The organism is Streptococcus sp. ELY_137, assembly GCF_058314515.1.
Genome location: NZ_JBZFUL010000002.1, coordinates 1 through 57,671 on the forward strand (window position 1 = coordinate 1; position 57,671 = coordinate 57,671).

54 protein-coding genes, 1 pseudogene and 1 other annotated feature (1 of these 56 running past the window's edge) are annotated in these 57,671 nt (G+C 41.4%); of the genes and pseudogenes, 47 read left to right on the forward strand and 8 right to left on the reverse strand.

From position 1 onward, the window contains the following. Nucleotides 1-96: pseudogene (locus tag AC4HAO_RS02095) on the forward strand (IS30 family transposase); the annotation flags it as partial. Nucleotides 97-167: 71 nt separating this feature from the next. On the opposite strand, the gene AC4HAO_RS02100 reads toward AC4HAO_RS02095, so the two are convergent. Both AC4HAO_RS02100 and AC4HAO_RS02105 read right to left on the reverse strand, forming a co-directional pair. Then, complete coding sequence (locus AC4HAO_RS02100) at nt 168-857, reverse strand: DUF4956 domain-containing protein (RefSeq protein ID WP_491134430.1); 690 nt, start codon at nt 855-857, stop codon at nt 168-170. An 18-nt stretch (nt 858-875) separates the two neighbouring features. Further along, nucleotides 876-1,619 (reverse strand): polyphosphate polymerase domain-containing protein, encoded by a 744-nt coding sequence (locus AC4HAO_RS02105; protein ID WP_491134432.1) that lies wholly within the window; start codon nt 1,617-1,619, stop codon nt 876-878. A 331-nt stretch (nt 1,620-1,950) separates the two neighbouring features. Here AC4HAO_RS02105 and AC4HAO_RS02110 point away from each other — a divergent pair, with 331 nt between their 5' ends. The 7 genes from AC4HAO_RS02110 to AC4HAO_RS02140 all read left to right on the forward strand — a co-directional run bounded on the left by AC4HAO_RS02110 (nt 1,951) and on the right by AC4HAO_RS02140 (nt 10,659). Next, complete coding sequence (locus AC4HAO_RS02110; RefSeq protein ID WP_491134433.1) at nt 1,951-3,621, forward strand: formate--tetrahydrofolate ligase; 1,671 nt, start codon at nt 1,951-1,953, stop codon at nt 3,619-3,621. Nucleotides 3,622-3,787: 166 nt separating this feature from the next. Then, entirely contained in the window at nt 3,788-3,991 is a 204-nt protein-coding gene (locus AC4HAO_RS02115) for a cold-shock protein (RefSeq protein ID WP_447452272.1), read from the forward strand. 347 nt (nt 3,992-4,338) lie between these two features. Further along, nucleotides 4,339-5,658: an FAD-containing oxidoreductase gene (locus AC4HAO_RS02120; protein WP_491134434.1), complete on the forward strand. Its 1,320-nt coding sequence runs from the start codon at nt 4,339-4,341 to the stop codon at nt 5,656-5,658. 403 nt (nt 5,659-6,061) lie between these two features. Continuing rightward, nucleotides 6,062-7,579, forward strand: coding sequence for a cardiolipin synthase (cls, locus tag AC4HAO_RS02125; protein ID WP_491093910.1), 1,518 nt, complete (start codon nt 6,062-6,064; stop codon nt 7,577-7,579). A gap of 437 nt (nt 7,580-8,016) precedes the next feature. Further along, a complete protein-coding gene (locus AC4HAO_RS02130; protein WP_491093894.1) occupies nt 8,017-9,093 on the forward strand; it encodes an aspartate-semialdehyde dehydrogenase in 1,077 nt (358 codons plus the stop codon). A 208-nt stretch (nt 9,094-9,301) separates the two neighbouring features. Continuing rightward, nucleotides 9,302-10,237: a 4-hydroxy-tetrahydrodipicolinate synthase gene (gene dapA, locus AC4HAO_RS02135; RefSeq protein ID WP_491134435.1), complete on the forward strand. Its 936-nt coding sequence runs from the start codon at nt 9,302-9,304 to the stop codon at nt 10,235-10,237. A gap of 83 nt (nt 10,238-10,320) precedes the next feature. Then, nucleotides 10,321-10,659: an ATP cone domain-containing protein gene (locus AC4HAO_RS02140; protein WP_447452276.1), complete on the forward strand. Its 339-nt coding sequence runs from the start codon at nt 10,321-10,323 to the stop codon at nt 10,657-10,659. Nucleotides 10,660-10,693: 34 nt separating this feature from the next. Here the strand turns inward: AC4HAO_RS02140 and AC4HAO_RS02145 are convergent, their stop codons facing one another. Continuing rightward, a complete protein-coding gene (locus AC4HAO_RS02145) occupies nt 10,694-11,974 on the reverse strand; it encodes an aminotransferase-like domain-containing protein (RefSeq protein WP_491134436.1) in 1,281 nt (426 codons plus the stop codon). 763 nt (nt 11,975-12,737) lie between these two features. Between AC4HAO_RS02145 and ylqF the strand changes: the two genes are divergently transcribed. The 13 genes from ylqF to AC4HAO_RS02210 all read left to right on the forward strand — a co-directional run bounded on the left by ylqF (nt 12,738) and on the right by AC4HAO_RS02210 (nt 28,682). Next, on the forward strand, nt 12,738-13,589 hold the full coding sequence (gene ylqF / locus AC4HAO_RS02150; RefSeq protein WP_491134437.1) for a ribosome biogenesis GTPase YlqF: 852 nt from the start codon (nt 12,738-12,740) through the stop codon (nt 13,587-13,589). Continuing rightward, nucleotides 13,576-14,346, forward strand: a complete 771-nt coding sequence (gene rnhB / locus AC4HAO_RS02155) for a ribonuclease HII (RefSeq protein ID WP_491093898.1) — start codon at nt 13,576-13,578, stop codon at nt 14,344-14,346. Before ylqF ends, rnhB begins: the two co-directional genes overlap by 14 nt. A gap of 48 nt (nt 14,347-14,394) precedes the next feature. Beyond that, nucleotides 14,395-14,970 carry a DapH/DapD/GlmU-related protein gene (locus AC4HAO_RS02160; protein ID WP_491093899.1) on the forward strand — a complete coding sequence of 192 codons (576 nt, stop codon included), beginning with the start codon at nt 14,395-14,397 and terminating at the stop codon, nt 14,968-14,970. A gap of 567 nt (nt 14,971-15,537) precedes the next feature. Beyond that, the gene (locus AC4HAO_RS02165; RefSeq protein ID WP_491134439.1) at nt 15,538-17,037 is read left to right on the forward strand and encodes an ROK family protein; all 1,500 of its coding nucleotides are present in this window, start codon (nt 15,538-15,540) and stop codon (nt 17,035-17,037) included. 337 nt (nt 17,038-17,374) lie between these two features. Next, nucleotides 17,375-18,220 carry a DNA-processing protein DprA gene (dprA, locus tag AC4HAO_RS02170; RefSeq protein ID WP_447452282.1) on the forward strand — a complete coding sequence of 282 codons (846 nt, stop codon included), beginning with the start codon at nt 17,375-17,377 and terminating at the stop codon, nt 18,218-18,220. Between the two features lie 240 nt (nt 18,221-18,460). Beyond that, complete coding sequence (gene topA, locus AC4HAO_RS02175) at nt 18,461-20,602, forward strand: type I DNA topoisomerase (protein ID WP_491093901.1); 2,142 nt, start codon at nt 18,461-18,463, stop codon at nt 20,600-20,602. 385 nt (nt 20,603-20,987) lie between these two features. Next, the gene (locus AC4HAO_RS02180; protein ID WP_491134440.1) at nt 20,988-22,493 is read left to right on the forward strand and encodes a hypothetical protein; all 1,506 of its coding nucleotides are present in this window, start codon (nt 20,988-20,990) and stop codon (nt 22,491-22,493) included. 188 nt (nt 22,494-22,681) lie between these two features. Next, nucleotides 22,682-23,296, forward strand: coding sequence for an SGNH/GDSL hydrolase family protein (locus AC4HAO_RS02185; protein WP_491134441.1), 615 nt, complete (start codon nt 22,682-22,684; stop codon nt 23,294-23,296). Between the two features lie 195 nt (nt 23,297-23,491). Next, the gene (locus tag AC4HAO_RS02190; RefSeq protein ID WP_491134442.1) at nt 23,492-24,337 is read left to right on the forward strand and encodes a patatin-like phospholipase family protein; all 846 of its coding nucleotides are present in this window, start codon (nt 23,492-23,494) and stop codon (nt 24,335-24,337) included. Nucleotides 24,338-24,540: 203 nt separating this feature from the next. Further along, the gene (locus AC4HAO_RS02195; protein WP_491134443.1) at nt 24,541-25,041 is read left to right on the forward strand and encodes a phosphatase PAP2 family protein; all 501 of its coding nucleotides are present in this window, start codon (nt 24,541-24,543) and stop codon (nt 25,039-25,041) included. A 913-nt stretch (nt 25,042-25,954) separates the two neighbouring features. Next, nucleotides 25,955-26,248 (forward strand): hypothetical protein, encoded by a 294-nt coding sequence (locus tag AC4HAO_RS02200; protein WP_491093906.1) that lies wholly within the window; start codon nt 25,955-25,957, stop codon nt 26,246-26,248. A gap of 327 nt (nt 26,249-26,575) precedes the next feature. Beyond that, complete coding sequence (locus AC4HAO_RS02205) at nt 26,576-27,322, forward strand: response regulator transcription factor (RefSeq protein WP_491093907.1); 747 nt, start codon at nt 26,576-26,578, stop codon at nt 27,320-27,322. Nucleotides 27,323-27,326: 4 nt separating this feature from the next. Next, the gene (locus AC4HAO_RS02210) at nt 27,327-28,682 is read left to right on the forward strand and encodes a sensor histidine kinase (protein WP_491134444.1); all 1,356 of its coding nucleotides are present in this window, start codon (nt 27,327-27,329) and stop codon (nt 28,680-28,682) included. Nucleotides 28,683-28,725: 43 nt separating this feature from the next. Here AC4HAO_RS02210 and AC4HAO_RS02215 read toward each other — a convergent pair whose 3' ends face one another. The 3 genes from AC4HAO_RS02215 to AC4HAO_RS02225 all read right to left on the reverse strand — a co-directional run bounded on the left by AC4HAO_RS02215 (nt 28,726) and on the right by AC4HAO_RS02225 (nt 31,964). Then, nucleotides 28,726-28,884, reverse strand: coding sequence for a hypothetical protein (locus AC4HAO_RS02215; protein WP_447452291.1), 159 nt, complete (start codon nt 28,882-28,884; stop codon nt 28,726-28,728). A gap of 145 nt (nt 28,885-29,029) precedes the next feature. After that, nucleotides 29,030-29,806, reverse strand: a complete 777-nt coding sequence (locus tag AC4HAO_RS02220) for an HlyD family efflux transporter periplasmic adaptor subunit (RefSeq protein ID WP_491094174.1) — start codon at nt 29,804-29,806, stop codon at nt 29,030-29,032. A 10-nt stretch (nt 29,807-29,816) separates the two neighbouring features. Further along, nucleotides 29,817-31,964 (reverse strand): peptide cleavage/export ABC transporter, encoded by a 2,148-nt coding sequence (locus AC4HAO_RS02225; protein ID WP_491134445.1) that lies wholly within the window; start codon nt 31,962-31,964, stop codon nt 29,817-29,819. 271 nt (nt 31,965-32,235) lie between these two features. On the opposite strand from AC4HAO_RS02225, the gene AC4HAO_RS02230 reads away from it, so the two are divergent. From AC4HAO_RS02230 to AC4HAO_RS02305, 16 genes are all read left to right on the forward strand, one after another. After that, nucleotides 32,236-32,427: a bacteriocin class II family protein gene (locus tag AC4HAO_RS02230; RefSeq protein WP_491134447.1), complete on the forward strand. Its 192-nt coding sequence runs from the start codon at nt 32,236-32,238 to the stop codon at nt 32,425-32,427. Between the two features lie 18 nt (nt 32,428-32,445). Further along, entirely contained in the window at nt 32,446-32,628 is a 183-nt protein-coding gene (locus AC4HAO_RS02235; protein WP_491134448.1) for a Blp family class II bacteriocin, read from the forward strand. A 280-nt stretch (nt 32,629-32,908) separates the two neighbouring features. Next, nucleotides 32,909-33,175 carry a Blp family class II bacteriocin gene (locus tag AC4HAO_RS02240; protein ID WP_491134450.1) on the forward strand — a complete coding sequence of 89 codons (267 nt, stop codon included), beginning with the start codon at nt 32,909-32,911 and terminating at the stop codon, nt 33,173-33,175. 232 nt (nt 33,176-33,407) lie between these two features. Continuing rightward, the gene (locus AC4HAO_RS02245) at nt 33,408-33,839 is read left to right on the forward strand and encodes a hypothetical protein (RefSeq protein ID WP_491134451.1); all 432 of its coding nucleotides are present in this window, start codon (nt 33,408-33,410) and stop codon (nt 33,837-33,839) included. A gap of 835 nt (nt 33,840-34,674) precedes the next feature. Then, nucleotides 34,675-35,082, forward strand: coding sequence for a hypothetical protein (locus AC4HAO_RS02250; protein ID WP_491134452.1), 408 nt, complete (start codon nt 34,675-34,677; stop codon nt 35,080-35,082). A 620-nt stretch (nt 35,083-35,702) separates the two neighbouring features. Then, the gene (locus AC4HAO_RS02255; protein ID WP_491134453.1) at nt 35,703-35,870 is read left to right on the forward strand and encodes a hypothetical protein; all 168 of its coding nucleotides are present in this window, start codon (nt 35,703-35,705) and stop codon (nt 35,868-35,870) included. A gap of 125 nt (nt 35,871-35,995) precedes the next feature. Continuing rightward, the gene (locus AC4HAO_RS02260) at nt 35,996-36,166 is read left to right on the forward strand and encodes a hypothetical protein (RefSeq protein ID WP_491093144.1); all 171 of its coding nucleotides are present in this window, start codon (nt 35,996-35,998) and stop codon (nt 36,164-36,166) included. Nucleotides 36,167-36,291: 125 nt separating this feature from the next. Beyond that, nucleotides 36,292-36,534: a binding site (T-box leader), on the forward strand. Nucleotides 36,535-36,854: 320 nt separating this feature from the next. Continuing rightward, complete coding sequence (locus tag AC4HAO_RS02265) at nt 36,855-37,154, forward strand: chorismate mutase (RefSeq protein ID WP_491134454.1); 300 nt, start codon at nt 36,855-36,857, stop codon at nt 37,152-37,154. 8 nt (nt 37,155-37,162) lie between these two features. After that, nucleotides 37,163-38,518: an anthranilate synthase component I gene (gene trpE, locus AC4HAO_RS02270; protein ID WP_491134455.1), complete on the forward strand. Its 1,356-nt coding sequence runs from the start codon at nt 37,163-37,165 to the stop codon at nt 38,516-38,518. After that, nucleotides 38,515-39,078: an aminodeoxychorismate/anthranilate synthase component II gene (locus AC4HAO_RS02275; RefSeq protein WP_491134456.1), complete on the forward strand. Its 564-nt coding sequence runs from the start codon at nt 38,515-38,517 to the stop codon at nt 39,076-39,078. The genes trpE and AC4HAO_RS02275 overlap by 4 nt, the downstream gene beginning before the upstream one ends. 19 nt (nt 39,079-39,097) lie before the next feature. Continuing rightward, nucleotides 39,098-40,111 carry an anthranilate phosphoribosyltransferase gene (trpD, locus tag AC4HAO_RS02280; protein ID WP_491093148.1) on the forward strand — a complete coding sequence of 338 codons (1,014 nt, stop codon included), beginning with the start codon at nt 39,098-39,100 and terminating at the stop codon, nt 40,109-40,111. After that, nucleotides 40,108-40,875 (forward strand): indole-3-glycerol phosphate synthase TrpC, encoded by a 768-nt coding sequence (gene trpC / locus AC4HAO_RS02285; RefSeq protein WP_491134457.1) that lies wholly within the window; start codon nt 40,108-40,110, stop codon nt 40,873-40,875. The genes trpD and trpC overlap by 4 nt, the downstream gene beginning before the upstream one ends. Next, on the forward strand, nt 40,862-41,500 hold the full coding sequence (locus AC4HAO_RS02290; RefSeq protein ID WP_491093150.1) for a phosphoribosylanthranilate isomerase: 639 nt from the start codon (nt 40,862-40,864) through the stop codon (nt 41,498-41,500). The genes trpC and AC4HAO_RS02290 overlap by 14 nt, the downstream gene beginning before the upstream one ends. Then, nucleotides 41,497-42,711, forward strand: a complete 1,215-nt coding sequence (trpB, locus tag AC4HAO_RS02295) for a tryptophan synthase subunit beta (RefSeq protein WP_491134458.1) — start codon at nt 41,497-41,499, stop codon at nt 42,709-42,711. The genes AC4HAO_RS02290 and trpB overlap by 4 nt, the downstream gene beginning before the upstream one ends. Beyond that, nucleotides 42,708-43,490 (forward strand): tryptophan synthase subunit alpha, encoded by a 783-nt coding sequence (gene trpA, locus AC4HAO_RS02300; RefSeq protein WP_491134459.1) that lies wholly within the window; start codon nt 42,708-42,710, stop codon nt 43,488-43,490. Before trpB ends, trpA begins: the two co-directional genes overlap by 4 nt. 336 nt (nt 43,491-43,826) lie before the next feature. Next, nucleotides 43,827-45,398 (forward strand): hypothetical protein, encoded by a 1,572-nt coding sequence (locus AC4HAO_RS02305; protein ID WP_491134460.1) that lies wholly within the window; start codon nt 43,827-43,829, stop codon nt 45,396-45,398. A gap of 158 nt (nt 45,399-45,556) precedes the next feature. Here AC4HAO_RS02305 and AC4HAO_RS02310 read toward each other — a convergent pair whose 3' ends face one another. After that, a complete protein-coding gene (locus AC4HAO_RS02310; protein ID WP_491093154.1) occupies nt 45,557-46,471 on the reverse strand; it encodes a LysR family transcriptional regulator in 915 nt (304 codons plus the stop codon). Between the two features lie 421 nt (nt 46,472-46,892). On the opposite strand from AC4HAO_RS02310, the gene AC4HAO_RS02315 reads away from it, so the two are divergent. The 10 genes from AC4HAO_RS02315 (at nt 46,893) to AC4HAO_RS02360 (ending at nt 56,621) form a co-directional block, all read left to right on the forward strand. Further along, nucleotides 46,893-48,032: an amidohydrolase gene (locus AC4HAO_RS02315; protein WP_491134461.1), complete on the forward strand. Its 1,140-nt coding sequence runs from the start codon at nt 46,893-46,895 to the stop codon at nt 48,030-48,032. Between the two features lie 2 nt (nt 48,033-48,034). Further along, nucleotides 48,035-49,096, forward strand: a complete 1,062-nt coding sequence (locus AC4HAO_RS02320) for an iron-containing alcohol dehydrogenase family protein (RefSeq protein ID WP_491134462.1) — start codon at nt 48,035-48,037, stop codon at nt 49,094-49,096. Then, the gene (locus AC4HAO_RS02325) at nt 49,086-50,282 is read left to right on the forward strand and encodes an aminotransferase class I/II-fold pyridoxal phosphate-dependent enzyme (RefSeq protein ID WP_491093157.1); all 1,197 of its coding nucleotides are present in this window, start codon (nt 49,086-49,088) and stop codon (nt 50,280-50,282) included. Before AC4HAO_RS02320 ends, AC4HAO_RS02325 begins: the two co-directional genes overlap by 11 nt. After that, nucleotides 50,245-51,564, forward strand: a complete 1,320-nt coding sequence (locus tag AC4HAO_RS02330; protein WP_491134463.1) for an MmgE/PrpD family protein — start codon at nt 50,245-50,247, stop codon at nt 51,562-51,564. Before AC4HAO_RS02325 ends, AC4HAO_RS02330 begins: the two co-directional genes overlap by 38 nt. 19 nt (nt 51,565-51,583) lie before the next feature. Further along, nucleotides 51,584-52,141, forward strand: a complete 558-nt coding sequence (locus tag AC4HAO_RS02335; RefSeq protein WP_491134464.1) for a GNAT family N-acetyltransferase — start codon at nt 51,584-51,586, stop codon at nt 52,139-52,141. Beyond that, nucleotides 52,138-52,827, forward strand: a complete 690-nt coding sequence (locus tag AC4HAO_RS02340) for an amino acid ABC transporter permease (protein WP_491134465.1) — start codon at nt 52,138-52,140, stop codon at nt 52,825-52,827. The genes AC4HAO_RS02335 and AC4HAO_RS02340 overlap by 4 nt, the downstream gene beginning before the upstream one ends. Then, nucleotides 52,814-53,581: an amino acid ABC transporter ATP-binding protein gene (locus AC4HAO_RS02345; protein WP_491134466.1), complete on the forward strand. Its 768-nt coding sequence runs from the start codon at nt 52,814-52,816 to the stop codon at nt 53,579-53,581. The genes AC4HAO_RS02340 and AC4HAO_RS02345 overlap by 14 nt, the downstream gene beginning before the upstream one ends. Nucleotides 53,582-53,594: 13 nt before the next feature. Next, a complete protein-coding gene (purB, locus tag AC4HAO_RS02350) occupies nt 53,595-54,944 on the forward strand; it encodes an adenylosuccinate lyase (RefSeq protein ID WP_491134467.1) in 1,350 nt (449 codons plus the stop codon). Nucleotides 54,945-54,958: 14 nt separating this feature from the next. Then, on the forward strand, nt 54,959-55,762 hold the full coding sequence (locus AC4HAO_RS02355; RefSeq protein WP_491093163.1) for a transporter substrate-binding domain-containing protein: 804 nt from the start codon (nt 54,959-54,961) through the stop codon (nt 55,760-55,762). 355 nt (nt 55,763-56,117) lie between these two features. After that, complete coding sequence (locus tag AC4HAO_RS02360) at nt 56,118-56,621, forward strand: YkgJ family cysteine cluster protein (protein ID WP_491134468.1); 504 nt, start codon at nt 56,118-56,120, stop codon at nt 56,619-56,621. Between the two features lie 94 nt (nt 56,622-56,715). Here AC4HAO_RS02360 and AC4HAO_RS02365 read toward each other — a convergent pair whose 3' ends face one another. Continuing rightward, nucleotides 56,716-57,671, reverse strand: the final stretch of a protein-coding gene (locus AC4HAO_RS02365; protein WP_491134469.1) for a GH32 C-terminal domain-containing protein. It continues 3,277 nt past the right edge of the window; 956 of the gene's 4,233 nt are visible here — the last part of the coding sequence; the start codon falls outside the window, past its right edge; its stop codon occupies nt 56,716-56,718.

Genomic DNA, 57,671 nt, shown 5'->3' on the forward strand with positions numbered 1-57,671 from the left:
GAGGAATTGTATTCAGCTTTAGTTGAAATTAACCAACGCCCACGAAAATGTTTAGGTTACAGAACAGCTTTTGAGGCACTGTTGAATGAGTTTTAAAAAAGTTGCACTTATTATTGCAATTCATCATAAAAACTTGGCCAAATTGACCAAGTTGATATATTGAAAAATTAGAGATTTTTTTTCTTTTTAGCCTTTTTGCTGATAGTAACATCAAGTCCGCCGATGCTCTTTAAAAGTGTTTGGTTAAGCTCAAAATCGTGTACATCAGACTTAAGATCGACTTCATACACTAAATTCAATTTCTCGTCTTGCTGGCTACTGGCGAGAGAAATCAAGTCATAGGTGGTACAGAGCTTTTTAAAAACAGTCAGTAGTTTACTTTCGATATCAGGCTGCTGAGTCACTGTCAGAGTTAAGAGCCGCCGTGTTTGACTGTCCGAGATAGCTTTTGTGCGTTCTAATACAAACCAGATAAACAGAAGAAAAAGGGTAAAAATGCTTGCTAACACAAGGAATCCCATACCCGAAGCTAGGCCGATAATCATGGATAGAAAAATCGCAAGCAGTTCACGTGAGCCACTGGTCGCAGAACGAAATCGGATCAAGCTAAAGGTTCCTGCGACGGCAACACTGGTTCCTAGATTGCCGTTGACCAGAAAAATAACGAGCGTTATAAGGCTGGGAAGCAGGGTTAGTGTCACGACAAATTCTCGTGTATAAAGAGTACGGTATTTGTAGACCCAAGACAGACAGCTTCCTAAAATCAGACTGACTAAAATGGCTAAAACCAGCATACTAGCATTAACGGAGGGGGGGTTATCTGTTGGGAATACTGAATTAAATAAAGTTGCTAACATACTGTTCTCCTTTAGAGTTTAAATAGGGTTAATGGGAAGTCCCTGTGATTTATGATAGGCAGTATTATATTTTGAAAAATGGCATTCCTTGATGCCGTATTTGTCGAGAATGGACTGAAGCCATTCAGGCATATTACCTGGAGCTTTGATTTCCATAATGACCTGATTGTCATCCAAAAGAGGATAGCCATGATGCCCTTCAAACATAGTGACGTGTTCATCACGGTAGGTAATATGCTGATCAATAGTGACACGTATCTTTGTATAGGGGTAGCCTTTGATGGTGTGCTTTTCTTTAAGTGAGTAACGATCGTAGTAGATAAACATACGGGGGATAAGATTTTTATAGCGTTCACGCAGGGTATGGATTTCTTCCACAATGTGGGGATCTGTGATGTGTTCATCAGAAATTCCTTGAGTAATAAGTTTTGTTGCAGACAGTGGATTGGAAACCAAACGGAATTTATGCCCGATACCTTCGGAATCTTTTTTCTTAATTTCCAAAAAGACTTGGCTGTCTGGCTGCGGGTTAGAAATATAGGTGCGCAGACGAATCTTTTCACGATTGTGTCTGTGGGCGATAGAGTCCTTAATAATTTCAAAATTACCGTTGTCAAAATAAATATTAGTAATAGTTGAAGTTGGATAGTCGTCCTCTACCAGATAAATTTTTAGGTCCTTGATTAAAGCACCTAATTGCTCTTTATTAACCATGTACTTGGTTTCAATCCGTTTAAAAGTAGTTTGCAATTCTTTGATCATACCGCTGTCGCTCCTTAGTAATTAGTGGTGCCTAGTATAGCAGGGACGTCTTACGAACTAATTAAGGTCATTTTTGAGTTCTATTGCGATATTAACCAATATCTTACAAATATTAGGAAACTGTGTAACCTTCTAATAAACAATTAATAATTCTTTCGCGACAGCTCCTAGCAAATCTAGGCGCTAAGTGGAGCATCCTGTAAGAGTTTTCCCTATCGGATGCAGATAATACCAGTTATTTCCGAACATTAATTTATTAATTTTTTTGAAAAATGCGTTTTTTGTCTAGCTCTGCTATAATAAAGTCATAACAATCTTTAAGGGAGTCACTATGAAATCTGATATCCAAATTGCTCAGGGTGTAGAGTTGCAACCAATTGCTGAAATTGCTGAACAGGTCGGTATTGATACCGATGATTTAGAATTATACGGTAAGTACAAGGCCAAGCTTTCCTTTGATAAAATACAGGCAGTAAAGGCTAATCCACCAGGGAAGCTGATCTTAGTGACGGCCATTAATCCCACCCCGGCTGGTGAAGGAAAATCAACGATCACAATCGGGCTAGCAGATGCTCTTAATAAAATTGGTAAGAAAACTATGATTGCCCTGCGTGAACCATCACTAGGACCAGTGATGGGAATCAAGGGTGGTGCTGCTGGCGGTGGCTATGCTCAAGTTTTACCCATGGAAGACATCAATCTGCACTTTACAGGAGATATGCACGCCATCACAACGGCTAATAATGCTCTATCGGCCTTGATTGATAACCACCTGCATCAGGGAAATGCGCTGGGTATCGACCAGCGTCGTATCATTTGGAAGCGTGTGGTCGACCTCAATGATCGTGCCCTTCGCCATGTAACAGTCGGACTTGGAAGTCCAATCAATGGAGTTCCGCGTGAGGATGGCTTCGATATTACGGTAGCCTCAGAGATTATGGCTATCTTGTGTTTAGCGACAGATGTGCAGGATCTTAAAAAACGCCTTTCCAACATTGTAATTGGCTATCGCTTTGACCGCAGTCCCGTTTATGTCAGAGATTTAAAGGTTGAAGGTGCTCTGACCTTAATTTTAAAGGACGCCATTAAACCTAACCTTGTCCAAACGATTTACGGTACTCCTGCCTTGGTTCATGGAGGACCTTTTGCCAATATTGCCCATGGCTGTAATTCTGTTTTAGCGACATCGACAGCTTTAGGACTGGCTGATTATACGGTGACTGAGGCCGGATTTGGGGCTGATCTCGGTGCGGAGAAATTTCTAAATATTAAGACTCCTAATTTGCCAACGCAACCAGATGCGGTAGTTATTGTAGCTACTGTTCGCGCCCTCAAGATGCACGGTGGTGTGACCAAAGCAGAGCTTGCTAAAGAGAATGTTGAAGCTGTCAAGTCGGGCTTTGCCAACCTCAAACGTCATGTGGAAAACATACGTAAATTTGGTTTGCCAGCTGTTGTGGCCATCAATGAATTTGTCTCAGATACATCGGCGGAGATTGCTGCTGTGAAGGAGCTTTGTGATAGTATTGGTGTAGCGGTTGAGTTGGCTAGTGTCTGGGCTAATGGTGCAAATGGCGGACTTGAACTTGCTCGAGCCGTCATTAAGACTGTTGAGCAGGAGCGGGCCGATTACCAAAGTCTCTATCATGACGATGATCGTTTAGAAGAAAAAATTAAAGCAATTGTTACCAAGATTTACGGCGGTCGTAAGGTCGTCTTTGAAAAGAAAGCCAGAACTCAACTGAAGCAATTTGTTGATCTGGGCTGGGATAAACTGCCTGTTTGTATGGCTAAGACGCAGTATAGTTTCTCTGATAATCCAGCTCTGTTAGGAGCGCCGGATGATTTTGAGATTTCTATTCGTGAATTTGTTCCTAAGACTGGTGCTGGCTTTATCGTCGCTCTGACAGGTGATGTGATGACCATGCCAGGTTTGCCCAAACAGCCTGCAGCTCTCAATATGGATGTGGCAGAAGACGGTACGCCGCTGGGATTGTTTTAAGAGCTGGGCCTTATAGTTTTTACGATATCGGTTGCTAAAAGAGGTAAATCTTTGACTTTTATTAATTAAAAGGTTAGACTAGATGGAGTATTAAGTTTTGAGTCATGTAGTTGCTTACCTCTGGCCTCTAGGTTTATTACGAGTAAAGAGGAAAGGAAGTGCGGTTATGACACAAGGAACTGTGAAATGGTTTAATTCTGATAAAGGATTTGGCTTTATTACTAGTGAATCAGGTGAAGATGTTTTCGTACATTTTTCAGCTATTCAAGGTGATGGTTTTAAGACCCTAGAAGAGGGTCAGGCAGTAGCATTTGATACCGAGCAAGGTCAGCGCGGACCTCAAGCTGCTAATGTTACGAAAGTTAACTAAATAAAAAGGAGTCGCAGGCGTAAGGCTGCGGCTTTTTACGTAGTGGAATTGAGACAAATAGCCATGAAGCTTGATAAAATAGGATCGTAATAATTTTAACAAATTGGTGCTCCTTGATAATCCAGACCATACGCTGATGGTATCGGGCTTGCTGTATCTCAATACAAACTGCGCTGTACCAACTGAGTATTCGAGATTTTCATAGAGAGTGTGTCTATATGGGGGTGGGGCGTGCCAAGTTTTATTTTGGTCTTGCTTTAGGTGGTATCTATTGCGCAAGCATTGGTTACCAGCTGCTGTGGTTCTGCTGAACTTAGCACCCCCCATTATTTTATGGAGGATTTTTTATGCAAACCTATGATGTTATTGTTATTGGCTTTGGGAAGGCTGGTAAAACTCTGGCAGCTAAGCTTGCTGGTCAGGGAAAGTCTGTAGCCATGGTTGAAAAAGATGTGACCATGTATGGTGGTACCTGTATCAATATCGGTTGTATTCCGACAAAGGTTTTGGTTCATGCGACGCAGATGGGGCATGATTTTACTGAAGCTATGGCCGAGAAAACAGCAGTGGTCGAACGTTTGCGGGCAAAAAATTTCGCTATACTAGATGGGGCGCCGACTGCTGATGTTTACAATGCCAGCGCAAAGTTTGTGGCCAATAAGGTTATCGAAATTACCAGCGGTTCTGAAACGAAGCTATTAACAGCAGAGGTTATTGTTATTAATACCGGCTCTGTTCCCAATCTTCTTCCGATTGCAGGATTATCAGAGGCAGAACAAGTCTATGATAGTACTGGTATTCAAAATCTTAAAGAGCAGCCTAAACGTTTGGGCATTATCGGCGGTGGTAATATTGGACTGGAATTTGCCAATATTTATGCGCAGTTGGGAAGTCAGGTAACCGTTTTTGATCCCCAGAAGCGTATCTTTGCGCGTGAGGAAGCGGAGCTTTCACATATGGCACAGGGATATATGGAAGAACAGGGAGTTCAATTCCAACTGGGGACGGTCATTTCTAACGTTTCCAACCGCGGACAGGCTGTTGTTATTACGACAGAACTCGGTGATTTTGAATATGATGCTGTTCTTCATGCAACAGGGCGGCGGCCAAATACAGATAAGCTTGGCTTAGAGAATACTGATATTGTCCTGACTGAGCGTGGGGCTATTGAGGTGGATGACTTTTGTCAGACTTCTGTACCCAATGTTTTTGCGGTAGGAGATGTCAATGGCGGCTTGCAGTTTACCTATGTTTCTCTGGATGATTTCCGTATTGTCTATGGCTACTTAAACGGTGACAGTAGTTACTCTAGACGCAACCGACATCATGTTCCTAATGCTACCTTTATCAATCCTCCTTTGGCACGTGTCGGTATTGACGAGGCAACAGCCAAGGAGAAGGGACTGAACTACAAGGTTAACAGCTTGCCAGTTGCCGGAATGCCTCGCGGTCATGTCAATGGCGACTTGCGTGGCATGTATAAGGTTGTTGTTGATGCAGACAGTCAAGAAATTTTAGGTGCTACCTTATTTGGACAAGAAGCACACGAACTGATTAATCTGATTACCATGGCTATGGATAACCATATTCCTTATACTTATTTCCAAAAGCAAATTTTTACCCATCCAACGATGGCAGAGAATTTAAATGATGTTTTTAATCTATAGAAAATGAGAGTGGGATAAAAGCTTTCAACATTGTTATTTAAAGTTATAGCAGCTTGATGCAGTGACTGATTAAACCTTCATCTCTTGGTCTGCAGGCGATAGCTGAAACAGCCCACTGAATTTTTAGGTTGACCATAAAAGCAAGGACGTTACTCAATATACTAGGGATGAGCTGAATTTTATTCGACTTATTTCCAACCTTAAAAGACCTCCTAGATTTTTTGAGATATGCGGGGTGGGATTATAAAATCGATTTCTGCGAAATTACGATTTTTGTCCCACTCCCATTTTTTAAGCCAATCTTGTGGTATAATAAATTCACGCTATTATTGTGAAAGGGGAGATTATTATAGACGATTCAAATAAAACAGTACGTTTGTTGGACAGGGGGCGTAGGAGCCTCCTGAGGGGTATTTTTAGCCGTACCACCGTCATTATTTTATTACTTATCCTGCAATTATATGTTATTGCAGCGACTTACGTTTGGTTTGCAGATTATCGTATCCATATCGAAGTTGTTGATGCTATTATTGCAACTATTTCTGTACTTTATCTGGTTAACAGTCGGATGGACAGTACCGCTAAACTCACTTGGATGTTGGTGGTTATTCCCTTGCCGATTTTAGGAAGTCTCTTTTTACTCTATACTAAGATCGACTGGGGATTTACAAATATGAAGCGTCAAATCAAGAGCAACATCAACAAGACGATTCCCTATTTGCATCAAAATGAATCTGTATTAGCGGAGCTGAGGACCTCTCACAGTACCGCCTACAACTTGGCGAATTATCTCAATTTTGCCGATAATCATTACCCTATTTATAAGAACAGTCTAGCCACCTACTTTCCATCAGGTGAAGCTAAGTTCGCTGAGCTGAAAAAGCAGCTGCGTCAGGCTAAGCATTATATTTTTATGGAATACTTCATCATTGATGAGGGCCTCATGTGGGGGGAAATTCTTTCTATTCTAGAAGAGAAGGTCACCGAAGGTGTAGAAGTACGGGTTATGTATGATGGAATGATTGAAATGACTACTTTGAGTTTCGATTACAGTAAACGCCTAGAAAAATTAGGTATCAAAGCCAAGTCTTTTGCCCCTTTGTCGCCATTTCTATCAACCTATTATAATTATCGGGATCATCGTAAGATTGTTGTGATTGACGGTGAAGTGGCCTTTACAGGCGGTGTTAATCTAGCGGATGAGTATATCAATGAAATTGAGCGGTTTGGCCACTGGAAGGATACAGCGATTATGATTAGGGGTCAGGCTGTCGACACTTTCACAATCCTCTTTCTGCAGATGTGGGGAGCAATTGAAAAGACGACCGAAGTCAAGCAATATCTGGGGGATCACGAGCTTCACCTTCCAACAGATGGTTTTATTATGCCTTATGGTGATTCGCCTTTGGATGATGAGAAAGTAGGGGAGAATGTCTACATCGATATTCTCAACCAAGCGCGCGATTATGTGCATATTATGACCCCTTACCTGATTTTGGACAGTGAAATGGAGCATGCACTCAAGTTCGCAGCTGAGCGGGGGGTAGATGTCAAGATTATTATGCCAGGGATTCCTGATAAGGTTATTCCTTATTATCTAGCTAAGACTTATTACAAATCTCTCATGGATTCTGGTGTCAAAATCTTCGAATACGATCCTGGATTTGTTCATGCAAAAGTCTTTGTCGCTGATAATACAAGAGCAACAGTTGGCACTATCAATCTGGACTACCGCAGTCTTTACCACCATTTTGAATGCTCGGCTTATCTCTATCACTCGTCGGAAATTCCTAAGATTGAGCGTGATTTTCAAGATACCCTAAAACAGTGCCATCAAGTGACTGTTGAGACTTTGAGTGACCTACCGTTTTCTGTCAAGGCCATTGGAGCTGTGGTCAAGACTATTGCCCCCTTGCTCTAAACTTTAGGCTGTGTTATAATAGGCACATGCGATGAGTCGATATGGTCTGAAGACCATGGACGCTAGGGAGGTCATTAACGCAAGGAGCGGACCTTGATAGTCTGTGTGAACCATTCTATCACGCTTGAAACAGTGCCCTTATCTCCTGCTTTTTAGCAGGGGATTTTTTTATGGATTCAAACTGACTTTTCTAGAGGGAAGAAGTCAGAGAATCCCTCTCTAAGCTCTTAGTTAGTAAGATTTTGCGTTTCCAATCATTGATGCTTTGTACGATTAAAATATTCTTTAGTGACGATTTATCCAGCTTGAAGTAGATGAGCTGGGTTCTGACTAATCTATTTTGCCCCTTTTCATTCCTTTGGAAAAGGTGTATAATAAGAGGTACTATAAATTTTTAGAAAATTATGAACGTTGTTCATTCAGAAAGGTCTAAACTTATGGGATATACAGTAGCGATTGTCGGTGCTACAGGTGCCGTGGGAACACGTATGATTCAGCAGTTAGAAGCGTCTACCTTGCCAATCGATAAGGTACGCCTCTTGTCTTCCAGTCGATCAGCGGGCAAAGTTCTACAATATAAAGAACAGGATATTACGGTGGAATTGACGACAGAAGACTCCTTTGAAGGAGTTGATATCGCCCTATTTTCGGCTGGAGGTTCTGTATCGGCTAAGTTTGCCCCTTATGCTGTTAGGGCAGGAGCTGTAGTAGTGGACAATACCTCGTATTTCCGTCAAAACCCTGATGTTCCTTTGGTTGTTCCCGAGGTTAATGCCCATGCCTTGGAAGCTCACAATGGCATTGTTGCCTGCCCTAACTGCTCGACTATTCAGATGATGGTAGCTTTAGAGCCTATCCGTCAGAAATGGGGGTTAGAACGTATTATTGTTTCCACTTACCAAGCCGTTTCAGGTGCAGGGCAATCGGCTATCAATGAGACAGAACGTGAATTACGTGAGGTTTTAAACGACGGTAGGAAGGCTAAGGACGTGGAGGCTCATATTCTGCCAGCTGGTGGTGACAAAAAGCACTATCCAATTGCCTTTAATGCCCTAGCGCAGATCGATGTATTTACCAAAAATGACTATACCTACGAAGAAATGAAGATGACCAATGAGACCAAGAAAATCATGGAAGATGATGCCATTGCAGTCTCTGCAACCTGCGTGCGCATTCCTGTTTTGATGGCTCACTCAGAGTCTGTTTATATTGAAACAAAAGAAGAAGCGCCGATCGAAGAGGCTAAAGCTGCCATTGCGGCTTTCCCTGGTGCTGTTCTTGAAGATGATGTAGCCAACCAAATTTACCCGCAGGCGGTCAATGCGGTAGGTTCACGCGATACCTTTGTCGGCCGTATTCGTAAAGACTTGGATGCTGAAAAAGGCATTCATATGTGGGTCGTTTCTGACAATCTTCTCAAGGGAGCTGCTTGGAATTCCGTGCAAATTGCAGAAAGCTTGCATGAACGCGGCTTGGTTCGTCCAACAAGAGATTTAAAATTTGAATTGAAGTAATTATTTGTCCAAGCCAGTCTCGCAATGGGACTGGTCTTTGGCTATAGGAGGGCAATCAGGTATGCTCAAGCGCTTGCCTGGTTATCTAGCTTTCTTAGCCTGGATATCCTTGTAGTAGAGATTTACAGTTACTACCATTGCCTAGGTGATTTTTTCTCAACCTCATTTTGTATTATCCTAGATTTAAGAGGAAAGGAATAGGAATGTTATGTCTATTGAACAATTAAGACAAGCAAAACTGATTACGGCTATGATTACGCCGTTTAATTCGGATGGCTCTATTAATTTTGATGCTTTGCCAGGTCTTGTAGAGCATCTTCTGGCCCATCATACTGAAGGGATCCTTTTAGCGGGTACAACAGCCGAAAGTCCAACCTTAACCCATGATGAGGAATTGGAGCTCTTCAAGGCTGTTCAAGATATTGTTAAAGGGCGCGTGCCTTTGATTGCCGGTGTTGGTACGAATGATACCCGCGATTCTGTTGATTTTGCTAAAGAAGTCGCAGCTTTTGGAGGATTCGCGGCTGGTTTGGCGATTGTCCCTTACTATAATAAACCTTCACAAGAAGGAATGTATCAGCATTTCAAAGCTATTGCTGATGCTAGTGATTTACCCATTATCATCTATAATATTCCCGGCCGTGTTGTTGTCGAGATGGCGCCGGATACTATGCTTCGCCTAGCTGAGCATCCCAATATTATCGGAGTGAAAGAGTGTACGAGCCTTGATAATATGGCCTATCTCATTGAGCATAAACCTGATGATTTTTTGGTTTATACAGGTGAAGACGGTGAAGCCTTCCACGCTATGAATATTGGTGCTGATGGTGTCATCTCTGTTGCCTCTCACACCAACGGAAATGAGATGTATGAGATGCTGCAGGCGATTGAGCACAGCGCTATTGCAAAGGCAGCAAGTATCCAGCGTAAATTTATTCCTAAGGTCAATGCTCTCTTTTCAGTGCCGAGCCCAGCACCTGTTAAGGCTGTTCTCAATCACCTTGGTTTTGAGGTCGGTCCTTTGCGCCTGCCTTTAGTTGCTTGTACTCCAGATGAAGCTAAGCGAATTATCAAGGTTGTTTTAGAAGAGGACATTGAGGCAACGCGTCAGACCGTGACAGGTGTAGTGCGCCCAGATTATTAAAGTGGATATGGGGCAAAAAGCTTGACAAATAGGCTTAACACCCGCATAATGTAGTTAAGATTAAAAGGAAAAGAGGCGATTTAATGCAAATTACCAAACGCAGCGGTCAGGTTGTTGAATTTGATCCGGATAAAATCTATCAAGCCATGCTTAAGGCTGCTCAGTCTGTTTATGTTCTTGACGACAAGCTTCGTCAGGATTTAGCAGAAGTGACTAAGAAAGTTGTGATTGATTTGGAAGAAGCCCATGCTGACCGTCCGACTATCAGTATGGTACAGTCGCAAGTTGAAAATCGTCTCATGGATGCGGGTTATATCAATATTGCAGAACATTATATTTCTTATCGCTTGCAGCGTGACCTAGAGCGAAACGGTTATGGCGATCAAATTGCTGTGCATCTGCGTTTTGAAAAGTTAAAATAAAATAGAAGAAGCCTAAGGAAGAATTGAAACTGCCTTAGGCTTTTTGATAGAGTTTGATTAGTTTTTCAATATTAGAAGCAAGGGTTTCGTCGTTGGCTAGATAGAGGTAGGGGAGAGGGGCTGATTCTATTTGGTTATTAGGATTAATAACAGGGATGTGGGCTTGTTTAAAAATAGGGAGTTTTGCACTTGGAAGAGCAATGCTAAGGAATTTAGGTCCTATCTGATAGTCCAGATCTTCTGGTAAGGCTTGGCAGAGTGATCGAGCATTTGCTAGGCGGGTATGGAAAAAATGCTTGAGACTATTGAGATTTTTTGCGAACATACCATTATCTAAGTAGAGTGATAAGGCTTTTTGCATAATTAAACTGGTATCATAGTCCATGAGTTTTTTATAAGCAAGAAAGCCGGGCATGAGAGCTTGAGGAAGAACAGACATCCCTAAGCGTAGAGCTGGAAAAAGTGTCGTGGAAAAGGATTTTAGGTAGATAACGCGCTCATGCGTATCATAGTAGTGTAGGGGCAAATCACCTGTTTTTGTGAAATCTCCCATATAATCATCCTCAATAATGTAGACATCATAACGATGGGCCAATTCGACTAGCCGCTCTTTTTCTTGAGAGTTGTAAGAAAGTCCCAGAGGGTTGGAGATGCGAGGAATGGTATAAAAAAATTTAATGGCTTGATGTTTAAAGAGCTCTTCCAATTTCTGAAGATCCAAACTGTTAAAATGCCTTTCAATAGTCTTATAATCCAAGCCTTGCTGTCTAACTAAAGTATTCATGCGGTGGTAAGTGGGCTGCTCTAGGAGAATGGTGGATTTCTTATTTGGGAAGGCCATTTGTGATAAGATATAGAGGGCTTGCTGAGTTCCTGAAGTAACAACCAGCTGATTGGTTTTAGTATAGATGTCGCGTTCAAAGAGATGCTGCTGCAAGGATTCTAGCAGTTCAGTCAATCCTTGCTGCTGGTGGTAGTAGTTAAAAAGGTACGTTTCCCGTCCTACCAAGGTTTCTGACAGACAAGTTTTAAAGTCTTGGTAAGCACGATTATTGTAGTCTTCCAAACTAATAGTTATGGGAGGAGTGTCATCCTCTTGTCCCAATCCCTCTAGCACATAGTAACCGCTCTTAGGAACAGCATAGATGAGCTTTTGGAATTTAAGTTCAAAAAGGGCCCGCTGGGCTGTATCTTTGCTGCAGTTAAATTCTTGACTGAGTTGACGGATTGATGGAAGTTTGTCTCCTTTTTTCAGGATTCCTTCCTCAATTCTCTGAAGAATAGTTTGGATAATCATTTCAAATTTGCTAATCATAATCTGTCCCCATACAGTTTTTCTATAATCTTATTGTAACGCAATTTATTTTGATGTACAATAGGAGCAGTTCAATTAAGTGAGTTTAGGTTAAATGTAGGGTGCAGAACCGCTAATACCGTTCTTTCTTGCTCAGAATTAGGAAAAGCAAGGAGAAACTTGTAGCTCAATGCTATTCTTGTAGAAGCAAGGCTCTATAATTAAGCAGATGTAGCAGGTATGCTCTTTCTTGGTATTTTGGTTGGCCTTTTATTGAAAGATGATCTATGACTCTGCGAGACTTGATAGCTGGACTATCTACTCAATTAAATCTAGTATCATGGGGCGAGATAGCAATGTGCTGTCCTTAGTCTAGCTCTAACTTTTCATGAGTGCAGAAGCTACTAGTGAGTATTATAAGAACTGGTGGAGGGAGCTTTCCTCCTGCTGCGATAGGTTTCATGGCTTTTCAACAACTTCATGGCTATCCAGTCAATCTCTTAAAAAAGTATTAAGCTACTAAAATGTTTAATGATTTTGAATAAATAAGTTGCTTCAAACGTAAATAGATTAATAGCCAAGAAAATTTATTTTTGTTTGTAACATAACTAAAGCAGCAGCTAAAGCTTTCAAATAGGGAAATAAAGAAAGAGATTATCGGAAAATGGCAGCTTCTCCTGCTCTTTTTTTAATCTTTTTAACAGGATTTTAAAATTACTGCCCTGCATTTTTTAGGAATATTCAGGTATAATAAGACTATTATTAGAATTAACTGAGGAAACAGATGATGACTATTCAATGGTTTCCTGGGCACATGTCCAAGGCTCGACGGCAAGTTCAGGAGAATCTTAAATTTGTAGATTTTGTAACGATATTAGTGGATGCAAGGCTACCCCTATCCAGTCAAAATCCTATGCTCAATAAAATTGTCGGCGATAAGCCCAAACTTCTGGTTTTAAATAAAGTAGATTTAGCTGATCCTGCTATTATTAAAGAATGGCAGGAGTACTATGGCAAGCAGGGAATTCTGACCTTGTTGATTAATGCTAAGGAGCAGTCGACGGTTAAGAAGTTGACGGATGCTGCTAAACGATTGATGTCAGCAAAAATCGAACGCTTACAAAAACGTGGTATTAAAAGGGAAACCTTGCGCACTATGATTATTGGAATTCCTAATGTTGGTAAATCTACCTTGATGAACCGTCTAGCGGGGAAAAAGATTGCAGTTGTTGGGAATAAACCAGGTGTTACCAAGGGGCAGCAGTGGCTCAGGACCAATAAAGATTTAGAAATTCTCGATACACCTGGTATTCTTTGGCCTAAGTTTGAAGACCAGTTAGTTGGTTTAAAATTGGCTCTGACTGGGGCAATTAAGGATAATTTGTTGCCTATGGATGAGGTGACAATTTTTGGACTTAACTACTTTAAGACTTATTATCCTGAACGTTTGTTGGAGCATTTTAAGGGCATTGATTTGTCTGAAGATGAACCGGATATTATCATGGAGATGACGAAAAAACTAGGTTTTCGTGACGATTATGATCGCTTTTACAACCTTTTTGTCAAGGAGGTGCGTGATGGCAAATTAGGACGGTACACCTTAGATAGGGTTAGTGATAACAATGGCAACGATTAAGGAAATCAAGGCTGAACTGGCCACTGTTAATGATTTAAATGACGTTATTTTTACCGAGTTGGCTCACGATAAGCGTTCCGGTGTTCAGGCAGCTGTCCGTAAGCATCGAAAAGCGTTGAAAGCGCAGATTCAGGAAGCGGAGCGCTTGGAGCAGATGCTGACTTATGAACGTGCTCTTTATGCTAAGGGAATAGAGCTTATTGCCGGTATTGACGAGGTTGGCCGTGGGCCCTTGGCTGGGCCTGTTGTAGCTGCGGCGGTTATTTTGCCCCCTAACTGTAAAATCACGGGTCTTAATGACAGTAAGAAAATCCCCAAGTCTCAACATGAAATACTTTACAGGCAGGTAGTAAAGCAGGCTTTAGCTGTTGGTATTGGCCTACAAAATAATGAGGTCATTGATCGCATTAACATTTATCAAGCTACGAAGTTGGCTATGGCGGATGCCGTTACTGAACTTGGGCTTCAGCCTCAACACCTGCTGATTGATGCTATGACATTGGATACTGGGATTGAACAGACTGCTATTATCAAGGGTGACGCCAACAGTCTCTCGATCGCGGCAGCCTCCATTGTTGCTAAGGTAACACGTGATCGTCTGATGGCGAATTATGATAAGCAATTTCCCGGTTATGGTTTTGCCAAGAATGCGGGTTATGGGACCAAAGAGCATCTGGCTGGTTTAGATAAGCTGGGGGTTACTTCGATTCACCGCAGGACTTTTGAACCTATTAAATCGCTTGTGTCCCGTCAATAAATCGCAGTTAAAGCAATTGAAGATAGTAGAGGTAGAGGAGATTAGGCTATGGATGTTACCACTTTTCGCAACCGACTCAATCAGACATCGCTAGTGGAGGTAGGATCGGACTTGGGGCAGGAGTTTCACAACTTCAGCCAAAGAGCACTCAAAATTACTAGTCAAATAAATGGTAGCTACCACACGCCTGAAGAAATTATCGACTTACTGCGTGAACTTTCTGGGCATCCTGTACCAGATAGCCTGCGAATTTTTCCGCCTTTTTCTACAGATTGTGGCATCAATACACAATTTGGCGAAGATGTTTTTATCAATTCCGGTTGTTGTTTCCAGGATCAAGGTGGGATTACCATTGGAGATCATTGTCTCATCGGTCACAATGTAGTATTGGCGACACTTAATCACGATCAAAATCCTAGGCACCGTGGTAATCTGCACCTAGCTCCTATCACTCTTGGAAAGAATGTCTGGGTAGGTGCTAATGTGACAATTACACAAGGCGTGAATATTGGCGATGGCGCTATTATCGCAGCAGGAGCCGTAGTGAATCGTGACGTTCCGGCCAACACAATTGTCGGGGGTATTCCGGCGCGCATTATCAAGGAAGTCGACTTGAAAAACTAATTCGTTATCAGTTTCAAACTGGTAGAATCAGAAGTGCAGTTGAACACGCCTACGTTCCTGTGGAGTTCAGCAGTCTGGGGAGAGACTGCTGAAGCTTGTTGCCTAAAAACTAAAAAGCAACAATAGATGAGGCAGAAATTTTGATTTCTTCGTCAAGCTCGCTAAATTCCTTTGGAGTGCTTACGGCTTTGCGACACGACGTTTAGTTAGTCGATTTTACTAACCAAACGAAGTTAGTGGGAGAGAGAGCCAATTCACTATAGTGATTGGCCGTTGTTATCAAGTGCGAAGTGCTTAGATAACAAACCTCTGCCGTATCTTAATTAACTGAACATGAAGCTAATCTCTTCGGAAAAAAGATCGACTTCCTTGTGTCCAAGGACACGGCGTCTGTCGCCTATTTTTCGGTCAGAGATTTTCGCTAAGCGAACCGATTCTTTGTATTTTAATAATCAAACACGGGCTGCGGCTTGTGCAAAAAGATAGTTTCTTCTTAGGCGCAAGTGTCTTCGTTGAATCTTTTATTTTTGTTTGATCCGCGATCTTAATATAGTAAAAGGAAGAAATATGGTAACAGAACGCGAAAAAATGTTAGCGGGGCGTCTCTATGATGCGGCCGATCCTGAATTGACAGATTTGAGACAACAGGCTCGGGTTATCACTCGTATGTTTAACGCTGAGGAAGATGAGGAGCAGGCACAGGCCCTGATTAAGACTTTCTTTGGTAAGACCGGTCAGAATATCACTATTGCTCCTAACTTTAGCTGTGATTATGGTAGCAATATCTATGTCGGTGAAAATTTTTATGCGAAGACTAACTGTACCTTCCTTGATGTCTGTGAAATTCACATTGGGGATAATGCCCAATTTGGTTCCAATTGCCAGCTTTTAACTGCCTTCCATCCTTTGAATAGCGAAGAAGGAATTGTCGGGAAGGAGCACGGGAAGCCCATCACTATTGGGGACAATGTCCGGTGTGGCGAAGGTGTGATAGTTCTGCCTGGAGTTACGCTGGGCAATAATGTTATCGTGGGTGATGGTTCTGTTGTGACGCAATCATTTGGAGATAATGTTGCTATTGCTGGAAATCCAGCTCAAATTATCAAGCATCTGACAGCTCACAGTTACCTTACGATTGATATTGGCGGTAGTTTTATCAAGCATGGCTTGATCGATGATCGTTTAGAGATGGCTGAGCTGGGCAAAGTTCCTACCCCTGCGACGTTAGAAGATTTTTGGCAAACCTTGATAGATTTAGTAGGGCAATACCGTGATGGAATCAGGGGGATTGCGATTGCATGTCCGGGTGAGATTAGCAAGCATGGTCGAATTTATCGCGGTGGCCTAATTCCTTATTTGAAAAATTTCCCTCTGGGAAAACGTTTGTCTGAGCAGTTTTCCTTACCGGTTTCTGTGCTCAATGATGGTTCTGCAGCTGCCTTGGCAGAAACCACCGAAGGTATTTTAAAAGATAGCAATTGTGGGGCTACGCTTGTTTTAGGAACGGGGGTTGGTTTAGGAATTGTGGCTAATAACCAATTGGTCGGTTTTCCGTCGCGTGATTTACGGACAGATGCTAAAACCAGAACCAGTGAAACTTCTGTCTGGCGGCAGATTGGACAAAATTTGGAGCTTAATCGCATCGGGATTGAGACTCTCTTTGCTAATTCAGGATCAGCAGTTAAATTTGTCAATGAAGCCAGTCGGCTGTTAGGTTTGGAAGAAGCAAATGGTCTGCAAGTCTTTTATGCTTTGGAAGAAGGCGGGCATGATGATCTAGAACAACTATTTGAAAATTACTGTCGTGATATTGCCTATTTGATTTTGAACCTACAAACTTTTGTGAAGATTGAAAAATTAGCTATCGGTGGTGGTATTAGCGCGCAGCCCTTGTTGATACAAGAGATCAATCGGCAGTACAGAAAATTATTCAATAGTGTTCTGGCTTTTAAGCATTTTGATATGCTGGATATTAAGGCATCAGCTAATTATAATAGGGCCAATCTTATTGGTGCTTATATCAATTTCAAAGTAAAGCAGGTAGAAGGAATGGGAAAGGCTAGCTAATAGTCTAACAACCATGTGAGGTGCAGCGGCCTGTAGTCATATGAAAATGGGTTTAAGTGACTATTTTGAGAGTTGCTTAAGCCCTTTTATGTTGCTGCTTGTTTAGTTATTATTTATTGCCCCCATCCATTACTTGAACCGCGAGAGTAAGGAAGCCTAGCTTGTATCACTGAAGTAGGATCCCAAAAGGTATAGAAGTCCTTTTGAGTTGGAAATAAGGCCATTAGACTGACATCTCAAGTCCAAGAATGTACCATGAGATTTTCAAAGAGTATTACAGAAAGGGAGAAAGACGATTTGCTCTGCCTTTTCGTACTAATAAGTAGGGGTGAATGACATGAATAATTTTGAACTCTTTAAACTCAAACAAGCTGGTCTAACTAATCTGCAGGTTAATTATGTTTTAGATTACCAAAATCAGGTAGGCAAGTCCCTCTCCCTGCGCGATATAGCAGTTGTTTCTAAATGCCAAAATCCTATTTTGTTTATGGAAAACTATAAACGTTTGGATTTAAAATGCTTACGCCAAACCTTTAAACAATTTCCCTCCCTCTCTATTTTAGATAAGGAATACCCTATGGACTTAGCCGAAATCTATAATCCACCTGTTCTCTTGTTTTATCAAGGGAATCTGAGTTTACTTTCTGAAAATAAGCTATCTGTAGTCGGCTCAAGAAATTGCTCTCAGATGGGGGTCTCGGCTGTTCAAAAAATTATTAAGGAGCTAGGCAATCATTTTGTTATTGTCAGTGGATTAGCTAGAGGTATAGATACAGCTGCTCATTTAGCCAGCTTAAAAAATGGTGGTAAGACTATAGCAGTGGTGGGGTCGGGCCTAGACCTTCCTTACCCAAAAGAAAATCGTGAGTTGCAGGATTATCTAGCCAAATACCATCTTATTATCAGTGAGTATGAGCCGGGGCAGCCACCGCTCAAATATCACTTTCCCGAGCGCAATCGCATCATTGCTGGTCTGTCACGAGGGACTTTGGTCGTTGAGGCCAAGCAGCGTTCAGGCAGCCTGATTACCTGTGAGCGTGCCATGGAAGAAGGGCGTGATGTTTATGCTGTTCCGGGTAATATTATCGATGGCCGATCTGATGGTTGCCATCGCCTTATTCAAGAAGGAGGAAAATGCGTCATGACAGGCTTAGACATCTTATCCGAATATGGTAGAGGTTAAGTCGCATTTAACAGACTCAAAGACAATCTCAACAGATAGATGTAGAAGAACACCAAGAATGTTTGAACTTGGTGTTTTTGATTTTGAAGTGCTGATCGCTTGTAATACAGGGGTTTAGAAATATTTTATGTGATTTAGAAAATGGCTTTTTCCTATAGAAAAACTTTTTTTATTGACAGCCCTAAAAAAGTAAGTTATCATGCTAGGAGTTTGAATAAAGAAACAGGGAGAGTGATGACGATGGCAGTAGCCACAGTATCTAAACCAGCAAAGAAACCAGCTGCTAAAAAGCCGGCTAGTAAAAAGAAACGGGCAGCACCGAAGAAAAATTTGGTCATTGTGGAGTCACCAGCCAAGGCCAAGACCATTGAAAAGTATTTAGGGCGCAATTATAAAGTCGTAGCGTCAGTCGGACATATCAGAGATTTAAAAAAATCTTCTATGTCCATTGATTTTGATAACAACTATGAACCGCAATATATCAATATTCGTGGTAAGGGCCCCTTAATCAATGACCTAAAAAAAGAAGCCAAAAAAGCGAAGCAAGTCTTCTTGGCAAGTGACCCGGATCGAGAGGGAGAAGCGATCTCATGGCACTTGTCACATATCCTTGATCTGGACAAAAATGATAAGAATCGCGTTGTTTTCAATGAGATCACGAAGGATGCTGTCAAGAATGCTTTCGTTGAACCGCGGACAATTGATATGGACCTCGTTGATGCCCAGCAGGCTAGGCGGGTCCTTGATCGGATTGTGGGTTACTCTATTTCTCCGCTTCTGTGGAAAAAGGTCAAAAAAGGCTTGTCGGCAGGGCGAGTACAATCAGTAGCCCTCAAGCTGATTATTGATCGTGAAAATGAAATCAAGGCTTTTAAGCCAGAAGAATATTGGACTATTGACGGTGCCTTCAAGAAGGGAAACAAGAAATTTCAAGCTAGCTTCTACGGAATTGATGGTAAGAAAACCAAACTGAGCACTCAAGATGATGTGCAGGCGGTTTTAGCTAAACTAACGAGCGATGATTTCCATGTAGATAAGGTTGAAAAGAAGGAGCGTCGTCGCAATGCTCCCCTGCCTTATACAACATCGTCCTTGCAGCAGGATGCTGCTAATAAAATTAATTTTCGTACGCGTAAAACCATGATGATAGCCCAACAGCTTTACGAGGGAATCAGTCTAGGCCGCGGTGGGCAACAAGGCTTGATTACCTACATGCGTACAGACTCGACGCGTATCAGTCCGCTTGCTCAAAATGACGCCGCTGGTTTTATTACTGAGCACTTTGGCGAGAAATATTCCAAACATGGTAGCCGAGTACGTAATGCTTCGGGAGCACAAGACGCCCATGAAGCTATTCGTCCATCCAGTGTTTTCCATACACCAGAATCCATTGCCAAGTATCTAAATAAAGATCAGCTAAAACTTTACACCTTGATTTGGAATCGCTTTGTCGCCAGTCAAATGACAGCAGCTGTTTTTGATACTATGAAGGTAACCTTGGGGCAAAATGGGGTCACTTTCACAGCTAATGGCAGTCAGGTGAAATTTGACGGGTATCTAGCTGTGTATAATGATTCCGATAAAAATAAAATGCTGCCGGAGATGGCAGAAGGTGATCAAGTCAAAAAGATTTCTACCGCTCCGGAACAACATTTTACTCAGCCCCCTGCCCGCTACTCGGAAGCGACGCTGATCAAGACTCTGGAGGAAAATGGTGTCGGTCGCCCGTCTACCTATGCTCCAACCCTAGAAACCATTCAGAAGCGCTACTATGTACGCCTATCTGCTAAGCGTTTTGAACCAACAGAGCTGGGAGAAATCGTCAATAACCTTATTGTTGAATTTTTCCCCGATATTGTTGATGTTGCCTTTACTGCTGAAATGGAAGATAAACTGGATGGGGTCGAAGTCGGCAAACAAAAATGGCAAACTGTTATTGACGACTTTTACAAGCCATTTGAAAAAGAGTTAGAAAAAGCGGAAGATGGCATTGAAAAAATTCAAATCAAGGATGAACCAGCCGGTTTTGACTGCGATATCTGCGGTCATCCCATGGTAATTAAATTAGGACGTTATGGTAAGTTCTACGCCTGCAGTAATTTCCCAGATTGCCACAATACTAAGGCCATTACCAAGGAAATCGGTGTAACCTGCCCGACCTGTGGTCAGGGACAAGTCATAGAGCGCAAAACCAAACGCAACCGTATCTTTTATGGCTGTGATCGCTATCCAGACTGTGACTTCACATCTTGGAATCTGCCGGTTGGCCGCAACTGTCCTAAATGTGATCACTACCTTGTAGAGAAAAAAGTCCGTGGCGGCGGTAAGCAGGTAGTCTGCAGCAACGACAGCTGTGATTATCAAGAAGAAAAGGTGAAATAAGGGATGAGGAAAGCTTCTTGTCTTTCTAGTTTTAAACTTAACCAGCTGGCGGAATAGACCAAAATCTTATCTCCTAGCTGCCAACTTGGTTGATGAGTCTTTTGAAATCCAACCTTGTAGCACACCGTTATCGCCATATAAGTTTCAAGAATGAGGGTACCGTCACAGATCATGAAGGAAGTATTGCTTTGCTAGCGCTAACTAAGTTGTCCCATGGTTTTGTTCTAATATCATACTATCCCAGCCTCTTTTTGCTGCAAGAATGCTAAGAAGATAACTTTGCAAATAGACTTAAAAGATGCTAAAATATAACAGTATTTAGTTAAGTTAGTCGAATTGTAGAGTGAGATGCGATTCATAATATCTCAAAGAAAAGGAGACCGCGATGAATAATAGAGAAGAGTGGGTAAATCAATTTGAAGCTTTGACTGGCCGTAAGCCAACAGCAGCTGAGTATGTACAGGCAAAAGAAACGAATTTTGATTTAAGCCAGATTGCCGCTATTGCAGGGCTTGTTAATCCAAGCCAAACATCGGAAACTGGGCAGGTCCCAGGGGCTTTAGGAAGCCAAGAAGCTGTGGAAAATGTTGCAGAAAGCTCTCCTCAGTCGGTTCAAAGCGCTATTCCTCAGTCCGCGCAAGCAGATCAAGAAGATGTTAAGACCCTTCAAGGAAAATGGGTCAGCCAATTTGAGGCACTGACTGGTCGCAAACCAACCCCCGATGAGTATATGCAGGCCAAGGAAACAAATTTTGATTTGGCTCAGGTGACAGCTATTGCGGGGCTTGCTAATCCAAGTCAAACACCAGAAGCTGGGCAGGCGATTCAGCCGAATATGACTCAGCAACAAATTCCATTTACTGAATCAGGGCAAATGCCCCAGCAGCCACAAGTTCAAAACTTTCAACACCCTGCTTTCCAACCAGCAAATATGCAGATGCCCGGTCAAGTTCCTACAAAACCAACAGGTTCTGGCATGGTCTTGAATCTTATTCTACCAATTGTATCCTTGGTACTGTCAGTTATTTTTGCTGGTTTGTCGTTCACAGGAGCTGCTCCTGTTTTCCTTGGTCTTGCCTTTTTAGGATTGATTTTTGCCATTGTCTTGTTGGTCATTAATCTAAAAAGTCAGAAAAAGCTCTTGTCCATCATTGCTGCTGGTGTTGCTGCTTTTGCTGTCCTTATCAGTATTGGTGGTGTTATCGTTAATATTAGCCGTCATTCGTCAGAAAGCACTCTAGCCTCAACAGAACAAGGTGAAAAATCTGGGGCTAAGGTTGAAGATGACAGTGATGATGCCGATGATTATGTTGATAAAAATTATAAATTCGAGTGGAAAAAGGATGAAGTCGAAGATATCAAAGTCGACGATGATACGGTTGCCGATGTTGTAAGCGAATATGGAAAAGCTTCCGCCGCTAAGATTTCGGATAAATCCTTGGTACTTCGTTATGAAGATTCTTCTGATGAAGATAGTAAGCAGTCTGTTGCCATCTCGTTTGTAAAGGAACACGATGGCACTTGGGTTGTGCGGTATGTTGATGCTAGTCTTGAAGCAAATGATATCGATGTGAGTGGTGATAGCTACAAGTCGGACTGGACTAAATCCGATTTTGATGCCTTAAAAGAGGGGGATTATAGTACTGGCGAGGGTGGTACATCGTGGTCAGAAATTAAAGGCAAGCACGATAAGCCATCAGAAGCTTATTATACTTTCTCAAATTATGGTAATGGTGATACCAATAAAGGTTTGACAGTCTACTATATCGACTTTGATACTGATGATTCTCATGCAGATTATGTAAGTCTCGATTTTGTACTCCAAGATGATGGTAAGACTTATAAAATGAATAGTAAATATGGTTCGGGTGCTGGTATTAGCAATGACTAGACTATAAATAGCATCTTGAGTGTATAGATGATAAAGTGTACAGAAGGCTTTGGCCTTCTTTTTTGTTCCTATCGCTGAACGAACTATTTGTTTGACGGATGATTATTAGTTAACTGCTTTTAGCCCTCCAACCTCCCTCCTTGTTCATTATGCTAGTCAATTACTGATTTTTCTGTTAGACTAAATTTATGATGCTTGAACCAAGAAATAATTCTAAACTGACGAACCATCAAAACGAACGCTGCCGCCAGTTCCAGACTGAGAAGGCCAAGGAGTCCAGTCTTCTATTTATAGGGGATTCTATCGTTGAATTTTTCCCTTTGAAAAAATATCTAGGCCACCACCTCAATCTTGTTAACCATGGCATTGCTGGTATTTCAGCCCATTGGCTGGCAAATCATGTCCCAGAAGCTTTGGGTAATCAACGGCCCGGTAAAATTTTTTTGCTGGTTGGTACCAATGATATCGGTATGGGCTACGATGTCGCTGTTATTGCTGAAAAAATCGAAGAATTGATTCACAATTTACAGATGGAAGTTGTTGGCTGTCCTATCTCGATTTTATCTGTTCTGCCAGTTAATGAAGCGGAGAACTATCAAACCAAGGTTAAAATTCGACGAAACCAGACTATTCAAACGCTGAATAAGCACTTACAAGGCTTACCAGCCGTTGAGTTTATTGATCTTTATAAGACTTTGCTGGATGAGCAAGGTCAGTTAGCAGAACCTTATACCCAAGAAGGTCTACATTTAACTCAAAAAGGATATCAGGTTCTAGCTCAAGCTTTAAAGCCTTATATTTAAAATGGGCAGGCCAGTTTTAGATCCGACTTAAAAGCGACAATCTGAGAAAAGATTGCTAGGCTCATGCTTTTTTCTGCTTGGATGACTAAGATTCTGTAACTGGGCCTTTGCTTTTTTGTGCTGGTCAGTCATGAACAGGCTTTTTAAAAAATTTGCTATAATGAAAGAAAGATTAAAGAGGAGGGTAAAGATAAGATGCGAGTGGGACTGGTTTTAGAAGGCGGGGGTATGAGAGGGCTCTATACAGCAGGAGTGCTGGATGCTTTTTTGGATGAGGAGATTCGGGTCGACGGTGTTGTTGCTGTCTCAGCTGGTGCTTTATTCGGTGTTAATCTTCTATCCAAGCAGCGTGGACGCGGTTTGCGTTATAACAAAAAATATATCGGACGTAAGGACTACATGAGTATCTGGTCTTGGCTGCGAACGGGAAATTTTGTCAACAGGGATTTTGCCTACTATAAGGTTCCTCTAGAGTTAGATGTTTTTGACCAAGAGGCCTTTGAAGCATCCGGAGCAGACTTTTATGCGGTAGCAACAAACATCGAAACCGGGAAACCAGCCTACCTTAAGGTATCGGATGTTTTCCATGAAATGGAAATCTTACGAGCCAGCTCGGCTCTGCCTTTGGCTTCTAAAATAGTGGATTGGCAGGGAGAAAAGTACTTAGATGGCGGTCTGTCGGATTCTATACCAGTTGATTTTGCCCGAGGACTGGGGTTTGATAAATTGATTGTTGTTTTGACGCGGCCGCTTAATTATCGCAAGAAACCATCGAGCGGTCGTATTTATAAGCTTTTTTACCCTTCTTATCCAGAATTTATCAAGATAGCCAGTCAGCGCTGGAAAAATTACAACAGAGCTGTCGAACATGTCCTAGATCTAGAAGCATCAGGGGAGCTTTATGTTCTGCGGCCTGAACAGGACTTAGATATTGGACGTTTGGAGACAGATCCCGATAAATTTGAGACAATTTACCAGCTGGGATTGACCGATACTAGGGCATCCATGTCTGGTCTTAAAAGTTACTTAGACTTAGCTTAGACTAGTTTATCTTTAGAGTGCTGTTTGCTGGGCAAGTTGCTTCGCCTATTGGTAAAAGTTTGAGATTTACGTTCAGTAGCCTGCCTATAGGCAGATGATGTTGCTTTTTGGAATTCTAGTGACCTGAGGTGGTTTATTTCGCAGACCTTATTGTTGCTTTCAAAGTTTCAGAAATGGCTTAAATATCTTATAAAAGGAGTAGGATGAGAGATTACGCTAAATTTTACAGTCAGCTGACAAGGCATTTACGCCAAGATTCCCGGGCCTTGAAACTGCTTGCCTTACTCAACCAATCCCTAACGAGGTTGATGTATGTTCTTTACCCTTGTTTGCTAGTCTATTTAATTTGGGCACGCCAGTTTGAGCAGGCTTTGGCCACATTTCTGATTCCTGCCGCATCTTTTATCGTGGTTAGTCTACTGCGTCATTGGCTCAATCATCCCAGACCCTATGAAACGTGGACTATAGAACCTCTTATCCATAAAGAGAGCAAGGGAAATTCGATGCCTAGCCGTCATGTTTTTTCAGCTAGTATTGTTGGTCTATGCGTCTGCCAATTATCACCTTATTTGAGTGGAGTCTGCCTTTTTCTAGCGGCTCTTTTAGCTGTCTGCCGTGTTTTAGGTGGAGTCCACTATCCTAAAGATGTCCTCGTTGGGTACATCTTAGGGTTGATTTGCGGTAGTTTCGTATTACTGGCTTAATAGCTTAGTGGCCCTTCTACGGTTTCTTTTTTTAGATTAAATTAAGTAGCACATTTGAAAGAATAAGTTTTCAAGTGTGTTTTCTTTTGGGAATCTAGTCTATTTGATTTCTACCCTATTACTTATGATCGGATGCTATCTACCCCATGATTATTTAAAAGCATCCAAGTTTATTTAATCGAAATAACAAAAAGAAGTAATTTTTATGTTATAAGATGATGGTAGAGTAATGTAAGATGATGTTTTTTTATTAAATGAAAGAGATGTCATACTAAAGATTAAACGTGAATTAAAATAAAAGTGTCAAGGAAAGGAATAGGACTGCTAGTTTTTTTAAAATCCAGTAGCTTAAAATGATTGGTTTCGCAAGTTTTATAGGCAACTTCTTTAGCCTACTGGATTGTTAAAGGGAAGGAAATCTAGTATCTTGATAAGCGCCTACGACTCTACGAAGTTCAGCAGTCTAAGGAGAGACTGCTGAAGCTTGTTGCCTAAAAACTAAAAAGCAACAATTAGTGAGACAGGAGTCAGAAATTTTGACCTCTTCGTCAGGCTTCCTAATTTCTTTGAGTCGTTTGATGCTTGCTTGGCAAGCTCAAATTCCAATCTATAAATTATTCCCTGGATAATTAGAGTGGCTTTACGACACCAAGTTTTGGTTAGTCATCTTACTAACCAAACGAAGTTAGTGGGAGGGGCACCCAATTCACTATGGTGATTGGCCTTTGTTATCAAGTTCGGAGCCCTTAGATAACGCGCCTCTGCTGTATCTTATTTAATTGAACACGGGACCAAACCCCTTGAAAAAACAGCTTGTTTGGGGAATCAGGATTTCCGACCAACCGTCCATTTTTCTAGCGGGAATTTTCGCTAAAGCGAACCGGCCCTTGGTATCATAGTAAAAGGAGATAGGATGAAAGCAAGTTATAAAGGAAAGTTAGTAGAGGTCTGGCGGGTTAGTCAGCAGCGCCCTTACCCGAGCTGGGTCGCTGAAGCCTTTAAAAAGCAATTATTGACCTGGCGAGATAGCAAAAGAGTACGGGTGCTAATTCCGGCCTTGAACCCTGAATGGGCTAGTGAGAGCCATTACTATGGTTACGGAATGTATGATACGGCTCAAATTGGTGATGTCATTGACTATACCAACAGAAAGATTGTTCCTGCAGAGATTTTTAATAGATATTACAGAACAATAGGAAACTGGTAGGATGATAGGTCGATTGGTAATGTCAGTGAGCAAAGCTGGCTTACTTACCAATCATTGATCGGTTTAAACGTCCGTTTAAAAACAGAAGGATTGGATTAATTTTTATCCAGTCTCAATGAAGCTATACTATATGCCAGCTTCGAAAAAAGTAGGAGTGAGTAGAGGGAGTCAAAGAGCGATGTCACTGACTTCTTTTACTCATTTTTTAAGTAGTCTGACTGGAAAAACTCTCAGGAAAAAGGTAAGATGTCAGTAATGGGAGATAGTCTATCTTACGACCGAATGGGTAAGCATCAGGTAAAACAGGTTGAGGAAGGATAGGAGTTAATGCTGTATATCTATGTCTTGGAGGATGATTTTCAACAACAGGCACATATGGAAAAAGTAGTCGGTGACTATGTGCAAAAGCATGGCCTTGAGCATGAATTCATGCTTTCTGGCAAGCCTGAGCAGCTGTTGGAAAGTGTTAAAGGAAAAGGTAGTCATCAAGTTTTCTTTCTTGATATTGAGATTAAAAAAGAAAAGATGAAAGGGCTGGAAGTCGCACGAGCTATCCGTGAGCGAGATCCTAATGCCATCATTGCTTTTATCACAACGCATTCAGAACTGATGCCGTTGACCTTTAAGTATCAAGTATTGGCCTTGGACTTTATTGATAAAAATCTTAAAGAAGCTCTATTTGTAGAGAAAGTTGGAGCTGTGTTGGACTACGCTCAAAAAAGTTTAACGAGTACCGTTGCAGATGATGCTTTCTTCTTTGAAAATAGATATTCCCGTGTGCAGCTGCCTTTCAATGATATCCACTATATTGAGGTTTCCAGCATTTCTCATAAGTTAATTCTTCACGGTAAGCATGACTATATGGAATTTTACGGAACCTTGGATGAAATTGAAAGGGATAAGCGCTTTTTGAGGGTTCATCGCTCTTTTGCCATTAATCCCGCTAATGTTGTTAGGCTTGACAAGCAGCAGCGAATGGCTTACTTTCCCAATAAGGGGAGCTGTCTCGTATCCAGAACCAAGATGAAGGAGCTGGAACGCCAGCTGAGCAAACTGCATAAGGGGAAGGGGTGAGCTCATGGTTGCTGCAATGCTGATGTGCTTTAATGTTGTGGTCACTCTGTTAACCTGCCTGATTATATTTGAGAGAACCTCCGGAATTAAGGTGCCTTTTATCTATAAGGGGTTATTTCTGATAATAGGAACTATTGGCTATCTTCCAACTAGGCTACTACTTTTTTCAGATTACCTCTTCCATGTCGCTCTTCTCTATTTCCTAGCCAATAAATTTGGAAAGTTTGGATCCAGTATTTGGCTAAAGTTATTTGTGGCTTTCTATCCCAAGGTAATGTTTGAGATTATTTCGCGGTTTTTAGTTCTCAATATTTTTTCGATAGTTTATCCAAATGTTGTTGAACTTGAATCTTCGAGCCCTTTGCTCATCATATTTGTGACTGGTTTGCAGTGTCTGGGCACAATTATGCTGAATGAAATCCTCATCAGGCTGTTGAAAATGGATTTTAGACGTATGACTGAGGTAGAAGATCAGACTGTTTTAGTCCCTATTATTAAGCCGACGGTTTTTATCTTAAGTGTCTACTATGCTATCCAGTGGTTTTCTTATAATTTAACAGCCGCGCACTTGGTTTCTAATGATACAACAGTGACCATCAGGAAGTACCTCAGTCTCATTTTTATGGTCTCTGTTCTCGTTTTTATCGCCGTTCTCAATCAGCGGATAACGGTTTATCTGGAAGGAAGGCTGGCTAGGCAGCAGAAGGATGAACTGGAGCGCCTGACGGATTACAATCATCAGATTGAACATCTTTATCGTGATATCAGAGCTTTTCGGCATGACTATATGAATATCCTAATCAGTCTGCAGCAAGGCATTGATCGTAATGACATGGTCAGTGTTCGCAAGACTTTTAACAGTGTATTAGCGGATTCAGGAAATTTTCTTCAGTCAGATCAGTTTGCCGTAGCAGAGCTCTCTTTAATCGACAGCGATGCTATTAAGAGCGTTTTGATTTCTAAGCTGCATCAGGCTGATAATCAGGGGATTAGCGTAAACGTTGAGGTTATTAAAGAAATTGGTGAGCCCAATTTTCCAATGCTTGATTTTATCCGTGTGCTGACAATTTTATTGGATAACGCGATAGAGGCTGCTGCCGAGTCTGAAAATAAGTGGCTAAGTCTTTCTTATTTTTATGACAAGGGTAAGACTGTTTTGATTATCGAAAACAGTTTGTCAGATCAACCAGATAGCCTAGACCAGCTTTATCAACGTGGAGTTTCCTCTAAAGGAGAAACACGCGGCTGGGGTCTCGCTAATGTCAGGGAGCTTTTAGCTGCCCATCCTCATGCTAGCTTAAAGACCAGTGCGCGGGATGGCAGTTTCCAGCAGATTATTGAAATTGGCGATACGATATAGGTAGGTTATAATAAAATGAGACCCAGCTAGGGGTCTCATTTTATTAATCTTTCATTTTAAATACAGTGACTGTGGCTTTTTGGGGTCGATAACTTTTAAACCAGTTTGTAAACCAATTACCGCCGCCAGTGATGGCTGCGCTTTCGGCAGGTGTGAGTTCGGTAAAACGATCTAAAGATGATAATGTAGTTTTGTGGGACATAAGTATACTCCTTTATATTTTATTAGTCTAAGTATAGCACAGGTTTTTCTTGATGAAAGTGAAATAAGTCTTTTTGGTAGAAATGTAAAAGTACAGAAATAAGACTAATAATTCTCATCTTGGTGTTTTTAATATGAGCAGGCAGCTAGCCAAAGGAAGCAAGAAGCTTGTCTTTGTAGTAGTTAAAATAGGTCTTTTTGCCAATAATGCTCGTGACCCTTCCTTGAAGGCCATATTTTATTTGCGAGCGCTCTTTATCTGATAGCTTGACTGTAGCAGTAACTTTAAAGAGGTTTGCACTTTTAGTAACGGTAGCAGTAGTGTCAATGCTCGTGACCTCGCCAGTTATCATGAGATTTTTGTGTTCGACATTAGTCAGGGTCAGTTGAGCGTGCTGGCCTTTTTTAATACTGGAAATGTAGTTCGAATCGACATAGTAGGTGATAGCAGCTTTTTTAACTTTTTTGATATCTGGATAGATGCTGCCGACAGTAGTCCCAGCTGCAATGTTTGATTGACCAGTGAAATCTTTTTCTAGGTGCAAAATCCCATCGCTGGGAGCTGTTAGCTGGATTTGGGTATTGGCTGGTTGAAGGGAGCCTTGCCCATTAGCATTCAATATAGGCATTTGCTCGCTTGGAGAGGGACTGGTGTATCTTAAGAGGACCTCCCCCTTCTTTACGCTCTTGTTATTTACCAAGTTATTCCTAGCAATAGTGTTGTCACTGACGGATTGCAAACTAATCACATCACTAGTTGGAGTAACCTGCCCAGTTGTAGTTACGACGATTTCCTTAGTGGCAAAGAGCGAAAATAGCGTAATGAGGGCAAAAAGCAAGGCTGTAGGAATGATTGTGAGGGTAGCAAAATTTTGATAGCGCCGTCTGTAAAATTCTGAACTACTGAATAATTTAGAATCCATCTTTACCTCCTTATTTATGAAAGAGTTGGTAATAGAAGCCCTTTTGTTTTAAAAGTTCTTCATGGTTACCGGTTTCGATAATGCGTCCCTGATCTAAAACAATAATCCTGTCTGTCCTTTCGGAAATACTGAGACGGTGGGCAACAAAGATGATTGTTTTTTCTTTCATAGCTATTAGGTTATCGATGACTTTCTTTTCGGTCAGAACATCAAGACCGCTAGTTGCTTCGTCTAGTACTAAAACGGGTGATTTAGTCAGGAGCGCTCGTGCTAAGGCAATGCGCTGTTTTTGCCCGCCAGATAGTCCCGCACCATCTGATAGTTCTGTCTGATAACCCAGAGGCATCTCTTCGATGTCTTTACGAATCTCTGCCCATTCACAAGCCTGTCTGATCTCGTCTGAGGTAATAGTGTCGTCTGCCCCAAGCGTAAGGTTCTCAAGAATGCTGCCACTAAAAATATAGGCCTGCTGCGGTAAATAGTTAATATGCTGTCTCAAGATTTTTTTGTCAATGAGACGGCTATTTAGACCGTTGATGGTGATATCTCCTGTATTAGGCTGGAAAAAGTTGACAATCATCTTTGCTAGGGTTGTCTTACCCGAACCGCTGATACCAACTAGACTGATTTTGGAGCCCTGCCGGATCGTTAGGTTAATATCGGATAAGGTATTTTTACCAAAACCATATTTATAAGAAACATCTGAAAAAGTAATGTCACCCGTGAGAAGTTGAATATCTTTTTCTGTCGCTTGCTCATCATCAAATTCGGATGAGACGAGGTAGACTTCATTCAGGCGGTTGTTGGCAACTTTGGCAGATTGTAGTTTTGTCTGGAGGTTGATGATATTCTCCAAAGGATTAGTAAAATACGTTAAGAGGGTGTTGTAGGCAATCAGCTGACCGATAGAAATTTTATTAGAGATGATCAAGGTCGAACCAAACCACAGAATAAGGACATTTAGGATAAGCTGGGCTCCCTTTTTTAAAGCTGTTTGCAGGATTTCATATTTACTGCGTTTAAATGATTTATCCAGATAATCAACAAATTCACTGTCAATATTGCGGTAGCGCATTTCTTCGCTTGTGAGAGATTTAATAGTCTCAATGCCATTGATGTCTTCAATGATAGCCGAGCTAACCATACTATTAGCTTCCATAACATCTTGATTCATTTTTTCAAAAGGCTTCATGAAAGCAAAAATGATGATGGTATAGATGGGGATGGAAAACAAGGTCAGGAAGAATAAATTAGTATTTTGCAAAAGCAGAACACCACCGACGATAATGAGAATAGAACAGTCGAGAAAGATGGAGAGAATGGTTGAGGCTAAAGCGTCAATGATAGAGTTAGCATCGGAAAAGCGTGAGGTGATTTCACCCGTCCGTCTGGTCGCAAAAAAGGACATGGGCAGAGAAAAAATGTGCCTGATGTAAGATAGAATAACGTCAATACTCAATCGCTGGCTCAATACCACGAGTAAGTAATCACGGGAAAAGGTCAGGATCTGCTGAATAATATAAGTGATGATCAATCCAACTGATACAATTCCCAAGGTCGATAGCATGCGATTTGGAATATAATTATCCAAGATTCCTTGCAGATAGTAAGAACCAAGGATATCAATTAAAGTGACAAGTAAACTAGCTAAACTAATCTGGAAGATGAGCCCTTTTTGACGCAGGATAAGGGGAATAAAGCTCAAGAGACCATTTTTCTTATCCTTGTGAGGTCTGTAGTGGGGCTGAGGTGCGAGAAAGATAGCGACCCCATCCCACTCGTCTGCAAAAACCTCTTTTTTCATCTTGGTGATTTTGACGCTGGGGTCAGGATCACCAATAATGAGATAGTCTTTTTTAGCCTTGTAAACGACGTAATAATGCTGAAGCTTTCCCTCCTTATTAACATGGACGATAAAGGGATAAGGCACATCATCCATATCAAACATCTCCATATCCGCCCTAATAGCGCGTGTTTCAAAGCCCATCTTTTTGGCAGCTTCTACAATTCCTAAAGCAGTCGTCCCTTCCCTGTCGGTCTTGGCCAGCTCGCGCAAGTGGGCTAGGGAGTAGTTTGAACCATAATGTCTGGCGATTGATGCCAGTGCTGCAACCCCGCAGTCTCGAGCATCAATTTGTGGGATAAATTTATAGAACATTAATCCTTTTTCCTTTCTGTTAGTTTTGTCTGATTTTTATCATGTCAACATCCTATTATGTCATAATGACTAGGAGTCTGCTTATCCATGTCGTGAATGGTTCCTATTTTGTCGCGAATGGTAAAAAATCCGATTTTTCGAAAAAAAATTACCATTCAGGGTGAAAAAACGACCGTTCACGACATAGACGTGCACAAACCAAAATTTTGGGTATACTAAGGGTGTCGGTTGGCCAACCAAATAAAATAAAAATTCAAAGGAGGTATTCGTTATGAATACGACAGTATTTGAACAATTTGAAATGATGGACAACGAAGCCCTCGCTGCTGTTGAAGGTGGGAAAGCCTCTTTAGGGTGTGTTCTTGGTACTGCTGGAATGGCTGGTGCTGGTTTTGCTTTTGGAGGAGGACCTGCAGGAGCAGCCGTTTTAGGTGGTGCAACGGCTTTAAGACTATGTCAATAATATAAGGAGAAGTAAATAATGAAAGCTTATAAAGAATTGGATAATCAAACGTTGGAAAGTATTTATGGCGGTAAGATTAACCCTGTTTGTGCCGCAGCTGTAGCTGGTTCTATTTATGGGGCAACAGCACTTGGAACAGGGGGAGCAGGAATTCCGCTTGCCATTAGTGCAGGTACAGTTGCAGCAGCTAGTTTTTGCTAATGAGATTGAAGAAATACATAAAAGTGTTTCTGGTATTAACTTTATTTGGCGTAAAAGCGTTGATATCATCTTTCGATGATATTTTAGTGCTGCTAGTGGTTTCGGTATCTCTTCTTGTAATTGTTCTTTCCATTTTAAAAGAAAAATAACTATATAATAGAAACGAGATGTCGACTATTGTGTGCAATTAGTATCTACATCAAATATAGAAAAGTACTAAAAGATAAATAATCCTGCCATAACGAAAGTATGATAGATTTTCTTAGAAATAGAGTTTGTTATGATTAAAGTATTTGAACAATTTGAAATGATGGACAACGAAGCTCTCGCTGCTGTTGAAGGTGGGAAGGTATCGGGTGGAGAAGCAGTCGCAGCTGTTGGAATATGTGCAACTGCTTCAGCAGCAATTGGAGGACTGGCAGGTGCAACTCTTATTACTCCATATTGTGTAGGTACTTGGGGGCTCATTCGATTTGTGCGTCGAATGGTGTGTGGCATCCATATGTTCTTGCTGGATGTGCCGGAGTTGGTGCAGTTGGATCTGTAGTTTTTCCACACTAAATTGAGCAGTGGAGGGCAATGCTAATTGTAAATTCAGGATTAAATTTCTGATTGATACAGTGGCATTGTCCATTTCTTCTTCAATAGAGTTTTATTTCAGCTTAGCTTACACTATTTAGAATATCAAGTGTCCATGTCTCTGCTGTTAAAAATCGGGTATAATGTGAATTTATTAAGAACTTGATTCAATTCTGATAGAAAAATTAATAGGAAATAATATGAAAAAATTAAAGAGTATCTCCACTCAGAGTTTGCGTTGGCTCTATCTAGTTTTAACAACCGTAGCCTTTATAGCTGCTCTGGTCACATATAATTGGTTATATTATGGAAAATCTATACTTTTTTGGTTACCGGCAGCTCTGGTATTATTGGCAACTGTTTTGTTGTCCTATTTGGTAAAAAAGGAGCTGGAAGCGAGATCTGAACCCTTATTAATTTTTAATACACTTCAGCAAAATGTAGCGGTGTTAATAGCTTTGACGCTCTCTCTTATCGTTTTGATTTTCAAAATGTTAAATAATACGGATAATGATGTAAATAAAGTCTATTGGTTGCTTATAGGCATTGTCTTACTCATTATTCTCTGGAATAGCATAGAACTGTGTAAAGAATTTAAGCGAAGAAAGGTAGAAAAAGATTCTAGAAAATAAAGTATAGAAGTCAATTATGTGGCAGATGTTTTGAAAAAATATTAGTACAGCCAGCATAGCTAAAAGGGCTGACTGAACTAGCTATAGCTAAAGGTATCATTGCCAATTGAGGAAGTGAGGAAAAGGTATGGCGCATCTGTTGCTTTTTCCCTCCTTCCTCTTTGTTTGATGTGTGTTGAAAAAATGAAAATAATGAAATCTTCGGATTCGGAATCATTAACCTTTGGTAAGGAGGTAGCTATTTAAAAGCTGCTGCTTTATTTTTTAGGTTGAATCAGGTCTAATTTTATATCATGGACCAGTTGGATTTGAGAAAAATTCAGGTAAAATTTAACCGTTCTGGGAATAGGCGTGCACGGGACAATATTCGAGGTATACTAAGAGTACTGACAATCAAATAAACGAAAAACATATGAAAGTTATGGACTGATTAATAAAGAATAATGGAGGATTAGTTGGTGAAAAAGATAAGAAAGCTTTTTAATATAACTCCAACTCAAACTAGCTCAGCTGAATATACTTTAATAAAGAGAGTTACGATTTTTCTAGGTATCGCCTTGCTCATAGTATTCGCTATAAATACCATTATAAGCATCGTGAAAAAAGTTCCTCTTATTGATATGAATTTGATTTTTATATTTGTTATATTTTTACTAGATCTATTGATTCTTTTAAGCTATAAATTAAAATGATTTCAGATTGGAGTTATATTGGTAGATATTCTTGCAAGAGAACTATAGTTTAAATAGTGATATTAGCAATTTTAATAAATTTGGGCGTACTGAATTTTTCTAATTTATATAGTATGGTTGGATTAAATAGAGGGGATATAAAAGTGATAGAAGGTAAAAAGCGTTCCAGTCATCGTTTCGATTTCAATAAAAGTAAGGTTACCGTCGTTTTACTTATTTTATTTCTTGTTCTTATGGGCATAAAAGTATGTGTGAGTTTACAAAAAAGGACAGATATTATGGATCATCTTTTGGCCTTTGAATTCGTGTTTTTTATTTGTTTATTGATGGAATTTATTTTGACAAAAGCTTTTGAAATAAAATCTAGTCGTTTGTACGTCAGTCGCCTATCAGCACAAATTTATCTATCTGGCTTTATAGGATTTGCTATCATAAATTTTTTATTGTACAAGATAAAGCAGGAGCCTTTGATGAATACCTACCTTGTCTTAATGTTTTTGATGGCTATTGCTTCATTGTTAGACTGGACTATTGAGAAGTTGAAAAAGTAATTGTTAATAAAATTATCTTTTTATGTTAGTTTAACGAAGTTTTCCATAGGTGTAGCGTTAGCTGATTCTAAATGGTTTTATCTTATATATAATAACGGCAATCATGATGATGTTTATTTTATTATTGCTAAAGAGGACAGGAAGGCTAAGTTCAGAAAAAATAATATTTGATAGCTTTAGTGCTGATCATGTATTTTACTAATTTTGTTGTTAAGCCTATTTTCCCCAGTTAATAATTTTATGAATCCTAATAGCAGCTCTTTTTTGGATGAAAACGATTGTTTATTCAAAAGAAATATGGAGAAAAATTATTATTACAATTAGTCTTCCATTATTTTCATATACAATCTTACTCATAAGGGAGGGGGTAAGTGTTACTGCCTTGATTTCCATTTAATATTAGAATCAAAAGATAATAAGGTGATAGTAATTTATAGGGAAATATTTATTCTTGTTGCGAATGGTAAAAAATCCAATTTTTCAAAAAAAAATTACCATTCAGGGTGAAAAAACGACCGTTCATGACATAGACGTGCACAGTCCAAAATTTTGGGTATATTAAGGGTGTTGGTTGACCAACCAAATAAAACAAACATTCAAAGGAGGCATTCGCTATAAATATGACAGCAAAACTAAGATTATTTTTCGCTCTTTTCGTTACACTTTGGGGAGTTCATTTGTTATTTGATTCACCAGAATTATGGCGGAAAGTTCTAGGTGTAGTAGGAACTGGATTATTGCTATTTGGTATCTACTCTAAGGGTAGAAGAACGCTAAAAGATAAATAAAACTATCGTAATAAAAGTAAAGTATGGTAGATTCTCTTTGAAAATTAGGAGTTTATCATAATTAAAATATTTGAACAGTTTGAAATAATGGACAACGAAGCTCTTAATAGTGAGAGGAGTGAGTTATGAAGCAATTTACTCAGACTTCAGTAATGATAACATCTTTAGCAGGGTTCGCAGTAGGAATGGTTTTTGGATTGTGGGGCGAAAAAATTGGTTTTCTTTTTGGCCTAGTTTATATTCTGGCGGCCTTACTATATAAGTTTATTTCAAGAAAAAATAGACAGAATGGTTAAACTAAAAGCGCATCAAACTAAAAAGATTAAAGCTAAATGCCGTAGTGTCAACGAAATGTATTAATTTTTGATAAATTACTGAGCTAAGAGTTAAAAAATACTTGACTTCTGCTCAGATTGGTGTACAATAATTTACAAATCAGAAAAGTACCTCTTGGCAGTTTTCAGAGAGCCTGTGGTGGTTGTGAACAGGTAGCTAATAGGAGCGAAATTGGGCTGATTATCTAAAAATGGAAATAAACAATAATTTTCAGGTAGGCACTCCTTATCGTGCAGCTCCTTGTTGGAGGAGATAGAGACGGCAGAAGAAGTGTAGAGATTTTCTGCCAATTGAGGTGGCACCGCGTTATTGATATAATGCCCTCACACAGATGTTTTTTTCTGTGTGAGGTTTTTTATTACCATTTTAGCAGGTGAAGATAAAGCATAGTCTTCAGGCAGGCACTCCTTATCGTGCAGCTCCTTGTTGGAGGAGATAGAGATGGCAGAAAAAGTTTAGAGATTTTCTGCCAATTGAGGTGGCACCGTGTTATTGCTATAACGCCCTCATGCAGGATATTTTTGTCTGCGTGAGGGCGTTTTTGTATTACATGCCTTAGTCCCATTTAACAGTCTGGGTTACTAGCTGAAACATAGGTTCATCTCCTTTTCCAAGACTCATTTAATTTTTTAGATATAGGTGATCGTTATGACAAATATCCAGAAACTCCGAAATCAGATTGATCAATTAGATCATCACTTATTAATCCTTTTAGCACAGCGTCAGCAGATAGTCGAGAGAATTGGGTGGCTAAAATCTGTCGGAAGCAAAAGAGCTGTCACTGCCTCTGAGCGAGTGAAGCAAGTCCTTCTAAGCAGGCAGCAGGAGTCAGAAGAGTTAGGCCTATCAGCAGATATTGCGCTTGCTATCTGGCAAGTTATGATTGAAGCCTTCACTGCTTTAGAGTTGCCAGTCAATAGCAACACCAATGAGATGAATAGAAAGTGAGATTAATCATGAAAAAGGTATTAAATGCTGATATTTTAACCCCAATTCTTGCTTACATGCGCGTGCAAGGTGAGCATAAGGTGATTTTGGAGTCCATTCCGCGTGAAAAGGAGAATGCTCGTTTTTCAATTATTGCTTACAATCCGGTCTATAATGTTATCTACAATCACGGTCAGCTAACCTGCAATGATCAGCCGATTGCTCAAGACCCCTTTGACTACCTTCACGAGCTAACAGTGACAGGGCAAAGTAGTGATCTTCCTTTTGCTGGCGGTGCAATTGGATTTGTCGGCTATGATATGATTAGTCTCTATGAAAATATTGGGATGCTTCCTCAAGATACTATTGGAACACCGGATATGCAATTTTTTATCTATGAATCTTACCTGATTTTCGACCATAAAAAAGAAAAGGTTTACGTCGTTGAGGATAACAACTATAGTCAACGCTCGCTTGATGAACAGCGTCTAGCCCTGACTAAGGTTATTGATGACTTACAGACAGCAGCACCCAATGAGTTTTCCCCCCAAGATTTGCAAACCTTAAATTTTAAGAACCATATTCAAAAGGAGCATTTTGAAACAATGGTGGCTCAAGCCAAAGATTTGATTCGTCAAGGTGATATGTTCCAATGTGTGCTTAGCCAGCGTTTTTCAGCTGATTTTAGTGGTGATCCGCTTGATTACTATCGTCATTTAAGGGTGACTAGTCCTTCTAACTATCTTTACTTTTATGATTTTGGTCAGTATCAGGTGATTGGGGCCAGTCCGGAAAGTCTAGTTTCTGTTAGAAATGGCGTGGTTACAACTAATCCGATCGCTGGAACTAGGCCACGAGGGAAAAACGAACAAGAGGATATCTGTCTGGCTCAGGACTTGTCTAGTGACGCTAAGGAAACATCTGAGCACCGTATGTTAGTTGATCTGGGACGCAATGATATTGGCAAAATAGCTCAGGTAGGCAGTGTCTGTATTACCAAACTGATGGAGGTAGAGTATTTCCGCTATGTCATGCACCTAACCAGTGTTGTCAAGGGGAAGCTCCTGCCTAATTTGACAGCTATGGAGGCTCTTAAATCTACCCTACCAGCTGGTACTGTTTCAGGAGCCCCTAAGATCCGAGCCATGAAGCGAATTTACGAGCTGGAAGAAGAAAAGCGCGGCATTTACGCTGGAGCTATTGGCTATCTATCAGCAACGGGTGATATGGATTTTGCTATCGCTATCAGGACAATGATTCTTAAAGATCATAAAGCTTACGTTCAAGCTGGGGCAGGGATTGTCTATGACAGTCAACCGGAAAATGAATTTTATGAAACCATTAATAAAGCAAAGGCTATGACCAAAATAGGAGATCAGCTATGATTCTATTAATTGATAACTATGATTCCTTTACCTATAATTTAGCACAGTATCTAGGTGCATTTGCAGATATAGAAGTCGTGCGAAATGATGCTGATAGGCTGCTAGAAAAAGCAGAGCAGGCTCAAGCCTTGGTTTTTTCTCCTGGCCCCGGCTGGCCGGTAGAAGCAGGTGAGATGGAAGATATAATTAAGCGTTTTGCCGGATCTAAGCCCATGTTGGGGATCTGCTTGGGGCATCAGGCCCTAGCAGAGGCCTTTGGCGGACGCTTGGGTCTTGCTAAACAGGTCATGCACGGTAAGCAAAGCGACATGGAGCTTATTGAGGACTCACCTCTTTTTACAGGTTTGAACCAAACTGTTCCCATCATGCGTTACCACTCAATTGTTATTGAAGATCTACCCAGAGATTTTGTCGTAACAGCTAAGACTAGAGATGACGATGAGATTATGGCTATACAGCATAAAAAGTGGCCAATTTACGGACTTCAATTTCACCCAGAAAGTATTGGGACACCAGACGGTTTGCGGATGATTGAAAATTTTGTCCGCTTAGTCAGCTAAGATAAATAAGGAGACAGCAATGGAATCATTAAAGCAGATATATCAAGAATTAAGCAGACAGGAAGATTTAACACAAGACGAAGTAAAAGGCCTCTTTGATGCTATTCTGCAGGATCAGCTGACTGAAAGTCAGATTGCCGCTTTTCTACTAGGACTGGCGGTTAAAGGAGAGACGGCAGATGAGATTACAGGGATTGTTCAGGCGCTTAAAGCACATGCCCTTGTACTGCCTGAGGTGTTCACAGATGCCATGTGCAATTGTGGGACAGGGGGCGATCAATCTTATAGCTTTAATATCTCAACGACGGTCTCATTCGTTTTAGCGGCAGGCGGCATTAGGGTTGCTAAGGCTGGAAATCGTTCGATCTCATCGAAATCAGGTTCAGCCGATGTGCTGGAAGCCTTAGGTATCAATATTGCCGCTAGTCCAGAGACTTTGGCAAAGGCCCTGGATCAGGTAGGGCTCGCTTTTATCTTTGCGCAAAGTATGCACCCTGCCATGCGCTTCATAGGTCCGGCTAGAAAAGCCTTGGGAATCCCAACAGTGATGAATCTTGTCGGTCCCTTGGCTAACCCACTTGACTTGGAGACACAATTGATGGGGATCTATCGTGAAGAATTACAGAAAATGGCTGTTCAAGTTATGCAAAAGCTAGGGCGTAAGCGTGCCATGGTTATAACGGGGCCTGATCACATGGATGAAGCAGCTCTCTACGGACAAAATACCTATACTTTATTGGAGAATGGCCAGATTAGTCAGGGTCAGTTCTCTTATCGAGATTTAGGAATGCCAAAAGTCGAATTAGCGGATATTCGCGGGGGTGATGCCAGAGAAAATGCTGAAATTTTGTTGAGTGTCCTTAAGGATGAAGACAGTCCTTATTTAGAAACAACAGTTCTCAATGCAGGCCTAGGTTTCTACGCCAATGGCAAAGTTGCTACTATTCAAAAGGGTATAGCCTTAGCACGCCAGCTTTTGGCTGATGGGTCAGCCTTGGCTAAATTACGTCAATTACAAGAGGTACAGGTATGAATCAGACATTTTTACCCCGCATTTTAAAGGAAAAAGAGCAAGAGGTCGCCCAGTTAGCGCTAGAAGATATAAAGCCTTTGCGCCAGACTTATTCGTTTTATGAGTTCTTACAAACTCATCAGGACAGGGTACAGATCATTGCTGAAGTAAAAAAAGCCAGTCCTAGCCTCGGAGATATCAATCCTGATGTAGATGTTCTGGCTCAGGCTAAGTCTTACGAAACAGCAGGAGCCAGCATGATATCGGTTCTGACTGATCCTCAATTTTTTAAGGGAGATATTAACTATCTGCGTCAGATTTCTAAGGCTGTCGGTATTCCGACCTTAGCCAAGGATTTCATTATTGATGAAAAACAGATTATTCGCAGTCGCAACGCTGGTGCCACTGTCATTTTGCTGATCGTGGCAGCCTTAGCAGAGGAACGCTTGAAAGAGCTTTATGCTTTTGCTAATAAACTGGGACTTGAAGTGCTGGTGGAAACCCATAATGCCAAGGAGTTAGCGATTGCTCACCGTCTAGGGGCTAAAATTATCGGGGTTAACAACCGAGATTTGGTTAGCTTTAAAGTCAGTTTGAAGACAACACAAGTTTTGGCTGACCATTTTAAAACAGCTCCTGTTTATGTGTCCGAGTCAGGTTTCTTCACTGGTCAAGATGTTGAGCAGGTAGCCCCTTATGTCAATGCTGTCCTTGTTGGTACAGCCTTGATGACCTCAAATAATTTATCAGCAAAAGTAAAGGAGTTGCAAGTTGACAAAGGTTAAAATATGCGGACTGTCTACCGTAGAGGCTGTGGAGACAGCTGTGGGAGCAGGTGCGGATTTTATTGGTTTTGTTTTTGCCTCAAGCAGGCGTCAGATTAGTCTGGATAGAGCCAAACAACTAGCTCAAGTAATTCCAGATAGGGTGGGTAAAGTAGGAGTGTTTGTCAGTCCCAGCTTGACAGAATTAGAAAAGGCTATTGCGACAGTACCTCTGGATATGGTACAAATCCATGGACAGTTAGATGAGGCAATTGTGAATCAAGTTTCTCTTCCTATTATTAGAGCGCTGCCGGTTTCGGCAGAAAAAGGTAGAGCGGGAAAAACTAAAGGCAAGTGTAGGGACAGGATGCATCCTGGGTCAATTGACGATTATCAAATAAATGCGGACTTCCTTCTCTTTGATGCTCCAGTTTCTGGATCAGGGAAGACTTTTGATTGGCAGCAGTTGGATATCCATGGCATAGAGCTTCCCTACTTTATTGCTGGAGGATTGACAAGTGCGAATGTTAAGGATGCCATAGCGATTTTCCAGCCTTATGCTGTTGATGTTTCATCAGGTGTTGAAACAAATGGCATTAAGGATTTAGCAAAAATTAGACAGTTTATAGAAAGAGTGAAAGCATGACATATCAAGGACCAGATACCAAGGGATTTTTCGGAACTTATGGCGGTCAGTTTGTTCCGGAAACCCTGATGACAGCGATTATTGAGTTAGAGGAAGCTTATCGAGCTGCCCAAAAAGATCCAGCTTTCCAAGGAGAGTTGGATGCCCTTTTGAAAGATTATGTAGGTCGCGAGACTCCCCTGTATTATGCTGAGCGCCTGACTAAACACATTGGTGGCGCGAAGATTTACCTTAAACGTGAGGATTTAAATCATACAGGAGCTCATAAGATTAACAATGCCTTAGGACAAGTGCTGCTGGCAAAACGTATGGGCAAGCAAAAAATTATTGCCGAAACAGGTGCAGGTCAGCACGGAGTCGCTACAGCAACGGCTGCAGCCCTCTTTGATATGGAATGTACCATCTATATGGGAGAAGAAGATGTTAAGCGTCAGGCTTTGAATGTCTTTCGAATGGAACTTTTAGGAGCCAAGGTGCACGCTGTTACTGACGGTTCGCGTGTCCTGAAAGATGCCGTAAATGCAGCCCTTCGAGCTTGGGTTGCTAACATTGATGATACCCACTATGTTATGGGTTCGGCATTAGGGCCAGCTCCATTTCCAGAGATTGTCCGTGATTTTCAGTCGGTGATTGGTCGGGAAGCCAAGCGTCAGTACGCTGCTATCTCTGATGGCCGTTTGCCAGATGCGGTTCTTGCCTGTATTGGTGGTGGGTCAAATGCTATTGGACTTTTTCATCCTTTTGTCAATGACCAAGAAGTAGCTATGTATGGAGCAGAAGCGGCCGGTCTGGGATTAGATACGCAAAAGCATGCGGCCACCTTCGCAAAAGGTCGCCCTGGTATTTTACACGGAGCGCTTATCGATGTTCTTCAAGATGCTCACGGTCAAATTATGGAGGCCTTTTCGATCTCTGCTGGTTTAGACTATCCCGGTATTGGACCAGAGCATTCGCATTTCAAAGAGCTAGGCCGTGCCAGCTACTACGCTATCACTGATCAAGAAGCATTAGAAGCTTTCCAGCTCTTATCGCGTTTGGAAGGAATTATTCCCGCATTGGAGTCCAGCCATGCTATTGCTTTAACACAAAAGATTGCTAAAGATATGGATTCAGACCAATCTATTATCGTGTGTCTATCGGGGAGAGGTGACAAAGATGTCGTACAGGTTAAAGAGCGTTTGGAAGCACAGGAAGAAGGGGGCAGAAGATGAGTAAAACATTAACCAAGACGTTACAAACTGTTAAGGATCAAGGTAAGGGCATCTTTGTTCCTTATATCATGGCCGGTGATCATGATAAGGGGATAGATGGTTTGTTTGAAACACTGGATTTTTTAAAAGCCAATGGGGCTTCGGCTATTGAAGTTGGGATTCCTTGGTCCGATCCGGTTGCGGATGGTCCAGTTATAGAGTTAGCAGGTCAGCGTAGCTTGGCTAAGGGAACAACCCTGACAGCAGTTATTAACAAACTGCAGGAAGAAGCCACTGCAGTTCCTCTCATCATCATGACCTACCTTAATCCTGTCTACCAATATGGGATAAAAGCCTTTATTCAAGCGCTGGCGGATACATCCGTTAAAGGGCTGATTATTCCGGATTTGCCTCACGAAAATGAAAATCTGCTCAAGCCTTATCTAAAAGAAACAGATATTGCTTTAGTTCCCTTGGTCAGTCTGACTACAGGCCCAGAGCGCCAAGATCTTTTGATTGATGATGCAGAAGGTTTTATCTATGCTGTAGCAATCAATGGGGTGACTGGAAAATCTGGTTCCTACCGCAATGATTTAGACAGTCATCTGGCCCGTCTCCACCAAACGGCTCAGATTCCTGTTTTAACTGGTTTTGGTGTATCTAGTAAAGATGATATTGTTCGCTTTAATCAGGTATCAGATGGTGTTATTGTTGGAACAAAAATCGTTAAAGGTTTGCATGAACATCAAAAGGAAGAATTGGCCGACTTTATCCGTTATGGTTCACAATTGAAAAAATAAAAGTTTTCCCACTATGGACTGACCCCCAAAAAGTTGGACAGTTAATTTATGCCAAGAAGCAAGTTTTGTATTGAGCTGAATGGCTTTCCAAAAGTTAGACAAAAGATCTACTAGATGGGGTGCAATTCACTATTATCCTTTGTCAGGAATTGATCTCGAAATAAATAAAAGCAGTGTCTAAAATTGCCTAGTCAGGGACTTAAATTTTTGAACCGTAATTTTGACCGTTGAGACCTACTCATTAAATAGGAAAAGACAAAAAATTCCAATATTTCAGAAAGTGCTTGCAATTGTTAAATTTTTCTTTATAATGTCTCTAAAGAAAGGGATTAAATTATGAAGAATGTTACATTATCATCTTGGCAATTTGCCAAAAAACACCTAGTCGAGTTATCATGCGTAACAGCCCTAGCGGCTGCCGCAACCTTTGCTGCAGATCCTGCTTCTGCAGATACCCTGTCATCGGATACCGATAAAGGGGCTGAAACAGTTGCCAATCTTAAAGAAGCAGCTCTTAGCGAAAAGGTACCGACAACTCAACCTCAAATGGAAGCCTCCAGCGCAGAGACTGCAGTGGCTCAGACCTCCCAGCCTGTAACACAGACAATATCCAGCGAAAATTTCGGCGATAGAGAAGCGGCCGAGAAAGCCAGTTCTAGTGAAGTTGCCAGTGATACCTCTTCTGCGTCTACTAGTGAAACGGCAGAACAGCAGGGAGTAGGTGTGGCTAAAACCAATACCAGTAGTCAAATAGCGACTGACGCTAATACTAAAGCAACTACCGAAAGAGATGCTTCTCCTTTGACAGCCACTAGTGAGCCTCTCTATCAAGGTTTTCACGGTGATGACCAAGGAAATTGGTATTATGTAGATGAAAAAGGCAATAATCTTACTGGTCTTCAAGTTATAGATGGTCACACTTATTATTTTGATGATAGAGGTGTCCAAGCTAAAGGTAAAGAAGTAGAACTTGATGGTAGTCTCTACTATTTTGATGAAGATAATGGTCAAAAATGGGCCGATCGTTTCCGCCAAGCTGGTAATAATGTTTGGGTATATTATGACAGTAATGGTGCACGTGTCACGGGTGCTCAAATTGTTAATCAGGCAAAGCTTTACTTTAACGATCAAGGTGAGCAAATCAAGGGTGATTTTGCAGTCGATGGTCACTATTATGATAAAAACAGCGGGGCTATGCTGACTAAGCGTTATGTAGAGCATGATGGAAACTGGTATTACGTAGATGAAAAGGGAGATAAGCTAACCGGAGCACAGACGATTGACGGTGTTAAGGTCTACTTCTTTGCGGATGGTCGGCAAGCTAAAGGAGAATTCTCCGGTTACGGCGATACCGGCCAGTACTATGATGCTGATACTGGTGCGCAAGTAACGGATGTGGCAGGGACTCCGAGGTTTATCCAAACGCGGGAAGGTTATCGTTACTATGTTAATGAGAAGGGACAAAGAGTAACAGATCTTCAGATTATTGATGGTAATATTTATTACTTTGGTTCACCAACCAGAAAGTACCACAGTGGAGCGCAAGTGCGAGGTGACCTAGCCTACGCTCTTGACTATAACGATCCGATTCCGGGCAGCAGCCATATTTATTATATGGATCCAGAAACAGGAATAGCTTGGAAAAACCGCTATGTTGAAAAGAATGGCAACACTTATTATTTCGGTACAGAGGGCTATGCCTTGACAGGCGAGCAGACCATTGACGGCTTATCTGTTTATTTCCGTCATGATGGCCGGCAAGTCAAGGGAGAGCTTGTTAAAGAAAATGGTGTAACTCGCTACTATGCACCTGACACTGGTGAACGTGTCCGCAATATGACCCTAACTATTGGCGGAGTAACCTACCATTTTGATGCGGAGGGCAATGGAACGATCGTCCCCCTTTAAGAGCAAGTCAGTTATCTATGTAGTAAAAAGCGAAACGAACTTTAAAAACAGACTTCTTCTGAAAAGAACTAGGAGAAGTCTGTTTTTACTTGTCTTATCCACAGGCATCTACTTTTATAGAACTTAGGATAAATTACTTTAATACCGGCTTTTTTCTCTTAATTGTTTTCTTCGTGATCCCTAAATTCAGCCAAGCTCCTTTGGACTTGAGTGATGAAGGTATCGATAATAGCAGCATTTTTAGCTTTTTTTGGCCGGACGTAGCCCAGTGTATGCAAGGGGCTGTCTTTTAAAGGAATAAGCACAATCTGTTCACGCATAAAGCTATTAACGATACCAAGGCCAGAAGCGTAAGCCTCAGAAGCCCGCAGCAGATTCATGACAGTTCCGCGGTCATTGGAATAGATAATTTTTTGATAGTGGTTGATTTCTAAAGGATCCTCGTCAAAATGCATACCAGTTTTTTCCTGCTGAAAACGAATCTGTGGGTAGGTCGTCAAATCTTCCTCGCTGATGACCTCTTGGTCTGCCAGCGGATGATCCTTACCTAAAAAGATGCGTGTTTTGAAATCTCCCAGAGATGTGAACTCCAATCCCAAATCGGCTATATGGCGTGTAAGAAAACGTCGATTTTCATCATTGAGGTAGATAATGCCTAAATCACTTTCGTAGGAGGCAACACTTTCTAAAATTTGGCGAGTGGTTGTCTCAATTAATTGAAAATCCTGATAGTCATCTTCATAAACTTCCGAAACATAGGCCAATGGTTCTGACAGAAAGTCATAGTGGTGACTAGAGACGGTAAAACTTTTGAGATAATCTTTCTGGTAGCGTTCTTCCAGAAGTTTGACTTCACCTAGAATACGTTTGGCATACTTGAGAAAATCCTGTCCTTCTTCAGTTAGAACCATACCGCTATTAGTCCGCTCAAAAAGATGAATGTCCAGTTCTTTTTCAAGATTGCGAATAGCACCTGATAGATTGGGTTGCGTCATATAAAGGGCGATAGCAGCCTTGTTTAAGGATCCATGCTCAGCTACCGCGACCATGTAGCGCAGTTGCAAAAGGTTCATACACGACCTCCTCCTAAGATACTAAGTCATTAAATGATTCTAAAGAAATCAATCTTCTTTGTTATGTTTGTCTTTTAGCAATAGACTTCAGAAGCCTCGTCTTCTAGACTGTCGGCTCTTACGAAAGGCGAACCCCTATCGTTCACAAGCAAAGCCCAGAGAGTTCAACAAGATAAGAAAATTAGTGATTACCATAAGCATTGCAGCCCAGTCAGGGCTTTTTTATATGATAAATGCGAGCCAAACTCATATATGAAATACGGTGGCATAAGTAGTCTTCTTGTGAGTGTTCTTATTTTAGCATAAAAGTTTTGGATATAAAGAAAACTTATACTCAGTAATAATAAATATAGATTAGGCAAGAAAAAGGAATTTCGATATGATGGGAATAAATTTTTTTAATTGGTAAGGGGGAGTTGTGATGGCAGATGAATTTTATAACAAACTTCAGAAGATCCGCCGTTATATTCACGAGCATCCAGAGATTTCGGAGCATGAATTTGAGACAACAGCCTATCTAAAAAGGAAATTAGAAGAACTGGACGTTAGGGTAATTGATAGTGGATTAAAAACAGGTTTAATTGCTGAAATTGGATTCGGTCATCCTATCATTGCTCTGCGAGCTGATATAGATGCCCTTCCTATCCACGAACGAACAGGATTGGATTATGCTAGTAAGAATGACGGTGCCATGCATGCTTGTGGGCATGACTTGCACCAAACCAGTCTCCTAGGAGCAGCCGAATTACTAAAAGCTAGGGAAAAAGAGCTCAAAGGGACTCTGCGCCTCATTTTTCAGCCTGCTGAAGAAAATTTTCAAGGCGCGCATCAAGTGATAGCTGCTGGTGGTCTGGATGATGTAGCCGCTATTATTGGTTATCATAATAATCCCCACCTAAAACCAGGACAAATTGGACTGCGCCCCCAGGCTATTATGGCAGGAGTAGAACAATTTGAGGTGAGCATCACAGGCATTAGTGGTCATGCTGCCCGCCCAGATTTAGGGGTCGACACAATTTTAACGATTACAAGTATCGTAAACAATTTGCAGTCTATCATCTCTCGTACCGTATCTCCTTTTGACTCTGCAGTTCTTTCGGTTACGCATATAGATGCTGGAACAACCTGGAATGTTCTACCAGATACTGGTTTCTTTGAAGGGACCATTCGCACTTTTAGTCCTGAAATTCGAGAAAAGGTGATCGCGCGCTTTACCGCCATCGTAGAGCAAACGGCAGCGCAATTTGGTGCTCGAGCAGAGATTACATGGGGAAATTCACCAAGAGTAACCTATAACGATGAAACTTTAACACCGCTGATCTTTGAGAATTCCAAGACATTTGCGGAGGTTCTCAGCGTTCTACCTTCTACGGGAGGTGAAGATTTTGCTGCTTATCAGGAAAAAGTTCCGGGTGTCTTCGCTTTTATTGGCTCTAATGGGACAGATGGAGCTCCTGACTGGCATCATGATGATTTTTTGGTCAAGGATGAGGCCCTTCCTATCGCGGTAAATTACTATGTAGAAAATGCTCTGTATTTGTTAGAGTATTTTGGAGGCTAATTATGGTAAATAGGATAATCCGACTCAGCCCTTCGGAATATATCAATGAGCCAGGGGCTCTGGCGCAGCTGCCTGAGATTATTGATAGATATAGTTTAAAAAATCCCCGGATCTTAACGGACACAACTGTTTACCAAGTTATAAAAGACTATTTACCAGATAGGTTTCTGGAAATCTATCCTCTGACTTACTTTGAGGGCAATTGTACTTTTGAAGAAATTGACCGCCTTGTGGAAATTTTTCAAGAGCATGATGCTATTCTTGCTTTTGGCGGTGGACAGTTAATGGATACAGCCAAAATGGTTTCAGATCACCTGAAAATTCCAATCATAGCTTCTCAGACAGTGCCATCAAATTGTGCTGCCTTGACCACAAAGAGTATCATCTATTCACAAACCCACGAAAAAATTGATAACGTGAGGCATAATAAAAGTGTCGATGTCGTCTTACTGGATCCTGAATTGTTGGTGCGTTCACCACGTTCCTATGTACTGTCAGGGATTGGTGATACTCTAGCAAAATTTTATGAGATTCGGCGACGGTTGACAAATGATAAGGCAGATCTGTTATCAATAGAGATTGGGCGTTTTTATATTGAGCTGTGCCGGCGTGAGATGTTGAGCGTGACAGACTACCAGTCATTGACTGGAAAAGCTCTCATCAATTTTATCGACACAATTTTTCTAGTAGCTGCCTCAGTAGATGGTATTGCTGATAAAGATGGTATGAGTGTTGCTGCCCACGCTTTTCACAATGCGTATGTCAAAGTTAAACCGACGGATCGTAGCACACATGGTGAAATTGTAGCCTTGGGGAATCTTTTTCAGGTTTTACTGGAAGGCAATCGGGAATTAACTCGAGAAATTATCACTTATTATCGCCAACTCGGTTTGCCCCTGTCCTTGGCCGATTTAGATTTGACAGATGAAGCTGCTATCGAAGCATTGGTACCTTATCTGGCTAGGCCTGAGGATTATCGCTTTCGGACAATTTTTCCTGATGCCACAATAGGGGAGATTGCCAGTGTCATTCAGCAATTAAAGGAGGGCAGCTATGGCTATTAAAATTAGTGCTTCTCAACGAATGGCCAGTAAACAAGCTCACTATACCTCGCAGCAGCAGGAGATTATTCGAAAGTTGAAGGGCGATGGGAAAAAAGTGATCAATCTGGGTCGAGGCAATCCAGACCAAGCTACCTTTCCTGAAATTGTAAAATACATGCAGAAAGCTGTTCAAAAGCCAGAAAATCAAGGTTACCCTCCTTATGGTGGGAAATTAAGTTTAAAGGAAGCTATTATTGATTATTATAAACGAGAATATCACGTTTCCTTGACTAGCGACGAAGTGACTGTTTTTAGCGGTTCTCTAGCCAGTCTGACAGCTTTACCGATGGCTTTAATGGATCCTCAGGATTTTGCTTTGACACCAGATCCCGCATTTTTTGCCTATGACACAGGTATTAAAATGGCCGGGGCTGATGTCTACCCCTTGCCCTTGCTAGAAGATAATAAATTCTTGCCCAAATATGGCGATATTCCTGATGATGTTTTAAAACGAAGCAAATTGATGTTTTTAAATTATCCAAACAATCCAACTGGTGCCGGAGCCCCTCTTTCTTTTTTTGAAGAGACAGTTGCTTTTGCCAAACAGTATAATATTCTTGTTGTACATGATTTTGCTTATGGCGATATTAATTTCACAGAACCTGCTCCTAGTTTTTTACAGGCCAAGGGCGCTAAAGAAATTGGTGTAGAAGTGGCATCGCTCTCCAAGACCTTTAATATGGCCGGCTGGAGGATAGGCTACGCTGTGGGGAACAAAACTATAATTGCTCTACTAGCTGATTATATAAAAAACTCTGTTGGTGGGACTTTTGGCGCAGTTCAGGATGCAGCCGAGTATGCTTTGAACCATACACAAGATCAGCGGGCCAGCTTAAGGGCTCTCTATCGGAAAAGGCAGAGATTGGCTGTGGATTTCTTAAAGCAGCACCAATTGCCTGTATACGAATCTGATGGAACCTTTTTTCTTTGGCTCAAATTACCCCAAGGGGTAGACGATCAGGAATTTGTACGAGAACTTCTGGAACAAGAGTATGTTGCCCTTATCCCTGGCAGTGTTTTTGGTCCATCGGGGAGGGGATACGTTCGTATCAGTTTAGTGACTGATAGTCAAACAATTTTAGAAGGTTTGGAAAGGGTGCTGCAAGTCTATGAAAGATTTACGACCTCACATTTATCAGCTGATTGATTGTTTAGAGAAGCCTCTGGTTTCAGATGAGTTGACGTCTAGTCTATATCAAGCGCGTCTAGCCTTGATGGATTATCTCGCCTGTTACTACAAAGGGAGCAGACACCCACATGTGAGCGCCCTGCACCGCTTTTATCAGCAGGAAGATTTTTCTTTTAAAAATTTATGGGCAGCAAGTGAGAATAGGGCTGCAAGAGAGAGTGCTGCCTTGCTCTTAGGTATGGCTGCCCACTATGATGATTTAGATGATGTCCAAGCCAATTATCGAGGACATCCCTCCAGTGTTATCTTTTCTGCCTTGTTTGCTGTCGCGGATGCCCAGAGTGACCTTGAAGATTTTTTGCTGGCTTACCTTACAGGAGTTGAAGCTGCGGGTTTAGTGGGACAGCAACTTCAACCGCAGCATGCAGAGATGGGCTGGCATTCGACAGCGACGATTGGAACTTTAGCAGCAGCACTAGCTATTGTTAAATTAAAACGCGTAAGTGGTGATGAGGCTGCGATGCTTATGTCCCTAGCCATAAATCAAACTAGTGGCTATCTCCTTCAGGAAGGTACTGATGGTAAGCCTTTAAACGCTGGCTGGGCTGCTCAACGTGCGGTCAATGCCTATCATTTGGCCAGTTCAGGCCTCACAGCTAATGTTGATATCTTTGATAGTCCCAAAGGGTGGCCGCAAATTATTGGTGGCCAGCTAGACTTCTCACTGGTTAATCAACACTGGTTTTCGCCACCTCAGATACTTAAGCCTGGACTTTGGTTTAAGCGAACCTCATTTTGCTCGGCTGCAAATTCAGCATACGATGCTTCTCTTGAACTATATACCAAAAAAATTTCTCCGTCAGATATTATAGCCGTTGAGATTGGTTTCCCGGAAAAGGGCGATCTGGCTCTGACAAAGACAAGTCCTAAGACAGGGTTAGAAGGCAAGTTTTCTGCAGAATACATTGTTTGGCTAGGACTGACCAAGGGCGAAGCCACCGAAAATGATTTTAGCGCTAAGCCTGTGTTGCAATCTTTTAAAGACTTTTTACCCAAAATTAAGCGTCATCATCCTCTCCCCTTGGCTCAGACTGATGAACGTCCAGCAGAAGTCACCCTTACGTTATCGACTGGCTCAAAGGTGACTGCCAAAGTTCAATTTCCTAAAGGCTCTCCTAACAATCCTTATAGTTTAGATGAATTGATGGTGAAGTGGCAAGCGATTATAGGAGAGAAGGCCCCATCTCTGTGGCAGACTTTACAGTACAGGGAGGTTATATTAGAAGATATTTTCAATTAATTGGAAAGGAAAGCAGGTTATGTCAGAAGTTTTAGTACAAGCAGGTCTGGCAGAGGTCGTCGAACTAAAAAATCTTTTTCAAAAAGCCTATGCGGATAATGAAGCGCGGGGGATTCATTTCGCAGCTGCTACAATTAATGAAGATGACTTGCAAGACCATCTGTACTCTACGCCTATCTTTGTAAAAACGGAGCCGTTGGGTAGAATTGTAGCGTCAACGGCTGTCCGATTTCCATGGTCTAAAAATCCCGGACCCTATTGTTTACCACACTTGGGCTGGATAGCGACTCTCCCTGCTTATCAGAATCAGGGATTGGCCAAATCATTAGTCATGGATGTTATTGACCACTATCTTTCCCGACAACTTAGAGCACCAGCTGTTACCTTAGGTACGGCTAAAGAACATCCGTGGTTGATAGAAGCCTATGAACGTATGGGTTTCGCTTACCTAGATGAGAAACAACTGTTTTCTGATCATAAAACAGTCTACCTGATCAAGATTTTAGATAAAAGAGCCCTAAACCAAGTAAAAGATGACGCGTTAAAGCTATTGTTAACAGAAAGGAATTTAGTATGAATTTTGATTGGGAGTATTTTTTCAGCTTATTTGCAAGGCTAATCGCCTACCTGCCCATTACTTTGTTTTTAGCCATTATTGCTATGGTTTTGGCTATCCTCGTTGGGGCGGTCATGACGTGGTTGCAGTTAAGCCGCTGGGCTCTTTTACGCTATTTTGCAAAATTTTATATTTCTCTTTTTCGGGGAATGCCGACCTTGGTTGAACTTTTCCTTATTTTTTATGGACTTCCCCAGATCTTTCCTGTCTTTCAAGGGATGACTGCTTTGACGGCAGCTATTGTCGGTTTAGGACTCAAGCAGTCAGCTTATTTGTCAGAGATTTTTAGAGCGGCTGTTAGCTCGGTGGATAAGGGTCAGATTGAAGCTGGTCAAACGTTGACTATCTCCCCTTGGAAGTTATTCCTTCATGTTATCCTACCTCAGTCGGCCTTAAATGCTCTACCAGCTACTGGCAATACCTTTGCTAGTCTTATAAAGGAGACCTCATTAGCTTTTACATTAGGAATTACAGAACTGTTTGGCAATGCTAAGATGGTTGCAGGAGAGTCTTTTAAATACTTTGAAACTTATTTAGCAGCTGGTCTACTTTACTGGTTGGTGATAGTACTTTATAGTGCTTTGCAAAACCAAATCGAAGAAGAACTGGAAAAACCGTATAGGAGGACTACCGATGGCATTCATTGAATTAGAGAATCTAGCTGTTACTTTGGGAGGCAGACCTGTTCTCGAAGATATCAACCTGTCGATAGAAGCAGGCAAAGTAACAACCCTGGTAGGCCCTTCTGGTTCTGGGAAAACTACCTTGCTTAGAATTTTGAATCTGCTGCAGGAACCCTCTCAAGGACAGCTGACAGTTGGTGATACTACAGTAAAGGCTGGTAGTATTGGTAAGCGGGAAATTCATAGTATTAGGCAGTATTCTACAATGGTATTTCAGCATTTTAACCTATTCAAAAACTATAACGTCTTGGATAACGTTGCAAAACCCTTGATTCTTTCTAATAAGGCTAATCGTAAAGAAGCTGAAGCTATCGCTCAAACATCATTAGAAAGGGTTGGTCTGTCACAATTTATTGAACAGTACCCAGCTACTTTATCTGGAGGACAGCAGCAGCGGGTTGCTATCGCACGTGCCATTGCCTTTAAACCCCAAATTATTTTATTTGATGAACCAACATCATCATTGGATCCTGAGATGGTTGAAGGGGTTTTAGATGTCATTGCAGATTTGGCCAAGGAAGACATTTCCATGGTTCTAGTCACCCACGAAATGAACTTTGCCCGTAAAATTTCGGATCAGGTGATATTTCTTGAAGATGGAAAAGTTTTAACTCAGGGCCCTGCAAAGTTACTCTTGTCATCAGACAGTACCCATGATCGTGTCCGTTCATTTGTCAATTCACTTTATCATGGATCAATGGAAAGTGCTGAGTTATAGGAAGGGGAGAGTTATGGTAAGTGTACTAGATTCAGTATTGCTGCGAGGCAATTTCTCAACGCCTGAAATGCGTGAGGTATGGAGTGATACTAATAAAATAGCTAAGCAGCTGATGGTTGAATCTGCTTTAGCCCAAGCTGAGGGCGAGCTGGATATTATTCCTCAAGAAGCAGCTCAATTGATAGCAGAGAAAGCACATGTTGAAAACTTTGACTTAGTCAAGCTTCAGAAAAAAAGTGCTGAAAAGCGCCATTCTTTGATTGCTCTTATTCAGGGATTACAAGAAAAGGTAGGAGGACAGGCTGGCGAATTCGTCCACTATGGCGTAACAACTCAGGATATTGTTGATTCGGGGACGATGCTGCAGGTCAAAGAAGCTTATGCGATAATACTCCAGCATACGCAAGAGCTTATTACTGCCTTGGCTAATTTGACTAGAGAGTATCGTGCTACCTTGATGATTGGCCGAACTCATGGTATTCATGCTATCCCCATTACATTTGGTTTTAAGTTGGCTATCTGGCTAGATGAGTTGTTGCGCAGTAAGCGGCGTTTGCGTCAATTATCTGAGAATGAGGTCTTTGTTGGCAGCATCAGTGGAGCAGTTGGGACCTATGCCTCTTTCTCTGGTCAAGGTCAAGCTGTTGAAGAACTGACACTGTCTAAGTTAGGATTAGCTGTGCCCAATATCTCTTGGCAGCCAGCGCGTGATCGTTTTTCAGAATTTGGATCTGTATTAGCGATTTACTCTGGATTACTTGGAAAAATAGGGCGTGAGCTGTTTACCATGATGAAGACTGAAGTTGATGAGGTTCATGAACCTTTCATCGCAGGAGAGGTTGGTTCTTCGACGATGCCTCAAAAGCGTAATCCTGCCCTGATTGAAGGATTAGCCAGCCTGACCCAGCCAGTATTTAAAGATTTTGACTTACTGCTGCAGTCCTTATTGATGGATGGAGAGAGGGATGCTATCCACTGGCGCAATGAGTGGGTTGCCCTGCCGGAAATCACTAATTATCTTGATGCTCAGATTGTCAATGCTACTTATATTCTGTCAGAACTTGACGTCAATTCTCAAGCCATGACAGATAATTTAAATAAGCAGGGAGCCCTGCCTTACGCTGAGCGTATCATGTTTGAGCTAGGAAAGATACTGGGCAAGCAAACTGCCCATCACTTGGTTTATGAAGCTGCCATGACTTCCATTGAGACTCATCAAGATTTTATTTCCTTACTTTATCAGCTCCCTGAGGTTCAAAAATACGTTACTAGAGAAGAACTTCTCAGCTGGGTCACTCCTGAGAATAATATTGGGGAGAGCCTAGCCAAGATAGATAAGATCCTTGCCCAATTGGCAGAGTAAAGAAAGAGGTATTTATGAAGAAAAAAACATTTTTAACACTAGCTAGTCTCATTATCCTAGTCGTTATCGCTATTGTTGGTTATCAATCTTACACTAAACAACACACCGCACATTCGGGGGACGATAAAACTCTGAGAATTGCGACAACTGGTGTCAGTTTCCCAGGTTCTTATAAGGACGGTTCAAAATTAACAGGATTTGATGTCGAGGTTGCTCGAGCAGTCGGCAAAAAAATAGGTTATAAAGTTAAATTTACAACGACTAGCTTTGATGGTTTGTTCGGTCTTCTAACTAGTGATAAGGTGGACGCCATCGCATCAAGTGTGGCCATAACAGGTGAACGTAAACAAACTTACGATTTTTCAACACCATATGCAACTTTTAAATATGGCATTGCTGTTCAAAAAGATGCTGCTTATACCAATGTTGAGGAACTTCAGGGAAAAACAATCGGTGCAACTGTCGGTTCAAATCAAATCAATGTTGTTAAGGAACATTTCAAGGATGACGTTACTATTCAAACCTTTGATGATCGGGAGGCAGTCTTACAAGGGCTGCTGAAAGGACAAGTTGATGGCTATGCCAATGCTCAAACGATTTTATCAGCTGTTATCCAGCAGAAAAATCTTGACTTAAAAGTGCTTGATGGTGATCTTGGTCAAGAAAATATCGCCTTGACCTTTGCCAAAGGAAAAAATAAGGATTTGCGCAAGAAGGTTAACGCTGCCCTAGCCGACCTTGAAAAAGATGGGACCATCGCTAGGCTATCTAAGAAATATTTCTCCGGTATCGATGCTTCTTATGGTAACCAAAAGTAATTAAAAAGAATATTGAAGTGGCTGCCTCAGCTTAAATGGGAATCAGGACATTCTGGGGCTTAGAATCAAGAGGGTGTCACACTGCTGTAAGGATTTAGGGGTTCTTTTGTCAGCTGTAGTGGGTAGAATCCCACCAGAAGCTATAGAGCCGATTTAGGTTATTAGTAGTGTGGCCTCTTTTAGTCTCAGAATTTTTTTTACAAAAAGGTCAAACTCTGTTTGCCTTTTTATGAATGAGGCTGGGACAGCACACACATGGTAACGTCGCCATCATGTATGTGTGCTGTCCTTTTTTCGTAATAATCTGCCTTTTTCTATGCTATAATAAGGGAAAAAGCTATTAGAGGGTGCTGCTATGTCTAAAAACAGCGTTGATATTGAAAGGTACCGTGAGCTAGCCTTGCAGAAGCAAAGGGAACATCGTAAATTTTTGTCGGGTCTAAAGAAAAAGGCACCGAAAAATCTAGATAAAATTGTGCAGGAAGTACATACCGAAGTTTTTAAGGAAATTGATTGTTTGGCTTGTGCGAATTGCTGCCGTACATTGGGGCCAGACTTTACTGAAGCTGATATCCAGCGGATTGCTAAGCATTTTCACATGAAGTTACCGGCTTTTGAGGAGATGTATCTACATACGGATGAAGACGGCGATAAGGTCTTTCAGAGTATGCCTTGCCCCTTCTTAGGTGAGGATAATCTCTGTTCCATCTACGATGTGCGCCCTAAGGCCTGTGCCGCCTTTCCCCATACTGATCGTAAAAAGATTTATCAAATCAATCACTTGACTATCAAAAATACTCTCTTTTGCCCAGCGGCTTATCTCTTTGTTGAGAAGCTGAAGGAGAGAGTGTCAGTTTAATCCATACGAAAACAGCTACGCCTTACTAGACGCAGCTGTTTTGTGTATTTTGGCCTACTCTACTGAAGAAAACTATGGTGTCAGATTGGAAATACTACTTTCTTATTTCTCCAGTATTAGGATCAATAATCCAAGTTTCCCCTTTTATTTGTCGGCCATCGTTGTCAAAAAGATAGGTTTTGCCATCAATGGTTTGAAGGCCGGTAACTCGTAAACCATTATCTTTATCGAGATAATACCAAGTTTTACCAGCATCAGGAGTAACAAAGCGCCCCTTAATTTGCTTACCAGTTTCATCAAAAGTGTAGCGCTTGCCACTGAAGATTTGCTCACCAGTCAAGACATGCCCATCGTCCTTATCGAGATAGTACCAAGTTTGTCCGCCGTCAGGTGATGCGAAATCTCCTTTGACTTGGGAACCATCAGCGTTAAAGTAGTGGGTATAACCATCAATAGTTTGAAGGCCGGTAACTCGCAAACCATTATCTTTATCGAGATAATACCAAGTTTTACCAGCATCAGGAGTAACAAAGCGCCCCTTAATTTGCTTACCGGTTTCATCAAAAGTGTAGCGCTTGCCACTGATGATTTGCTCACCAGTCAAGACATGCCCACTGTCCTTATCGAGATAGTACCAAGTTTGTCCGCCGTCAGGTGATGCGAAATCTCCTTTGACTTGGGAACCATCAGCGTTAAAGTAGTGGGTGTAGCCGTCAATTTGCGCTAAGCCCCTTGCCAGCTCCCCATCAGCTTTTCTGTAAAACCAATGATTATCAGTTTCAAACCAGCCTACTTGTGGCCCTTCTTGAGTGAGAGGTTTAAGGTAAAGATTTTGGAAGGCCACGGCACCGTCCCAGAGCCCAACTCCTACATGAGCTTTATTGAAGTACTCCTTAGCATCGTCAAATTGATGCGTCATGACCACTTGACCGTCAATGCTCAGTGAGACGGCATTTTGGGTTTTAGAAATAAGAAGGTGATGATATTGATTGTCATTTAGGGCCTTGGCCAGAGGTGCCTCAGCTATCGTATCTCCTTGGAAGTAATAGA

Coding starts and splice junctions, on each gene's coding strand:
- AC4HAO_RS02260 (WP_491093144.1), top strand. CDS start 35,996: ATGAAGCAATTTACTCAGACTTCAGTAATGATAACATCTTTAGCAGGG.
- AC4HAO_RS02225 (WP_491134445.1), bottom strand. CDS start 31,964: ATGTTCTATAAATTTATCCCACAAATTGATGCTCGAGACTGCGGGGTT.
- AC4HAO_RS02305 (WP_491134460.1), top strand. CDS start 43,827: ATGAAGAATGTTACATTATCATCTTGGCAATTTGCCAAAAAACACCTA.
- AC4HAO_RS02240 (WP_491134450.1), top strand. CDS start 32,909: ATGATTAAAGTATTTGAACAATTTGAAATGATGGACAACGAAGCTCTC.
- AC4HAO_RS02205 (WP_491093907.1), top strand. CDS start 26,576: ATGCTGTATATCTATGTCTTGGAGGATGATTTTCAACAACAGGCACAT.
- AC4HAO_RS02265 (WP_491134454.1), top strand. CDS start 36,855: ATGACAAATATCCAGAAACTCCGAAATCAGATTGATCAATTAGATCAT.
- purB (WP_491134467.1), top strand. CDS start 53,595: ATGGTAAGTGTACTAGATTCAGTATTGCTGCGAGGCAATTTCTCAACG.
- AC4HAO_RS02145 (WP_491134436.1), bottom strand. CDS start 11,974: ATGATTAGCAAATTTGAAATGATTATCCAAACTATTCTTCAGAGAATT.
- AC4HAO_RS02220 (WP_491094174.1), bottom strand. CDS start 29,806: ATGGATTCTAAATTATTCAGTAGTTCAGAATTTTACAGACGGCGCTAT.
- AC4HAO_RS02190 (WP_491134442.1), top strand. CDS start 23,492: ATGCGAGTGGGACTGGTTTTAGAAGGCGGGGGTATGAGAGGGCTCTAT.
- AC4HAO_RS02195 (WP_491134443.1), top strand. CDS start 24,541: ATGAGAGATTACGCTAAATTTTACAGTCAGCTGACAAGGCATTTACGC.
- AC4HAO_RS02215 (WP_447452291.1), bottom strand. CDS start 28,884: ATGTCCCACAAAACTACATTATCATCTTTAGATCGTTTTACCGAACTC.
- AC4HAO_RS02185 (WP_491134441.1), top strand. CDS start 22,682: ATGATGCTTGAACCAAGAAATAATTCTAAACTGACGAACCATCAAAAC.
- AC4HAO_RS02165 (WP_491134439.1), top strand. CDS start 15,538: ATGGTAACAGAACGCGAAAAAATGTTAGCGGGGCGTCTCTATGATGCG.
- AC4HAO_RS02335 (WP_491134464.1), top strand. CDS start 51,584: ATGTCAGAAGTTTTAGTACAAGCAGGTCTGGCAGAGGTCGTCGAACTA.
- AC4HAO_RS02115 (WP_447452272.1), top strand. CDS start 3,788: ATGACACAAGGAACTGTGAAATGGTTTAATTCTGATAAAGGATTTGGC.
- AC4HAO_RS02120 (WP_491134434.1), top strand. CDS start 4,339: ATGCAAACCTATGATGTTATTGTTATTGGCTTTGGGAAGGCTGGTAAA.
- topA (WP_491093901.1), top strand. CDS start 18,461: ATGGCAGTAGCCACAGTATCTAAACCAGCAAAGAAACCAGCTGCTAAA.
- AC4HAO_RS02245 (WP_491134451.1), top strand. CDS start 33,408: ATGAAAAAATTAAAGAGTATCTCCACTCAGAGTTTGCGTTGGCTCTAT.
- rnhB (WP_491093898.1), top strand. CDS start 13,576: ATGGCAACGATTAAGGAAATCAAGGCTGAACTGGCCACTGTTAATGAT.
- dprA (WP_447452282.1), top strand. CDS start 17,375: ATGAATAATTTTGAACTCTTTAAACTCAAACAAGCTGGTCTAACTAAT.
- AC4HAO_RS02140 (WP_447452276.1), top strand. CDS start 10,321: ATGCAAATTACCAAACGCAGCGGTCAGGTTGTTGAATTTGATCCGGAT.
- trpA (WP_491134459.1), top strand. CDS start 42,708: ATGAGTAAAACATTAACCAAGACGTTACAAACTGTTAAGGATCAAGGT.
- AC4HAO_RS02255 (WP_491134453.1), top strand. CDS start 35,703: ATGACAGCAAAACTAAGATTATTTTTCGCTCTTTTCGTTACACTTTGG.
- AC4HAO_RS02210 (WP_491134444.1), top strand. CDS start 27,327: ATGGTTGCTGCAATGCTGATGTGCTTTAATGTTGTGGTCACTCTGTTA.
- dapA (WP_491134435.1), top strand. CDS start 9,302: ATGTCTATTGAACAATTAAGACAAGCAAAACTGATTACGGCTATGATT.
- AC4HAO_RS02325 (WP_491093157.1), top strand. CDS start 49,086: ATGGCTATTAAAATTAGTGCTTCTCAACGAATGGCCAGTAAACAAGCT.
- trpD (WP_491093148.1), top strand. CDS start 39,098: ATGGAATCATTAAAGCAGATATATCAAGAATTAAGCAGACAGGAAGAT.
- AC4HAO_RS02105 (WP_491134432.1), bottom strand. CDS start 1,619: ATGATCAAAGAATTGCAAACTACTTTTAAACGGATTGAAACCAAGTAC.
- trpC (WP_491134457.1), top strand. CDS start 40,108: ATGAATCAGACATTTTTACCCCGCATTTTAAAGGAAAAAGAGCAAGAG.
- AC4HAO_RS02275 (WP_491134456.1), top strand. CDS start 38,515: ATGATTCTATTAATTGATAACTATGATTCCTTTACCTATAATTTAGCA.
- AC4HAO_RS02110 (WP_491134433.1), top strand. CDS start 1,951: ATGAAATCTGATATCCAAATTGCTCAGGGTGTAGAGTTGCAACCAATT.
- AC4HAO_RS02360 (WP_491134468.1), top strand. CDS start 56,118: ATGTCTAAAAACAGCGTTGATATTGAAAGGTACCGTGAGCTAGCCTTG.
- trpE (WP_491134455.1), top strand. CDS start 37,163: ATGAAAAAGGTATTAAATGCTGATATTTTAACCCCAATTCTTGCTTAC.
- AC4HAO_RS02230 (WP_491134447.1), top strand. CDS start 32,236: ATGAATACGACAGTATTTGAACAATTTGAAATGATGGACAACGAAGCC.
- AC4HAO_RS02100 (WP_491134430.1), bottom strand. CDS start 857: ATGTTAGCAACTTTATTTAATTCAGTATTCCCAACAGATAACCCCCCC.
- ylqF (WP_491134437.1), top strand. CDS start 12,738: ATGATGACTATTCAATGGTTTCCTGGGCACATGTCCAAGGCTCGACGG.
- AC4HAO_RS02355 (WP_491093163.1), top strand. CDS start 54,959: ATGAAGAAAAAAACATTTTTAACACTAGCTAGTCTCATTATCCTAGTC.
- AC4HAO_RS02130 (WP_491093894.1), top strand. CDS start 8,017: ATGGGATATACAGTAGCGATTGTCGGTGCTACAGGTGCCGTGGGAACA.
- AC4HAO_RS02180 (WP_491134440.1), top strand. CDS start 20,988: ATGAATAATAGAGAAGAGTGGGTAAATCAATTTGAAGCTTTGACTGGC.
- AC4HAO_RS02340 (WP_491134465.1), top strand. CDS start 52,138: ATGAATTTTGATTGGGAGTATTTTTTCAGCTTATTTGCAAGGCTAATC.
- AC4HAO_RS02330 (WP_491134463.1), top strand. CDS start 50,245: ATGAAAGATTTACGACCTCACATTTATCAGCTGATTGATTGTTTAGAG.
- AC4HAO_RS02235 (WP_491134448.1), top strand. CDS start 32,446: ATGAAAGCTTATAAAGAATTGGATAATCAAACGTTGGAAAGTATTTAT.
- AC4HAO_RS02345 (WP_491134466.1), top strand. CDS start 52,814: ATGGCATTCATTGAATTAGAGAATCTAGCTGTTACTTTGGGAGGCAGA.
- trpB (WP_491134458.1), top strand. CDS start 41,497: ATGACATATCAAGGACCAGATACCAAGGGATTTTTCGGAACTTATGGC.
- AC4HAO_RS02310 (WP_491093154.1), bottom strand. CDS start 46,471: ATGAACCTTTTGCAACTGCGCTACATGGTCGCGGTAGCTGAGCATGGA.
- AC4HAO_RS02315 (WP_491134461.1), top strand. CDS start 46,893: ATGGCAGATGAATTTTATAACAAACTTCAGAAGATCCGCCGTTATATT.
- AC4HAO_RS02160 (WP_491093899.1), top strand. CDS start 14,395: ATGGATGTTACCACTTTTCGCAACCGACTCAATCAGACATCGCTAGTG.
- AC4HAO_RS02320 (WP_491134462.1), top strand. CDS start 48,035: ATGGTAAATAGGATAATCCGACTCAGCCCTTCGGAATATATCAATGAG.
- AC4HAO_RS02200 (WP_491093906.1), top strand. CDS start 25,955: ATGAAAGCAAGTTATAAAGGAAAGTTAGTAGAGGTCTGGCGGGTTAGT.